Here is a 57,671-nt window from a genome sequence, read left to right on the forward strand (position 1 = left end):
GAGAGGAAATGACAACTACAACATGTCTTTATCCCAACAAAGAGCACAATCAGTGGTAAACTATTTAGTATCTAAAGGTATTACAAGAGATCGATTAGTAGCCAAAGGATTTGGTGAAACTAGATTAAAAAACAAATGTTCTAATGGCGTAAATTGTTCGGATGCGCAACACCAAGCAAACAGAAGAACCGAATTCCGAATTATTCAATAATACCAATACTGTTTACAAAAGAGTAACTCAAAAGAAAGCGAACAAACCCCAAAAATTTGGGAAAGTTCCTTTTGAGTTACTCTTTTTTTTATGTCTAAAAAAAACACCAAAGCAGCACACCAATTAGCTATACGTGTTTTATTTTTAAATAGATTAAAAGCTTTTTTTGGCTATTGAAAGACCTTATTTTATTTTAGAAACTGTAGTCACCGCTACATCAAGAGTGATGGGTTTAAAAACAATTCCAAAAGAACTCTCAAATTCTTCTTGCATTAAGTCTTGAAATTGGTACTGAAAATCCCAATCGTACAAAGTAGTATCCGAACCAGTATAAACGTAATTAACCTGTTTTTCTCTACTCAATAAACTACACAAAGAAGTAATACTCATGTTGTCGGCTTGAATTCTATCCGTTCCTATAATATAATTTACCGGGCTCCCTTCCCAATTTAGTTGGTTAGAATCCCAAAGCATTTTTTTGTTTTTTACTTGTAGTGCAACTGCTGTAATTTTTTGTGTATGTACATGGCTTTTTAAATCTAAAAACTGCAAAACTGCAACTATAATTTTGTCTTTTTCAAAATCCCACATGGCCTTGGTGCTACTAATTTTAATGTTTTTATCGGTGCCTTTTTCAAATTTTAATTCAAAGGGATAAGACGATTTTAAAACAAAAAACAAATTTTTTAATGAACCCGAATAGTACACCTCGTCCTCATTCTGAATCAGTTCTTGCACCTCAGATTGCAATGATTCTATTTTTAAATTTTCTCCTTTGGAGAGCACCTTATTTGAAATTATTTCTGGACTTTTAACCTCTACTAACTGCTCCAATTTTACTGGGTGCTTGCTTTTTTTTGGAATAGTATAATAATAATCTAATGCATCTTGAGATAGATCCGAGGGATTGCCACTCCAAAGAACAGTTCCGTTTAGATCCAGCAATACTGCATAAGGTCTGGATTGTACGGCATATTTATCTACCGTAAAACCTTGATAATCCGAAGTAACCATTAAATCAATTGGTCTTTTTTTTAGGTATGTTGCAATTTTATTTTCGGACTCATCCGAAATAGAAACCACAAAAAGCTTCTCTTTATTGTGTTTTTGCAAAATTTCTAATTGTTGGGTAGCATAAACACAGGGAGCGCACCAAGTGGCCCAAAAATCAATCAAGATTAGCTTTTGATCCAAAAATGAAGTAATTTTATTTTCTGAAACTATTTTCGCTACTTTTATTGGTTGCGAATACATGGTGTTTAAACAACAAACGAGAATACAACCTATTATCTTTTTCACTTTAATATTTTTTTTTTAATGACTACAACAAACATACCAAAATTAACGCCTTTATTTAAAATTAAAACCCTACTTGTATCTACATTATTTTTGACGGTAACTAGTTGTGCTGAATTGCAACAAATTGCTACTCAATATCCTGGAATAGCAACCGCAGGAACGGTAGATATTTCTGGAGGATTAAAAGAGGCTTTAAACAACGGAATTACCAAACAAGTATCCAAATTAACGGCTACGGATGGTTTCTATAAAAATGAAGCCGTAAAAATTCTTTTGCCCGAAGAATTACGAAAAGTAGACTCTGGTTTAAGAAAAATGGGGCTTAACTCTTTGGCAGATGAAGGTTTAAAGGTGCTCAATAGGGCTGCCGAAGATGCCGTTAAAGAAGCAACTCCAATATTTGTAAGTGCCATCAAAAACATGACCATTACGGATGCCAAGGGTATTTTGCTTGGAGATACAAGCGCCGCAACAACCTACTTACAAAATAGTACTACAACTGCTTTGTACTCTAAATTTAATCCGGTTATTAAAAACTCTTTTAGCAAAGTTGGTGCAGATAAAGTCTGGACAAATATTATTACTAAATACAATAGTATTCCATTGGTAAACAAAGTCAACCCCGATTTAAACGATTATGTAACCAACCAAGCCATGAATGGTGTTTTTAAAATGATTGCGGTAGAGGAACAAAACATTCGTACCAACATAGGTGCCAGAACCTCGCCTTTATTGCAAACTGTTTTTGCGATGCAGGATTCTAAATAAACCGCTGTTAGCTCCCAAGCTATTTTTGAGAGGCGCGTGTAGATAACCTACTAACACCTCTACAGAACAACGGTTTAACTCGTTTTTTGCTGGTTATACTATAGCCAAAACAACCTTAACCAAGCTACAACAAAGTAATAACAAAACCTTAACAGCTGGATACTGCCTTATAGACGTACTTTGCGCTGGTAATAAACTGGTTATTTATTACTTGGTTTTGGTTAGTTAAATAGTGCCAACATTCTAAGAGTGTTGGCATTTTTGGTTAGATACTTTTTTTAGGATTTTTTCATAAAATGAAGCACTGCCACATTAAACTGTACGGGCTGTTCTACATTTACTACATGCCCCGCATTTTTGATAACAAATAACTCCGAGGATTTATAATGCCTTGCAACAACTTCTCGAACCGAAGGCAGAAACATATAATCCTCTTCGCCCATGATATACAAAGTGGGTATGTTTAATTCTACTTGACGAAACCATTTGAGTATCGGATTGATCTCTGAGGTAAGTTTAAACCATTTTAAAAATTCTTTTTGATACAATTTTTTGGCTTCGTTGATAAATAAAATTCGGGATTGTTTGTGGTTTTTTTGGGCATTATTACAAAAGCAAAAAAACGATACAATACCAAATAAGGCAAAACGTATTTAAAAGCATTGCCTAAGCGCATTAACACTTGAGAGCGAAAATTCATTTTTAAAATAGCCCCACCCAATATCATGCTTTGCACCCTATCGGGATGCATTTCGGCTAGCTGTCGGATTAAGATAGTGCCTAGAGATATTCCTACAAAATGAGATTTTTCTATTTTCAAAAAGTCCAAAACTTCCAAAATATCATTGGCCAAAGCCTCAAAAGTATACTTTTGTTTAAAGGCATTCCGTAGAGAAGGTTTGGAGTTTCCGTGTCCGCGTAGATCCAACAACAATACATTGTACTGTTTTTGAAAATCTCTTATTTGCTTATACCAAATAGAAGAACTACCTCCTGCTCCATGCACAAAAGTAACCCACTGGGTACTTTTTTTGTTTTGATAAATTGTATAATGGATCAATTGCTCTTTTTTTACAAAAATAATACAATATTTTCACATAACAACTCGCAAATAAACTTCCAATCAAGGCTTTAGTCTCTAAATACAAAAAAGGGACCTTAATTAAAGATCCCTTTGTGTATTTACTGCTATAGCTTATAATGAATTTATAAAATCTAGTAGTTTTTGTCTCTGGGATACAGAGAGTTTCTTAAAACTATTTTTGGCTTCTTGGGCTTCGCCACCGTGCCACAAAATAGCCTCTGTTACATTATCTGCTCTACCATCATGTAGTAGTTTGGTATGGTTATTCACTGTGGCTATTAGCCCAATACCCCACAAAGGAGGTGTTCTCCACTCGGTACCTGAGGCTTCAAAATCTGGAGCATTATCTGCCAAACCTGCCCCCATGTCATGCAGTAACAAATCCGTATAGGGTCTAATGGTTTGGTTGCGTAGAGCGGTTATAGGATGGGTATTTCCGGTCTGTACCTTAGGCTTATGGCAACTGATGCAGTTTATGGTTTCGAATATTTTTTTGCCTTCTAAAACATTTTGATCGGTATAATTTCTACGACCTGGCACTGCAAGTGTGCTAGAGTACAAGGCTACTTTATCTAAATTAGCATCCGAAATTTCTGGATTTCCTCCATTGGGTATTGTAGCGCAGTTTACGCCAGGCGGACAGTTTTCGTCCGGAAACAATACGGAGGTAATCCCCATATCTCCTGAAAATGCTGCTGCAACTTGTTGGCGTATAGTGGGCTGGTTTGCTTTCCAACCAAAACGTCCAATTTTTTTGGATTTGGATGCTATATCGTATACATAGTTCAATTTACCAGATATTCCATCTTTGTTGGTGTCTTGAGGATCTGCCCATTGCAACAAAGTACTGGCATCTATTGCTTCCAAAAGCCCTAAGCCTACCATTTGATTGGCTACTCTAGGAGATATTTTTACAGCAGTGGCTAATGGACCATACCCAAGAGTAGTAATATGGTATGTAGGTTTTTTGAGCATTACTTTGGTGCCATCTTCTAGAATTTCAATAAGCTCTTGGTGGGTTATAACAAACTTGCCTTTGGGGGTTTGTCCCAAGATAGCATTATCTTGTAATTGCCCTGCGTAAACTGGATCCAATGCAGCACTTCCGGTGTTGGTAATTCCGGGCGTACTCAAACGCAAGAGCAAGCCATGTGCGGTTTCTCCATCTACCAATGGCGCCCTACCTCTACCATCTTTAAAATGGCAACTAGAACACGAAACGGCATTAAAAAAAGGACCTAATCCATCTCTTGCCGTAGTGGATGCTGGGGCAGAAACCCAACTTTGCCTAAAAAAAGAATTTCCGATACCAAAATCCGTTTGCTCATCAAAAGTTAAATTGGGTGCCGAGAACCCAAAAGCTTCTTCGGTGGCATTAAAAAAAGTAGTAGTCCCTCCAGAGAATTGTTCCCCAGCTTCGGGGGTAAGTGCCGTATATTCTTCGTCTTGGTTGGTATTACAACCCAAAAAGGAAAAGCTAATTAGTAAAAAACTTATTTTTAGAGTAGCATTCATGGTTTTTAAAATCAAAAAAGTGTCCTTAAAAAAAGAACACTTTAGTTATACCTATTTTTATGGACTAACTAGTAACAATTATTCCAATTTTGGAGGCTCCTGCCAATAAATTAGCACCTAAATTCTTTAGTTCTAAAACCGCTATCCGTACTTTGGCTCCTTCTACAGAGTTTACTCCTCCTGCAATAGCTAAGTCAAACGGGGTCATAATTGCGGCTACTTTGGTTAACGAAGCTTGAACTGCTTGGTCTGTATCTTTATAGACTTCTATGGCATTTTGCTTTACTAAATCTTCAAGCGATGCACCATCTATAGAACCATATTTTCCTTGATAAACATTAAGTACTCCTTGCAAGTTCAGAGCAATATCTCTATGGGTATTATCACTAAAACAAGAATGCTCATCCTCTTGATCTGCATTTCCTAGAGCAACATTCATTCGTTCTACAGGCAGTTCTGCCGATACAAGGGTGGTTATTCCTAGATACATATTTTTAATGGCTTGGTCTTCTGGCAATGACAAAAATAATTGTCTATAAACCCCTGCTACTTTCCATTGGTTTACTAGATAATTTAAATGATCTGTCAAAAGATCCGCACATACTTTAAGATACGTTGCTCTACGTTTTTGATTTGCCGCAGTGCCGCCATCCACATAATCAGTATACGGACGCAAACCTGCTTTTTTCTCTGATGGAGCTGTTAGATCCTGCCCCCATAGCAAAAACTCGATAGCATGATAGCCTACGCTGATATTTTTTTCGCCTCCATTTTCGTTTTGAGCTTCCAAAAAAGACTTATCAATAACCGGAAACAAAACAGGGTTGTTAATTATTCCAGATGCGGAGGCACCTTGAACATAATCAATATAATTTTCATCTAATGGCCAAGCATTCATAAGACTCTCTGGGCCATCTTTAGCATCAATTGGGCCGTTGGCAAAACGGAATGCTTCGGTGGTACCATAACTTTCTCTGGCTTGTTTCCAGCTGGATTTAGCTGCATCAAAAGTAGCTTGTGTTGGCAGTGCAACAAAGGTATTTATTGCTGTTTCTAATAGTATTGCGTCTTGGTAGGCTTTGTTATAGTTTGCAAAAGCAATAGCTGCATAATTGGCGATTACTTCTTTTTTAGTTATTTTTAAGGTACTATCTGTAGTATCCTCCGATCGATTACAAGCCAAGCCTAAAGTAGCCACTGCTAAATATAAAGACGTTCTTAAAATTACTTTTTTCATGCTGTTTTTATTTAGAATAATTAAATTTAAAGCAAAAGTATACCGTTATTTTAAAAAAACAAATTTTATTTAGATTAAATTTAAATAAAACAACATACCATTTAAGGTAGCGTTATCGCGTTGTATCTCTTAAAATAAAATTATTTAGAAATAATCTAAACAAACTTTGTCAATCAAAAAATGCGTAGTATATTTGCCAAAATTATTTTTATTTAATCTTAATAACTAACATATGAAGCCTACTAAATTATTTTTTGCCTCTACTATTATTGCTGCATTAAGCCTTGCATCTTGCTCCAAAGATGCGGACGATCAATTAGCAACCTATGCCATCCCAGCTACCTATACTTTTGAAAGAAACCAAACCACAACCGTAGATTTTTCGGGACAATCCAGCAGATTATTAATGCTAGAGGAAATGGGGAACTACATCAAAACTGCTGCCACCAACGGAACAGTAGTGGATCAAACCATACTTAGCAATATGTACTCCAATAGCAACAATCCCTTTACATTAGCAGAACTAAATACCTCTGGTAAACAATTAAAAGACAAAACAGCTGCATCCAAAGAGTATTTTCAATTATTATTGGGAGGCGGAAGTTCTTTAGAAAAAAATACGGTACAAGCTTTTTTTGAAAGCCAATTGACCCTTGCTAACCAAGCAAGTTTAGGAGCTACAGCAGCAGCAGGTACTGCAGGTGTCTATACAGACGGTACCAGCAAAAGATTGTTTGCCACAAATGGTTTGGAACCGCAACAAGTGTTATTAAAAGGAATGATGGGAGCGTGTTTTATAGATCAAGTAGTCAATAATTATTTGAGCACCTATAAACTAGATGAGGCTAACAATAAAGTGAACAATACCAACAAAGTACTAGAGGCTAACAAAACCTATACTACCATGGAACATACTTGGGACGAAGCCTACGGCTATCTCTATGGAGCAGGTGGAACTAAATTTTGGAGTAGTTACATCAATCAAGTAAACGCAGATGCAGATTTCAATACCCTAAAAGCGGATCTTGATTTAGCTTTCCGTAAAGGTAGAGCTGCTATTGTTGCCAATGATTATGCCACACGTGATGCACAAATTGCAGTTATAAAAACCAAATTGGCATTAGTACCAGCGGTACGAGCGGTATATTATTTGCAAGAAGGAAAAAACAAACTCACTACAGATAAAGGTGCCAAAGCATTCCATGCTCTATCGGAGGCTTATGGATTTATCCTTAGCTTGCGTTATACTAATAAACCAGGTACTGAGGCTCCTTATTTTTCAAAAACAGAAGTAGATGCCATGCTTGCCTCACTAATAAGCGGTAACAACGGGTTGTGGGATATAGACACTTTAGGTCCAAAGCTAGATACGCTTTCTGCACAAATTGCTGCCAAATTTGGCTTTACAGTTGCCCAAGCCGCTACCGTAAATTAATTAAGAACAACTACAATTAAGTACAATTGCTTTTGTACTTTTGCAAAAAAAAAGAAGTTGCCATGAAAAAGAAACTATTTATATTTTTTAGTGCATTGATCACCCTAGCGGCTTGTTCTTCAAGTGATAGCGGAGAGGACAGCACCTCAGGCAGTAATTATGACCGAAAATTACTGTTGACCAACTGGGCAGACAACATTATTATACCTAGTTATACCAATTATGAGGCAAAAATAGCAACACTAGCACAAAATGTAGCAGCCTTTACTACTACGGCAAACCAAACCAACCTTGCGGCCGTAAGAACCTCTTGGTTAGAAGCCTATAAAGCATACCAATATGTTGCAATATATAGCTTTGGAAAATCCGAAGAAATTAGTTTCAAAGAAAGTGCCAATACCTATCCAACTAATCTAACGGGTATCGAAAATAATATTCTGGCAGATAATTATAACTTGGCTTTATTGTCTCAATTTGACAAACAAGGATTTCCTGCCTTAGATTATTTACTGCACGGATTAGCCAGTACAGATGCGGCAATAATTGCTAATTATAGCACCGATGCCCATGCTTCAAAATACCAAAAGTATTTAACTGCTGTAACCGCCCAATTGGCAACCAATGCCAACCTAGTGACTACAGATTGGAAATCCAATTACAGAGACCTGTATATTGCCAACAGTGGTGCTTCTGTGAGCGGCTCTGTTGCGATAACCACCAATAATTTTGTCAAAAATTTAGAAAAAGACATTCGGTCGGGCAAAATTGGAATTCCTTGTGGCGTATTTTCTAATGCCACTAAATTTCCAGAAAAAGTAGAAGCATATTATAAAAACAACCTCTCTAAAGAGTTACTAAATACTGCCCTACAAGCCTCCCAAGATTTCTTTAACGGCAAACATTACGGTAGTGCAACAACTGGCGAAGGTTTAAAAACGTATTTGGATTATGTAAATGCCATGCGTGGCGGACAAAAACTAAGCCAAATAATTCTCCAACAATATGCTGCAGCTTTTACCGCAATTGCTGGCTTGGACCCAAGTTTTTCTACACAGATTACCAACAATAATACCCTAATGATTGCTGCCTATGATGTAGTGCAACAAAATGTAATTTACACCAAATTAGACATGATGCAAGCCCTAAACATTACTATAGATTATGTAGATAGTGATGGGGATTAATTTAGCGTTTTTAAAAGATCTAACCTACCAAAACAGCAATTACAAGAATGAATCTAAATTATTTTAAACAAAATACTTCAGCCGCAACGCTAGCTTTCTATAGGCTAGCGTTTGGTTTAATGATGCTGTTTAGTTTGATTCGGTTTGCAAGTTATGGCTGGATAAAACAACGCTACCTAATTCCACAATTTCATTTTACATATTACGGATGGGAATGGGTCAAACCCCTCGGAAACTACACCTATCTCTTATTTCTAATTGCAGGTATTGCCGCCTTATTTGTGGCCATTGGATACAAATACAAATGGGCTATTTTAACTTTTTTTCTGAGCTTTACTTATATTGAATTACTAGACAAAACAACCTACCTCAATCACTATTATTTTATTTCGGTAATTAGTTTTGTGTTGCTGTTTTTGCCTGCAAACTGTTATTTTTCGGTAGATGCATATAGAGACCCAAAGTTACGTTATGCAAAAATTCCTTCTTGGAATATTGGACTGCTCCAAACCATACTAGCAATCGTTTATTTTTATGCAGGACTCGCCAAACTCAATTCAGATTGGTTATTCAATGCCATGCCTCTCAAAATATGGTTGCCACACCACTCCAACATTCCCATTATTGGTCCCTTACTCAATGAAAATTGGGTACATTATGCCTTTAGCTGGACCGGAGCTGTCTACGATCTTACCATAGTGTTTTTGTTGCGCTACAAACCAACCCGTTTATTTGGTTTTATTTTAGTTATAGTATTTCATGTTTTGACCAAAATACTCTTTCCAATAGGCGTTTTTCCGTATGTAATGATTGTTAGTACGCTATTATTTTTTGATGCGGATTTTCATAAAAAATATTGCAATTCCTTTCCAAAACCTATTCTGGATCACTGGTTGTTTTTGAAAACCAAAAAATCAAAAAACCAAGCAATACCGCATTTTATAAAACCAAAGTAGCTGTATTGAGCAGTTTTATTGTTTTGCAACTCCTCTTCCCGTTTAGGTATTTGGCCTATCCCGGAGAATTATTCTGGACCGAAGAAGGTTTTCGATTTTCTTGGCGGGTCATGCTTATGGAAAAAGCAGGATATGCTACCTTTATAGTAAAAGATGCCGTTACCCAAAAACAAATTGTAGTGACTAACAGCCATTTTTTAACCCCTTTTCAGGAAAAACAAATGGCTTTTCAACCCGATTTTATTTTAGAATACGCACACTATCTACACGATTATTACCAACAACAAGGCGTTACAAATCCCGAAGTTTATGTAGAGAGCTATGTAGCTCTCAACGGAAGGTTAAGCCAAAAATATATTGATCCCAAAATAAATTTAGCTCAAGAAAATGAAAATTTCAAACACAAAACCTGGATACTTCCTTTTAAGGACACCATTAAAGGATTTTAGATTATTTCTACTCTTATTGCTCCCCTTATTGACTTTTGCTCAAAACAAAATATCGGGCGTTGTCACGGATAATAAGGGCCTAAAATTAGCTGGAGTAGAAATTTACAACAGAGCTACCAATACAAAATTACTTACCGACAAAAATGGTTTTTTTGAAATTGAACCCAAAAAGCCCGCAAGTTATGACTTAGTCTTTTTTAAAGAAGGCTTTGCTATTGTAGAGCAAAATGACATCTCCACCGGTAGTAGTATTAAAATTGTTTTGAACAAAATCAACCAACTAACCGAAGTTATTATCCGAAAACAAAATGACAAACTACAAAGCCTTTATAAACTAAATGACATTGAAGAAACCGCTATTTATGCCGGCAAAAAAACAGAGGTAATCAACATTAGCAAATTAACGGCAAATAAAGCCACCAACAATGCCCGCCAAATATTTGCACAGGTAGTTGGACTAACAATAAACGAAAGTTCGGATGGAGGTTTGCAATTAAGTATTGGAGGCCGAGGCTTGAACCCAAACCGAACTGCCAATTTTAACACCCGCCAGAACAACTACGACATTAGTGCCGATGTGCTGGGCTATCCCGAGAGTTATTATGCCACTCCCACCGAAGCTTTAGAAGAAATTCAGATTATTCGTGGTGCCGCTTCCTTGCAATACGGAACCCAATTTGGTGGTTTGATTAATTTTAAATTAAAAACACCTACCACAAAACCATTTGAATTTAGCACCCGAAGCACCATAGGTTCTTATGGGTTAGGCACCAATTTTACATCGGTGAGTGGCACCAATAAAAAATTTAGCTACTACAGTTTTTATAATTACAAACAAGGAAATGGATACCGACCAAATTCAGACTTTGAGAGCAAAAATTATTTTGCAAATCTAAACTACCAATTTACACCCCAAACCTCTGTACATTTAGACTATACTTACTACAATTATTTAGCACAACAAGCCGGAGGTTTAACAGATGCCCAATTCTATAAAAACCCAAAACAAAGCAACCGTACCCGAAATTGGTTTGCAGTAAACTGGAATTTATTTGCCTTACGCCTAAAGCACCAATGGAACCTGGACACGGATTTTTCGGTACAGTTATTTGGTTTAAATGCCAGCCGAAAAGCCTTAGGGTTTAGAGACAACCGCATTACCACACCAGATCCAATGCAAGAGAGGGATTTAATTATAGGAAAATTTGTAAACTGGGGCGCCGAAACGCGCTACCTAAAGCGTTACCCTATTGGACAACAAAAAAGCGCTTTTTTGATAGGAGCAAAATACTACCAATCTAATAACCAACAACAACAAGGCCCCGGAAGTGCAGATACTAATGCCAACTTTAACCTGGCTACAACAGCCTATCCGTATTATCAAAACCAATCCGATTTTAGGTTTCCTAACAAAAACTTGGCTCTTTTTGGAGAAAATATTTTTAAGATAAATGCCAATTTTACGGTAACACCAGGTTTTAGAATTGAAAAAATTATAACCAAGGCCGATGGTTATTATAAAAAAATAAATCGGGATTTCGCAGGCAATATTATTCTGAACGAAACCAAAAATGAGAACACCGTTAAAGATCGGAACTTGCTTTTATTGGGTGTTGGATTGAGTTACAAACCCAAAAAAGGTTTGGAAATTTACGGAAATGCCTCTCAAAATTACCGATCTGTAACCTTTAGCGATATCCGTACGATAAATCCTAGCCAACAAATAGACGAAAACATTACCGACGAAAAAGGCTATACTTCGGATATTGGATTACGGGGCCATATTCAACATATAATAACCTTTGACACCAGTATTTTTGGTCTTTATTATAACGACAAAATTGGCGAATATGACAGCACCAACGCCTCCAATCAAATTGTCAAAATTAGAGCCAATACCGGAACGGCGCTAACCTACGGTTTTGAAACATTGGTAGACTGGAACATTGCCAAAAGCTGTTTTAAAGATACCGAAAATCTAAGCTGGAATGTATTTACCAATTCGGCCATTACCAAATCAAGCTACCTAAAATCTGCAATACCTAGTATCAAAAAAGGCTATGAGGTGGAGTTTGTCCCGTTATTTAATATCAAAACAGGAACTAGTCTGGGCTACAAAAACGTGATGTCAAGCATTCAATTTACCCATGTTTCCTCACAATTATCGAGTGCTAGTAGCAATAACAGCAACAATGTCTTGACGGGCATTTCTGGAACTATTCCGGCCTATAGTGTAGCGGATATATCTTGTTCGTACAAATGGAAAAACTGGAAACTAGAAGCCGGTATCACTAATTTTACAAACAACCATTACTTTACCCGTAGAGCTACAGGATATCCAGGTCCGGGAATTATTCCGTCGGATAACAGAACCTTTTATACCACAGTAGAGTTTTTATTTTAAAACCAAAGTACAGACCAAAATCCTTTAAAAAAGCAACTTTAGTGGTTGGTTTTTTAAAGGATTTTGGTTTTTTATTCTATTACTGCTTCAGCAGCTTCGTTTTGAAGGTTCTGATGCAGTATTCTAAAATAATCTAGCGCCTTTAAGAGCCTACTACCATACCAAGAAAACATTTCGCCATCCACCAACACAATTTTAGCTTTTGGGATATGTTGACGCATTTCATAGGCGGCATTTTTTTTAAAAGGATATGGCTCCGAAGACAAAAAAATATAATCTGGAGCTCCATCTACAACCATTTGTTCTAAAATAATTTCAGGATAGCGCTCTTTGGTTTGGTACCAATTTTCAAAATGATTGAGTTGCAATAATTCATTTATATACGTATGAGTTCCTGCCACCATATACGGGTTTTTCCAGATAAAATAAGCCGTTTTTTGGACTGGAACGTCTTTTATAAAATCTTTAAAATTGCTTAAAGCAAAAACCAATTTGTCGTGCCATTTTTGGGCTTCTGTTCTAGAATTGAATATTTTTCCAAAATCTAAAATCATTCTAAAATTATCTTCAATGGTAAGAATATTAGTGACCCAAACCGGACAAATGGTGCCCAATTGCTGCACCATCTCTAACGTATTCTCTTCTTTATTACAAATAATTATATCTGGTTGTAAGGCTTTTATTTTGTCTAAATGGACTTTTTTGGTGCCTCCAACACGTTTTTTAGTAGTTTTAAGATGGTGCGGATGTACACAAAACGAAGTGATTCCAACTATTTTGGCCTCTAATCCCAAATCACATAGCAATTCGGTTTGTGAAGGCACCAAAGAAACAATCCGTTGCGGCGTAGTTTTAAAAGTATGTACGGTCCCTAATTGGTCTGTTGCAGTTTTTAGCATTGGATTGGTTTTGTTTTAAAATTTTATTTTTATAAATCGGATGCTAAAAACCATACCTATTAAATACTATAAATGCTTTATCTAAAAAAACAACAAACGCTACTTTATTAAGTGCAAAGCCATTATTTGTGCCATTTCTTGTTGCATTTTTAAGGCTTCTTGTCTTGCTCTAGAGGCAAAATCTACGCCGTTTGAGGCATATATAATTCCTCTGGAAGAATTTATAAGCAAGCCTATTTGGGCATTCATTCCGTACTTACAAACTTCAGACAAACTACCTCCTTGCGCTCCTACTCCTGGAACCAACAAAAAGCTATCTGGAACAATTTTACGGATTTCTGTAAAATATTCTGCCTTGGTTGCACCAACTACATACATCAAGTTTTGGCTGTTTTTCCAGGTTTTGGCTGTTTCTAAAACACGTTTGTAGAGTTCTTTGCCATCTACCTTTATGGTCTGAAAATCAAAAGCTCCTTCATTGGATGTTAAGGCCAACATAATGGTGTGCTTGTTCTCAAAGGCTAAAAAGGGTTCTACCGAATCTTTACCCATGTACGGAGCAACGGTCACACTATCAAATTCTAAATCTTCAAAAAATGCCTTGGCATACATCGTAGAAGTATTGCCTATATCGCCACGTTTGGCATCCGCAATAGTAAAAATTTCTGGATACGTAGTATGGAGGTAATGCATGGTTTTTTGCAATGCCATCCAGCCTTTGATACCATAAGCTTCAAAAAAAGCAATATTGGGCTTGTAGGCTACACACAAATCATGGGTAGCATCTATGATGGCTTTATTGAATTCAAAAATAGGATCTTCTAAATCTAAAAGATGTTTTGGAATTTTATTTAAATCCACGTCCAATCCTACAGTTAAAAAGGATTTCTTGGTTTTAATTTGGTCAATAAGGTGTTGTGTAGTCATTTGTTGTTTGCTTGTGCTGCAAATTTACAAACTTGTATTCAATTAATATAAAAATATCGTGTTTTACTCCCAAAAAACCATACCGTATAGTCCAAAACAACTCCAATAGCTGTTCCAAAATTTAAACCAAAAAAAGGAGGTCTTTGCAGACCTCCTTTTTGGAGCATAAAATGCGAATGGATTATTTTACCAAAATAATTTCTACTCTTCTGTTTGCAGCTCTTCCTGCTTCTGTTTTGTTGGTTGCAATAGGTTTTACAATACCAAATCCTTCCGAAGATAACCTATCGGCACTAATGCCTTTGGCTACTAAATGCGTTTTTACCGCTGCAGCTCTTTCTTTAGATAATTGTAAATTTTTGACTGCAGAACCAGTGCTGTCCGTATAGCCTTCTAACCTAAAATTAGCTGTAGGATAGTTACGCATTACGTTTTCAATTTCTTGCAATTTCGGGTTAGACTCTGGTCGTATAGTGGCTTTTCCTGAATTGAACAATACCGCTTTAGAAAACACATTTAGCTCTTTAATAACATCACCCGTAATTTCGGGGCAGCCATTATTAACCATTGCTCCTCTTACCTCTGGGCATTGATCGTCTTTATCTGGCACTCCATCCCCGTCGCTATCTTCCCATGGGCAACCATTATTTGCAACTGGACCAGCTATCTCTGGGCATCTATCTTTTTCGTCCACAATACTATCGCCATCGGTATCTATCAAAATTTCTTCGGCAACTATTTCTTCCATAACCTCATCAACTTCTTCTATTTTATCTACTACAGGCTCTAGAACTTGTTTCTTTTTTTTTTGATACACCGGAATTTTAAATCCTAAATGCATATCTACTGCTCTAGAATTATCAGACATTAAATTGGTTAGCGCAGATCCCGACCCAATAAAGAAAATACCCGTACGCAAACCAACACCTACTTGGGCTTGTTTGCTGTACTGTATGTACGAAACTGGCATATAAAAACTAAACCATCTGGACTCATAGCGTGGGGTTAGACTAAAACGATTGCTACTGCTATTTTGGTTTAATTTTGATTTATCGACCACGCTAAACTCACCATTGGCATTTAAATAAAATTTATTATGTAGGTTCCAATCCACATCGGCACGTAAAGTTGTAGGCAAAAATGCTTTTACAGCTCCATTGACCACCGTTGCAGTATAATTATTTTTTAAAAAGGCATCTGCATCCTCTGCACTATCGTATTGCCCTTGAGTTACGGTAGCATTTAGATCATACGAATTACGAATCCCTTTATCATACCTAACACTTCCTAAATCTGTTAGCGCCAACCCAAAACGGAGTTTGTATTTATTGATGTGTTTCAAGTCCATCAAATCCGATCTCGAAGCCTCATAATCTGGCCTCCACTCGTATATGAATCCCAAGTCCAAACCAAGACCTCTAGATTTACTGTCTACCACCACGTCATTATCTACAGCAAAATCTTGACTGGATCCATACAAAGCAGTACCCGTACTGGTGTATTGGCTATTTTGTGGGTTTAAGCTGTTTTTAACATACTTTACTTGTACATTATTTGCCTGAAAATGGTAGTTTGCAACCCCTTGCAAATATTTAGCCGTAACCCCTCCTTTGACAAAATGAGCCCCTTTTTGAAATAAAACAGCGGCATAAGATACTCCTAACTCTCCCCACGAATTTCCTACGGCATTGGGACTACCCACGCTATAATCAAAATTAGAGGTGTTGTCTTTGGCTAATTCATCAATTAGATTTCCATTAATATCCAATACGTTCACAAAAGATCGTGCTCTTGTATAGACAGCCAAAGAATGCTTAGGAGCAATATTAAACATAAAGGAAGGCCCCATAATATCCGTGTTCAGCATGGCATTATTACTTAAGGCAAACGATTTTTTAGCTTTGTTTTCAAAATCATAATCACTCTTAAAAGCATCCATCAAATTAACACCATACGCATCATTGTTAGCCATGGAGCTTACCGAAAACAAATTGATATCGGTTTTAAACCTAGAATCTACAATAGACGCAGGGTTAAACAATACCCCTTGGACTCCTGCATAATTGTCATGCGTATAGCCTAGATAAGACTGTGCATTGGCCGAAACTACACTTGCAAAAGCAAGAAAAGTAAGTACTTTTTTTTTCATAATTTAAGGTGATTTAGACGTTTTTAAAAATTAAAACTTTCATGATTTTAACAAAAATAGTGTTTTTTTTTAACAAAAATATTGCTTTATTAGTTCCTAAACACCAAAAAAAGCAAAAAAAATGCTCCACTAAAACTATATGGAGCATCTATCTATAATACAGAACAGTACTTGTTTAAAAAACTTCGCTTGCTTCTTTGAGTTTTTCCATATTGTTTACCAACGCTAACTCATCTACAATTTTCTGAATGTCCCCATTCATGATATTCCCCAGATCATACAACGTCAAACCAACTCTATGATCCGTCACACGCCCTTGGGCATAATTGTAGGTTCTAATCTTGGCAGAACGGTCTCCAGAGCTCACCTGCGAAGTACGCGTAGTGGCATCTTCGGCTTGTTTTTTGGCTAATTCCTGTTCGTATAAACGCGAACGCAATACTACAAAAGCCTTGTCTTTATTCTTATGTTGTGATTTTTGATCCTGACATTGCGCCACCAATCCCGTAGGGATATGCGTCAAACGCACCGCAGACTTAGTCGTATTTACAGATTGTCCACCAGGCCCAGACGAACAAAAGAAATCCACACGCACATCATTCATATCAATCTGCACATCAAACTCTTCTGCCTCAGGCAAAACCATCACCGTAGCGGCAGAGGTATGCACCCTTCCTTGCGTTTCTGTTTGTGGCACCCGTTGCACTCGGTGCACTCCTGCCTCAAACTTCAAGGTACCATAAACATCCTCACCGGTAACCTCAAAGATAACCTCTTTGAAACCACCCGAAGTTCCCTCGTTCATATCCACCACAGAAGTTCTCCAACCTCTGTTTTCGCAGTATTTGGTGTACATACGGAATAAATCTCCAGCAAAAATACTTGCCTCATCCCCACCGGTACCGGCACGTATTTCTACCATAACATTCTTGGCATCTTCTGGATCTTTGGGGATCAACATAAACTTGATTTCTTCCTCTAATTCCGGCAACCTTTCCTTCGCCTCTTCTAGTTGCATTTTGGCCATTTCGGTCATATCGGCATCACTATTATCGGCAATAATTTCGTTAGCCTCCTCAATATTGGCTATCAAAATCACATATTCATCTCTCTTTCCAGCCAAAGCCTTCAAGTCTTTATACTCTTTATTCAATTGCACATAACGCTTTTGATCCGATATAACATCCGGTTGGATAATTAAATCCGATATCTCATCAAAGCGTTGTTTTACTATTTGAAGTCTATCTAACATATTCTTAGTCCTTTTATTGGAGTGCAAAATTACAAAAAACTATTCAGTTTGCAATATTCCTTTTGGGCAATTTACAACCCCACCCCTAGAACCGGAATTACAAAACAAAACCTCACAACATCCAATTGCAAAACCAAGACCAAAATAACGTGTTTTTTTTTCTCCGAAGCCAATTCCCATTATCCGTTTCAAGCGTTGCGTTTGGTCGCTCTTTTTCTATCCGCTGGCAGGAGCTTCCTTTGGTCGCTCTACCAGCGCAAGAAAAAAGTAGGTCCCAACCACAAAGGCTTTACACTACTACTGGGGCTAAAAAATCCGTACTACAAACCCAGTCTCTACTCAAAAACAGCATCAAGCTTACAAAAAACCTCAAAAATCCAAATAACCGCATTAGCAAACACCCCTTGAAAAACTCCAACACATTTCCTTTTAAAACCAAATTCTAAATCCTTAATTTGCGCCCTCAAAATCAACAACAAAATGAAGGTCTGTATTGCCGAAAAACCAAGTGTAGCCCGCGAAATTGCATCCGTACTAGGAGCCAACACCAAACAAGACGGCTACTACCTGGGCAATGGCTATGCCGTAACCTACACCTTTGGGCATCTATGCACCCTCAAAGAACCCAACGATTACAAACCCCACTGGAAAAGCTGGGATTTGAACAACCTACCCATGCTTCCAGAAAAATTTGAAACCAAAGTAGTAGCAAATTCTGGAATCCAAAAACAATTCAAGATCATCAAAGAACTCTTTGACAAAGCCACATTGGTGATCAATTGCGGAGATGCCGGCCAAGAAGGAGAACTCATACAACGCTGGGTACTACACCAAGCCAACTACAAAGGCCCCGTGCAACGCCTATGGATTTCTTCTTTGACCACAGAGGCAATCCAAGAAGGATTTAACCACCTAAAACCCTCCTCGCAATATGATAATTTATACTACGCCGGTTTTTCAAGAGCCATCGGAGATTGGTTATTAGGCATGAACGCCACCCGATTGTATACCGTAAAACATGGCGGTTACAAACAAGTGCTATCCATTGGGCGGGTACAAACCCCCACATTAGCAATGGTTGTAGAGCGTTTTATAGCAATCCAGAATTTTAAACCACAACCCTACTGGGAATTGCAAACACTATATAGAGACACCTTATTTAGTTACGAAGAAGGCCGTTTTTTAAAAAAAGAAGATGGCGAAGTTTTGGCACAAAAAGTCCAAGAAAGCGAATTCGAAATTGTTTCCATCGAAGAAAAAAAAGGCAATGAATATGCCCCAAAACTATTTGATTTAACGGGATTACAAGTCTATTGCAACACCAAATTTGGGTTCTCCGCAGAAGAAACCCTCAAAATTGCACAAACTCTCTACGAACAAAAAGTAATCACCTATCCCAGAGTAGACACCAGCTTTTTACCAATGGACATCTACCCAAAAGTACCCGGGATTTTGCAAAAACTGAGCCACTATGCCACTTTGACAGAGCCGCTATGCAACAAAAAAATTAAAAAATCTCCAAGAGTATTCAATGATAAAAAAGTAACCGACCACCACGCTATTATTCCCACCGGAATCCAATCCAACTTGCCCTACAACCAGCAACAAGTCTATAACATTATAACCAAACGTTTTATAGCCGTTTTTTATGAAGATTGTACTGTAGCCAACACCACCGTGCTTGGCAAAGCAGCAGAAGTTCCATTTAAAGCCACCGGAAAGGTTATCCTAAAAAAAGGATGGCGCCTGGTGTTTGAAGATCCGAATGCCAAAGAAAAAGAAACCGACATAATGCCTCTATTTGTCCAAGGCGAAAAAGGCCCACACCAACCTAGTTTTTTAGAAAAAGAAACCAAAGCTCCCAACCAATTTACCGAAGCCACCTTGCTACGTGCCATGGAAACCGCAGGCAAACAAGTAGAAGACGAAGATTTAAGAGAGCTAATGAAAGAAAACGGTATTGGTCGTCCATCCACCCGAGCAAACATAATTGAAACCCTATTTAAACGCCAATATATTGTACGCAACAAAAAACAACTCCTACCTACTCCAACCGGAATTCAGTTAATTGCTATTATTCAAAACGAAAACATCAAATCTGCTGCCTTAACAGGAATCTGGGAAAAACAACTCAAAGACATCGAAAAAGGCCGTTATACCGCAAGTGCCTTTATCCATAACATGAAGCGCATGGTAGATGCTCTAGTCTACGAAGTACGCAGCGAAACAGTCCATGCCAACCTATCCCATACCGCAGCCCAACCAAAACAAATTGCCAGCAACACTACCAAAAAGAAAACAGAAGGACTTTTGTCCGAAATGTGTCCAAAATGCCAAAAAGCAACCCTATTAAAAGGCAAGACCGCCTACGGTTGTGGTAATTATAAATTAGGCTGCCAATTTGTATTGCCTTTTGTTTTTGCAAACAAAAAAATATCCGAAAACCAATACCTAAGACTTCTCCAAAAAGGAACTACCGTAAATCTGAAAGATTTTAAAACCAGCACCGGAACCACCGAAGGTCTATTGCGTTTTGATGCTAGTTTTAACCTAAAATTAGAACCTAAAAACACCAACAAAAACACTCCAAAAGCAGCCACCGCAACTCCAGCACTACCTTGCCCAAAATGCAACAAGGGCAGTATCCTAAAAGGAAAAATGGCCTATGGATGTAGTGAATACCAACTAGGTTGTGATTTTAAAGTTCCGTTTGATGTCCTTAGAGCCAAATTAAAAAACCAAACCCCAACCAAAGAACGGGTACACGCTTTATTAAAAGAAGGTTTTTAAAACCAGCGGCTATTTTTAGGATTAATTTATATTTAGCCCTATTTTTTTTTGCTAATTTTGCAGCAATCCAACCAATACGTAATTTTATGTACTTAGCCAACAAAATATATTTACTGCTACTACTTGCAACGGCACTATCTTGTCAGAAATCCCAAACAAATTCTTCAGAAAATACCGAAAAAGAGAAAATAAAAACCAGTAGATGGCTATTAGGAACCTGGGAAAACAAAGGTTCCGACGGCACCTTAAAAGAAATTTGGAACAAAGTAAATGACAGTACCTTTGCAGGGCAATCGTATTTTATTAAAGCCCAAGACACCATCCATTTTGAAACCATCCAATTGCAACAAATAGATGAAAACCTAACCTACACCTCTACTACAAAAGGACAAAACAACAACCAACCAATAGCCTATAAAGCAACCAATAGCTCGGAGAAAGAATTGGTTTTTGAAAACACAAGCCTTAATTATCCCCAAAAAATACGGTATACAGCAATTGCAACAGATAGTCTCAAAATAGAGATTTCGGGCATGCAACAAAGCAAACCCAGTACCGAAAGATATGGTTATAAAAAAGTAAAATAAGGTAGTTTTTTAGTTAAATTTTAAACCGTGCACACCAAATGCACGGTTTTTTTTTGACTTTTAACCAAACTATTTTTCCATATTAAAACAAACATTAATACCTCAAATAATTGCTTAAATAGTTGCTACCAATTGGAACTAAAAAGGATTTTTTTGTCATAAAAAAGAGGTATTTAAGGTATTTAGGTTCTTTTCTTTCTAAAAAAACACTTTTGGCGTAGTTTTAGTGTTAGTTTTGATAATTAAATTTAAACTAAAAATCTTTTATACTATAAAGGATTATTAAAATTAAAAAAACATGACTCAAGTTAAAGCAAACAACACAGTTAAAGTACATTACACAGGAAAATTAGCAGACGGCCAAATATTTGACACTTCGGAAGGAAAAGAGCCTTTAGCGTTTACATTAGGAGAAGGACGTTTGATTCCAGGTTTTGAAAAAGGACTGATAGACATGAAGTTAAACGAGAAAAAAACGATAAACATTGCCAAAGAAGATGCTTATGGAGACGCACGTCAGGACTTAATTGTTGAGGTTCCTAAGAGCGAATTGCCACAAGAAATGACTCCAGAGGTAGGAATGGGACTAGTATCCAAAACACCCGAAGGGCAAGAAATGAACTTATTAGTTGTAGAGGTAAAAGACGAAACAGTAGTTCTAGATGGTAACCATCCTTTGGCGGGAAGAGACCTGATATTTGATCTTGAAGTAGTAGAAATTAGCTAATTTTAATAGCGAAACACTATTTTTTTAATTAAAACCTGACAAAGAATCTTTTCTTTTGTCAGGTTTTTTTTGTTTGGTCCAAAAACTAATGCCTTGACTAATGGTATCTTAGTAGTATCAACTTATAAAAACACTATTTTAGGTTTATTATTATTTTTATTAAGTCTAAATTATTATTGTTAGACCTAAATAAAAGTGTACATTTGTGCTCTTATTTTAATTAAATCTAAATAAATGAAAGCGTTATTACTCGGCTGTGTTCTTCTAATTGCATCCACTTCGTTGCAAGCACAGCAAATCAAAACTACTAGTTCAGTTTTGGATACTCTAAAAAACAAAAAAGGAGAATCTTTAAAAGAAGTTATTATTAAAACTAGGCTAGAAAACAAAAAAATTAGTGCCGTTCGTTCTGGTATAAAACCCATGGATTTACCACAGAGCATACAAGTTATTGGCAGCAAAATTATAGCACAACAACAAGCAATCCGATTGAGTGAGGTGATTAAAAACGCAAATGGCGTTTATGTGGGTTCTGCTAGAGGTGCTGCACAAGAAACCTTTTGGTCCCGAGGCTATAACATGTCTTCCAACAACATGTTCAAAAATGGCTTTCGTTTTTCAAGCAATTCTATTCCTGAAGTATCCTCATTAGACCGCGTAGAAATACTAAAAGGTAGTGCGGCATTATTATTTGGAAACGTAGCTCCCGGGGGCATCTTAAATATGGTTACCAAAAAACCAACCTTCAAAAAAGGAGGCAGTTTGAGCATGCAAATGGGGAGCAATGCTTTCTATAAACCTACGGTAGATTATTACAATACCATAAATAAAAACATTGCTTACCGTTTTATAGGCTCTTATGAAAATTCGGACAGTTATAGAGATATTGTCCAAAAAGAGCGCTATTATCTCAACCCATCGCTTTTGTTTGCAATAACGGACCAAACACAAATTACAGTACAAGGAGATTATTTGCATGACAATTGGACACCCGATTTTGGAACCGGAATTATTGGCAAAACAATAGCGCCAGTAGGCCGAAACAAGTATCTGGGGGCTAGTTGGTCTAATGGACAAACCAGACAAAGTAGTGTGTCTACTTTGGTTAATCATGATTTTAATGCCAACTGGAAATTAAATTTCAATACCTCCTTTCAATACTACAGCCAAGCATCCAAAGCTACAGAAAGAGTACAACCAGATGCAAAGGGAGACTGGAAAAGACCGCTTGGACAGAACAAAAAACAAGCGCAACTAACGGCGCAGCAACTAAGTATAACTGGAACTTTTTATACTGCCAAAATAAAAAACCAACTCTTTACTGGGGTAGACTTTGAAAATTCTTTTGACAAAAACTACCGATTTGCATTTGCTAATCCAACGTATGGAAGCGGCAACATATTGAATTTGGATACTTTTGATCCCGAAGGCCCTATACCAGATGCCACCCTAACTAAAATAACCACTACAGATACCAATTCTTTTGGTGTCTACGCACAAGATTTGATTTCCATTAGCTCTCAATTCAAAGTTTTGGCCGGAATACGTTGGTCTTGGCAAGAAGCAAAAGTAACTACCTCGGATTTTACTACAAACCCAGTAGCAAATTCTGAAGAACCCAACAGAGTGGACCAAGCTTTTACTCCTAGAGTTGGAGTGGTATACCAACCCAATACAGCCCTTTCGTTGTTTGCTAGTTATGCCAATTCTTTTACTCCTAATTCTGGAACTACCGTAGATTTAAAAGCAATAGAACCTTCCTTTATTGATCAATACGAAATAGGTATCAAAAAAAGTTTTTGGAATAACAAATGGACTACCAATCTTACCTTTTATCAAATTGAAAACAGCCAATTGGCACAAACCGCTGAATTTAAAGCAGACGGAACTACCAATACGGATCGATCTCTAAAAATTTTGAGTGGTGCCACTAAAAGCAAAGGGATTGAACTAGATGTTAGTGCAAAACCCATCGAAGGTTTAAACATAATGGCCGGATACAGCTATAATGACATGCGTTTTACCAAAACCTCTGGTACCAATGGCAGTTATATTACAGGAGACAGACTCACTAGAACCCCATCCAATACAGCTAATTTAAGTTTCTTTTATACCTTGTCTTCTGGCATATTAAAAGGATTTTCTGTTGGATCTACAGCAAATTATATTGGCAATCGTGTGGCAGGATGGAACAACCAACTAGTCTTGGACAAAGCAGGAATACTAATTATTAAAGATCGCGAAGTCCCCGTTAAGGGATACACAACCATAGATGTGTCAGCTGGGTATACTTGGAAAAAATTTGCGTTGCTAGGCAAGCTATCCAATATTACCAACACCTTAAATTATACCGTACATGAGAACTATAGTGCCAATCCTATTGCACCAAGACAGCTGATTGCGACATTAAAATATGTGTTTTAATTCCAAATAGAACCCTGTTTTTATCCACAAAAAAGAATACAAAATGAAAAAAATAAATTTTAGAAATCTACATCGGGATTTGGGCTATTTCTATATTGGGTTAATTATATCCTTTGCTTTTTCGGGCTTGATGATGAATCATAGAGAATACTGGCATCCCGATAAATACACCACAGCAATAAAAGAGATAACGCTACAACTACCTCCCGAAAAGGAACTAAATGAAGCCTATGCTAAAATCGTAGCCAAAAAATTGGGCATTAACGACAAAATGAGACGGCAAATAGTCAAAAAGGGAGTATATCGGATTTCTTTTGAAAAAAAGGACGTGGAAATAGACCTCCAAACCGGAAAAGGCGAAATTGTATCCTTCCTTAAAACCCCAATTGTTAGTCAATCCATGTCGTTGCACAAGAGCACTTCTTCTTTCTGGATTTATTACTCGGATATTTTTGCGTTAAGTTTAATTATTATAGCCCTAACAGGCACTGTAATGATTAAAGCAGGAAAATTCAGTTGGAAAAATAGAGGCTGGAAATTAGCTCTAGCAGGAATTGTATTTCCACTTTTGTTTTTAATTTTATTTGCATAAAATTTACATTTAGCACCAAAAATCCCAATACTGAAATTTAGTATTGGGATTTTAGTTCTCAGACTTTATACCATTTAAAACAACCTAGCTTAATTAGATACAACGGCTAGCCTTTTTTGTCAAGGCATACGGCTTTGCTTTTATATAAATACAATCGTATTGAAAGCATTTTTTTTGACTTTATTTCTACAAATAACCATTTATAAAACCAATTTATCCTTGGGTGATTATTTAACATATGTTAATAAATAAAGTACCCTTTCGTAATTCACATTGTAGGTATTAATACTACATTTACTACTAAAAATTTTAACCAAAATATTATGAAAAAATTATTTTTTCTTGCCTTAGCAACTCAGTTGGTTGCATGTACTACTGATAACAAAGAAACTACTGTTTCTGCAGTAGCCTTAGAAAAAGAAAACACCAGTAAACCAAACCCGGGTCCAGAGGATTATAATAGTGCTGAATTTTTGCGTTTTTCGCAAACAAATACAACAGCCAGAACTGCGGCTTATGTAGCAACTGCCATACCTGATGCAGCATTACGAAACAAGTTATTGACCCTTGGAGCAGCTGTAGACAACTCTAGCACAACCGATAATATAGTACTAATTGACAACACCCGTGGAGGACTAAATCTAGACAGTTCTGGAATTAGTGACTTGACCGGAATTCAGGCATACACCTCTTTAGTGCAACTATCTGTGGCTGGAAATAATTTGAGCAGTATAGCCATTTCTGGCTTGCCTAATTTAGCCTATTTTGATTGCCGCTACAATGCTACTTTAACAAGCGTAAACCTTAGCGTCCACACCAAATTAGCGCAAATATGGTGCAATAACAATCCAAGTCTAACTACTTTAATATTGCCTACAGCAACCACTACTTTGTGGGGATTATGGTGTTACAGTGCAAATTTAACCAATCTAAACCTTAATGGTAATACCAATTTAAATAGTCTTTTTTGTCAGTCTAACAAACTAACAAACAGCTTTTTTAGCAGCTTGAAATACTATACAAATCTTAAAGGAGTTAACCTATCGGCTAATAAAATGACCGTATTAGATTTGCACTTAAATACACAATTAACCTCTTTTTGGTGTTATAGCAACAGCTTACTTACGGATATAAACATCCGAAATGGGTTTAATTCTAATATAGTAAACCAAGATTTTAGATACAATACCAAAGCGCCATTGATCCATGTTGATGCGGCTTTTTTACCAAATGCAAATACGTTATGGCCTAAAAGAGGTACTTCTATTTATACTGCCAATTAATAACAAGAAGCACCTTCTAAAAAGGCTTGTATCTGCTACAATCTATTCCTTAATGCCGGACCAACTGTTTTAGAGAGTAGATAAAACCATTTTATAATTAGTACAAAAAATCCCAACTCTGAAATTTCAGAATTGGGATTTTAGTTTTTAGACCAATAAACCTATTGCTTATTGCAAACCAGCTAAGCTACTTTCGATGGTTTCAATTTTTGCTAAAGCATCGGCTTGTTTTTGTTTTTCGTTTGCCAAAACTTTTTCGGGCGCACCGTTTACAAATTTCTCGTTTGCTAATTTATTTTGTACGGATTTCAAAAATCCTTTGGTATATTCTAACTCTGCGGTTAGTTTTGCAATTTCTTCTTCTATATTTATATTTCCAGTAATAGGAATAAAATATTCATTCGAATTTACTCTATAAGACAACGCACCATCTACCTTTTCAGAAACATATTCTAGCCCACTTATATTTCCCAATTTAGTTACCACTAAATCAAAATAAGTAGACACCTTGTCATTATTGATTACTTTTAGTTCAATCGCATCCTTAAAGGCAATGTTCTTGTCTTTACGGATGGTTCGGACTCCCGAAATCACTTCCATGGTATTTTCAAAATCCGTAATCAAAGCCGCATTAAAAGGTTTCATTTCTGGCCAAGTAGATACAATTAAAGCTTCTTCTTTGGTTCTCGGAGCGAGCATTTGCCAAATTTCTTCGGTCAAAAATGGCATAAACGGATGCAATAATTTTAGGTTATTTTCTAGCATTTCTATCGCTTTTGCAAAAGTTAGGCTGTCTATAGGTTGTTGGTAGGCTGGTTTTATCATTTCCAAAAACCAAGAACAGAAATCATCCCAAACCAATTTATAGATCGCCATTAAGGCCTCAGAGATTCGGTATTTTTCAAAATTGTCTTCAATTTCCAAAAGAGTTTGTTGCAACTTGGCCTGGTACCATTCTATGGCTACTTTAGACGATTCTGGTTGTGGTATGGCATCCGAAACTTCCCAACCTTTGATTAATTTGAAAGCATTCCATATTTTGTTGGTAAATCCTTTTCCTTGGTTACACAATTCTTCATCAAACATGATGTCATTTCCAGCAGAAGCACTCAAAAGCAATCCAACCCGAACACCATCGGCACCAAATTTTTCAATTAAATCTAATGGGTCTGGTGAGTTTCCTAATGACTTAGACATTTTACGTCTTTGTTTATCTCGAACTAAGCCCGTTAAATACACATTCGTAAATGGTTTTTTATCCGTATATTCATAGCCTGCAATAATCATTCTGGCTACCCAGAAAAACAAAATATCCGGACCAGTTACTAAATCATTGGTTGGGTAATAGTATTTAAAATCGTCATTTTCTGGATCCATGATGCCACCAAAAACGGACATCGGCCACAGCCAAGATGAAAACCAAGTATCTAGGGCATCTACGTCTTGTTTCAAATCTGCTATTTCCAATTTTGGATTAGCAGTTCTTTCTTTGGCTAAAACCAAAGCGTCTTCGATGTTTTCAGCAACTACAAAATCTTCTTTCCCATCTCCGTAAAAATAGGCCGGAATTTGTTGTCCCCACCACAATTGTCTGGATATATTCCAATCCCGTATGTTGTTCAACCAATGTGCATAGGTATTCTCAAAACGTTTGGGATGCAATTTAATAGCGCCGTCTTCTAAAACCGATTGTATGGCTGGTTTTACTAAATCTTCCATTTTCAAGAACCACTGATCTGACAATCTTGGCTCAATAACGGCTTTGGTTCTTTCAGAGGTTCCTACTTTATTTAAGTGCGTTTCTGTTTTGGCCAAAGCACCAATTGTTTCTAACTCTTTGGCTACTTCTTCGCGAACCACAAAACGGTCTTTGCCTTGGTATTGCAATCCAAAACTATTCAGGGTAGCGTCTTCATTAAAAATGTCTATAATTTCTAGCTGGTGCTTCTCTCCTAGGGTTTTGTCATTCATGTCGTGTGCAGGAGTCACTTTAAGACATCCCGTTCCAAATTCAATATCTACATAATCATCTTCAATAATTGGAATCACACGGCCACAAATAGGCACAATAGCTTTCTTGCCTTTTAGATGACTAAAACGCTCGTCATTTGGGTTGATACAAATGGCGCTGTCTCCAAAGATGGTTTCTGGACGCGTGGTGGCAATGGTCAAGAAATCTTCGGATCCTTCAATTTTGTATTTCAAAAAATACAATTTACCTTGTCTTTCTTCAAAAATTACTTCTTCATCAGATAGCGTCGTCTTGGCTTCGGGATCCCAGTTTACCATTCGGTACCCACGGTAAATTAATCCTTTGTTGTATAAATCTACAAAAGATTTTATTACAGAGGCAGACATATCTGGATCCATCGTGAATTTGGTGCGCTCCCAATCACAAGAAGCTCCAAGTTTTTTAAGCTGCTCTAAAATTACACCTCCATATTTGTCCGTCCAATCGTAGGCGTGTTTTAAAAATTCCTCCCGAGTCAAATCGGCTTTATGGATTCCTTCGGCTTTTAGTTTGGCCACAACCTTAGCTTCTGTAGCAATAGAGGCGTGATCCGTACCTGGAACCCAACACGCATTAAACCCTTTAAGACGCGCTCTTCTAATTAAAACATCTTGAATGGTATTGTTTAACATGTGCCCCATATGCAAAACTCCAGTTACGTTTGGTGGCGGAATTACGATGGTATAAGGGGTTCTGTGGTCTGGCTCAGAATGAAAATAGTTGTTTTTCATCCAGTAGTCGTACCATTTGTTTTCACTTGTTTTGGCGTCAAATTGTGCAGGAATTGTCATTGTATAGCGGGTTCAATTAATCGTTAATTTTGCAGATCTATTTTTTGGTCACTATGCTGTATTACAAATACTTAAATTCGTGCATAGTGCAACCATTTTGTTAGAGAGCTGTTTTGTGTAATCTTTATAGGCAACAAAAGTAAATAATTAAGTACACTATAAAAAGGGAAATAAAAATTTGTGTTATTATTATAAAAAAACTATATTTACGTTATCAAAACCTATTTAAAATGAAAAAAATAGCACTAATTATTGCAATAGTAGCATTTAGTAGTATTGGATTTGCACAAAATGGTGCCAAGATTGAATTTAGAGAAGACAACAACACCATAGATTATGGAACCATAAACAAAACACAAGATAGTGGCGTGAGATCCTTTACGTTTACCAACACCGGAAACGCTCCCTTGATCATCACAGGAGTTCAATCTACATCTAGTTGTACTATTTTGTCCAAACAAAATGATAGCATCTTGCCCGGAAAATCTGGTTCCATCGAAGTGAAATACAATATGGTACCTGGACCAATCCGCAAAACAATTACAGTAGAGTCTAATGCGGTTAATTATCCCGAAGGAAGAATTGCCCTTAAAATAAAAGGCGAAGTACTAACAAACTAATCCACAATACCAACCAATACACCTCTGGCCTCTTGATATAGCAATCAAGAGGCTTTTTTTGTAGAAAAAAATCATATTGTGGCATCTTTAGGATAAAAAAATGGTTGAACCCAACCCAATTATAGTTGGTCCGAGAGGCTCTATTTGGTCTGTATTTATAAAATTAAAGTTACCAATGCATATTTAACAATAAATACCTGGTTTAAGGATATTAACTTTCAAAAAAAAAATGCAAATTTGCAGTTCAATACTTAAAAATATGCCAAAAATATCTAACAAAGGGGCTCAAATGCCAGAGTCACCAATACGCAAATTAGTTCCTTACTCTGAAATTGCTAAGAAAAAAGGAAACAAAGTCTACCACCTGAACATTGGACAACCAGACATTAAAACGCCTGAAGTTGCCATGGAAGCGGTTAAGAATATTGATATAAAAATATTAGAATACAGCCACTCTGCTGGTTTTGAAAGCTATAGAAATAAATTATCTCAGTTTTACAAAAACCAAGGTTTACCTATTAATACCGAAGACATTATCATTACCACTGGTGGATCTGAAGCCTTACTCTTTGCCATGGGAAGCACCATGGATCAAGGAGACGAAATTATTATTCCGGAGCCATTTTATGCCAACTACAATGGGTTTTCAACCGCATCTGGGGTTACTGTGGTACCAGTAATTTCTTCTATAGATACTGGATTTGCATTGCCTCCAGTTGCTGAATTTGAAAAATTAATTACCCCAAAAACCAAAGCCATTCTTATTTGTAATCCAGGCAACCCAACGGGCTATTTGTATTCTCAAGAAGAAATGATGCAATTGGCTGCATTGGTCAAAAAACACGATTTGTTTTTGATTGCAGATGAAGTATATAGAGAATTTACCTACGATGGAGACATTCATTATTCGGTAATGAATATCCCTGGATTGGAAGAAAATGCCATCATGATTGATTCGGTTTCCAAAAGATACAGCATGTGTGGCGCAAGGATTGGTTGTATTGTTTCTAAAAACAAACAGCTAATGGCTACAGCAATGAAATTTGCACAAGCACGATTGAGCCCGCCAACTTTTGCACAAATTGCCAGTGAAGCAGCTCTAGACACCCCACAAAGCTATTTTGATGAAGTAATATCCGAATACAGAGAACGTAGAGACACACTTATTACAGAATTAAACAAAATTGAAGGCGTTACGGTGGCTACTCCTAAAGGCGCTTTTTATTGTATTGCCGAACTACCAATTGCTAATGCAGATGATTTTGCGCAATGGTTGTTAGAGAGCTATGATTTTAATGGCGAAACGGTAATGGTTGCACCTGCTGCTGGTTTTTACTCTACACCTGGTGTAGGCTTGAACCAAGTTAGGATTGCTTATGTATTGGAGAAAAAAGATTTGATCCAAGCGGTACAAATTCTAAAAGAAGCCATTGCGGTCTATAACGCCAAATAAAAAACGGCTGCCTACAAAAAGTACGGATTGGGCTAAAACCTAAATCCAAAAGCAAGCAAAAGCACCCCTATCTAAAAAAGGCAGTAACAACATTGTTAGTGCCTTTTTGGTTTTTTATGCCTGGATAGACCAGAATGCGTGTCGGATTTTTGGCAATCCAAAAGAGTGCATTAATTATTAAAACCTTTAGAAATTCTTTGGTTTTTATTAATTATCTTTACGCCCTGAAAACATACACCTAACAATAGTAGCTTTTAATGATAAATAAGGACGAAATACATGATGAAATAGGCGATAATCATATTGCTTCATGTGCAAAAAACCCAGTAAGAGACGATGCGTTTGATATTACTGATGAAGAAAAAATTGAAAAAATAAAAAAAGATGTTGAAAACATTCTGTTGACCTTAGGAATGGATTTGACCGATGATAGCATGCAAGGAACCCCTAATAGGGTGGCCAAGATGTTTGTTAAAGAAATTTTTGGCGGATTGAATCCTGCCAAAAAACCTAAAGCATCTACCTTTGATAACAATTATAAATACGGGGAGATGTTGGTCGAAAAAAACATCACCTTATACTCTACTTGTGAGCACCATTTATTGCCCATTATTGGCAGAGCACATGTGGCTTATATCTCTAACGGAAGGGTTATTGGTCTTTCTAAAATGAATCGTATTGTAGAATATTATGCCAAAAGACCGCAAGTACAAGAGCGCTTGACCATGCAGATTGTGCAAGAATTGCAAGAAGCATTGGGTACACAAGATGTGGCTTGTGTGATTGATGCCAAGCATCTTTGTGTAAATTCTAGAGGTATTAATGATATTGAAAGCAGTACGGTAACCTCTGAATTTGGTGGTAAATTTAAAGATCCTCAGGCACGAAGAGAGTTTTTGGATTACATTAAAATGGAAACAAAATTTTAAGAGTAGCTTGTTGTTACTAATTGATTAATCACATACCTAGCCCTGATTGCAGTGAAAATCCTTTTTATTTTTTCTTTAAAAATAAAAAGATTGTAACGAAAAGCAGGATTAGCTTCTAAAAAATAAACATGCCTTTATATAGCAATCAAACACTGAAAATATACAATTCTCTTTCGGGAGAAAAAGAAACTTTTGTACCCATCAATGAGGGCAATGTAGGGATGTATGTTTGTGGCCCAACGGTCTATAGCAACGTGCATCTAGGAAATGTACGGACTTTTATGTCTTTTGATGTTATATTTAGGTATTTGCTGCATTTGGAGTATAAAGTGCGGTATGTACGCAATATTACCGATGTGGGACATATTGTGGATGATGTGGATGATGGCGAAGACAAAATTGCCAAAAAAGCCCGTTTGGAACAGTTGGAACCCATGGAAGTGGTGCAACGCTATACGATTGATTTTCATGAAATACTGCAGGCTTTTAATTTTTTGCCGCCTAGTATTGAGCCTACGGCTACCGGACACCTTATTGAGCAAATTGAAATTGTTAAAAAAATAATGGATGCTGGTATTGGTTATGAGGCGAATGGTTCGGTGTATTTTGATGTGGTAAAGTTTAATAAAACCAATCATTATGGCCGATTAAGTGGTCGAAATATTGAAGACATGCTGACCAATACTCGGGATTTGGATGGGCAGTCTGATAAACGAAATCCTCAGGATTTTGCGCTATGGAAAAAAGCAGAACCGCAGCATATTATGCGTTGGCCTTCGCCGTGGAGCGATGGTTTTCCGGGTTGGCACTTAGAGTGTACAGCTATGAGTACTAAATATTTAGGAAATCATTTTGATATTCATGGGGGCGGAATGGATTTAAAATTCCCGCACCACGAGTGCGAAATTGCGCAGAATGAAGCCTGTACTGGGCAAACTCCTGTTAATTATTGGATGCATGCTAATATGCTTACACTAAATGGTAAGAAAATGGCTAAATCCACAGGAAATAATATTTTACCAAGGGAGATTTTGACTGGTAAAAATCCTATTTTAAGCAAAGCATTCTCTGCTTCGGTTGCTCGTTTCTTTATGTTGCAGGCGCATTACCGTAGTATTCTTGATTTTTCGGACGATGCTATTGTAGCTGCCGAAAAAGGCTACAAAAGATTGATGGAGGCAATGGATGTTATTAAAAATATTCCTTCGGGGGTGCGTAGTACGCTGGACATTGCCTCTTGGAAACAGGCGTGTTATGATGCCATGAATGATGATTTTAATACTCCTATTTTGATTGCGCAGTTGTTTGAAGGGGTGCGTTATGTTAATTTATTAGTTGCTAATCAAGAAAGCTTAACGGCTACTGATCTTGCGGATTTTGCCCATACAATGCAAGGCTTTGTTTTGGATGTTTTGGGCTTAGAAGATGAAAAAGTTTCCGATACTACTACAGACAAATTAGAAGGAACTATAAACCTACTTATTGCAATGCGAAATCAGGCTAGAGCCGATAAAAATTTCGCTTTGTCGGATCAAATTAGAGACCAACTCATTGCACTTGGTATTCAATTAAAAGACAGCAAAGAAGGAACTACTTTTTCGGTTTAAGATAGTGGTAATACGCAAATAATAATGCTCAAAAAAATACTTATTTTTCCGTTTTTGGTATTGGTACGCATTTACCAGCTGTTGGTATCTCCGCTAACTCCTGCCTCTTGTAGGATGGAGCCTAGTTGTTCTCAATATATGATAGAGGCACTAAAAGTACATGGCTTGTTCTATGGCGGATATTTGGGCCTAAAAAGGATTGGCAGTTGCAATCCTTGGGGCAAAACGGGCTATGATCCGGTTCCTGCCAAAAAATGCAACCACAACTAACCAGCGGTTTTTAGGCTCTAAATAGTAGGAATCTTTAACCAAAATTTCACACTGAATTTCTGTATAAATAATGTATTTTTACATTAAATAAAAAATAAATGATACACACTTTAAATATTGTTTGGAACCCATCACAGGGTATTGACCTTGGTTTTTTTATGATTCGTTACTACAGTCTTATGTTTGTAGTGGCTTTTGGTCTGGGATGGTACCTGATGAAAAATATCTACGAGCGTGAGGGTGAGTCTATTGAAAAACTAGATTCTTTATTTATTTGGACGGTGCTTGCAACTCTTTTGGGCGCGCGTTTGGGACACGTTATATTTTATGATTGGGAGTATTTTAGAAACCATTTGTTAGAAATATTTTTGCCATTTAGATTTAGTCCTACATTTGAATTTACTGGCTTTCAAGGCTTGGCTAGTCATGGTGCTGCTATTTCGATAATTATTGCTATGTATTATTACAGCAAAAAAATACTACAAAGGCCTCTGCTTTGGATTTTAGATAGAATTGTTGTAGCGGTTGCTTGCGGTGCTATTTTTGTACGATTAGGCAACTTTTTTAACTCCGAAATTATTGGTAAAGAAACGACTTCTGCTTTTGGAATAAAATTTGTTCAAGATCAATTTAGCCCCAATGATGCGGTTAACGCAACACAAATTGCAAACCCACACCAGGCGTACCAAGCCATTGCTACAGACCCAAAATTTGTTTCGTTATTGGAACAAGTACCCGTAAAACATCCTACCCAATTGTACGAAGCATTTTGTTATATTTTTGTATTTGCTATTTTGTTTTTTTTATACTGGAAAACCCAAGCTAGATTAAAATCTGGTTATTTATTTGGACTTTTTTTGGTACTCCTTTTTACTGTACGAATGATTGTAGAATCCGTAAAAGAAAGCCAAGGCGGTTTTGAAAGCGCTCTTGGGCTCTTCTCTACCGGACAATGGCTGAGTATTCCTTTTATATTAATTGGTCTTTACTTTGTTATTACGGCCAAAAAAACTGCTTAATTTTGGTTTAAAAATCTCTTTTTTTATTAAAAAGAACTTGTGTTACGGTTTTCCGTAAAACAAATCCCAACCGTAAAGGTATTTTTGTATAAAAAACAATTATGCCACGTACTGTTAACAAAATAATACTTCTGATAGGGGTGCTTATTTTTTCGGGATGTCAAAATAACAATACCATTACTACTGCCATAACAACAACTCCTTTAAAAAAACGCACTTTATTGTACGAAAAATATGATACCATAAACAGTAGTGTACTTATACAAGGTAAAAATCAATATGGCCAGAAGGTGTCTGGCAAAGGAATTATTGAAAACAAACTAGGGATGGGTATTGTGATAGATACGGATGGTAAAAAAAAGGAAATTGTTATGGAGCAAACAAGCAACCTACAAATTAATGCCATTGATGAAGATGGTTTTGAATATTATTTAAAAATTGTATCTAAACAATAACGCCTTTTAGTTTAGCCCGTATTGTTTGGTATGTGGATATAAATACCCTTAATTTAGCCATCCAAAAACCGAATTACCAGAGCCTAATGAAAATTTACTGCACGACGTTTTTACTCTTTTTTTACGCTCTATTATTTTCACAAACCAAATTACTTTCGTGGAATATTGAAAATATTGGACGTTCCAAATCTGCTGCCGAAATAGAATACATGGCGCAAATGATACATCCGTATGATGTTATTGCCATCCAAGAAGTGGTAGCGGGCTATGGCGGAGCCCAGGCAATTGCTCGACTAGCAGCTGCTCTAAACAGACATGGCTCTAATTGGGACTACACCATTAGTGATCCCACAAGTAGTAGTGCTTACAAAACAGAACGCTATGCTTTTATTTGGAAAACTGCCAATATAAAAAAAATTGGAGCTGCTTGGCTAGAAAAAACTTACCATCTTGTTATAGATAGAGAACCGTTTTTGTGCACTTTTGAAAAAGAGGACAAACAATTTACGGTAGTTAATTTTCATGCTGTAACCAAATCCCAACAACCCGAAAAAGAAATCAAGTATTTTAAATTCTTGCCAGAGCAATATCCAGATTTAAATTTAGTATTTGCCGGAGATTTTAATTGCCCTCAATCTCATACGGTTTTTAATCCATTAAAAAAAATGGGATACTTACCGAGTTTAGTTAAGCAAAAAACTTCTTTAAAACGTGGCTGTAAACAACAAAAATGTTTGGCCTCAGAGTTAGACAACATTTATTACAACAGCTCCCGTTTACAAAAAATAAAGGCAGGTATTATTCCGTTTTACACTGCGTTTACTTCATTAAAAGAAGCTAGAAAAATATCCGACCATGTACCTGTTTGGTTAGAATTTGATATGCGTTAATAACAAAATCTTACTCTATAAATGCGTTTTAACTACTACGTTTTAAACTTTTTGGGGATTTAGTATCTTATAAATTACCTTGTATTGCCATAAATCTAAAAAATAGACATTCCAGTTTTGGTAGTCAGTAATTCTAAGGCATGCATTCCTAACTCCGAATTTCCTTTTTTATTTAACTTAGGAGACCAGGTTGCAACTACTTCATTTACTACATACCTAGGTTTTTTGTTTTTTCTTACGTGCAGCCGGAAACAAAACATTGTTCAATATTAGCCGATATCCTGGCGAATTAGCGTGTAAATCCAAAACCGTGGGTGTATCTCCTACCCGATGCTGAAAATCTTCTGGATCATGCCCTCCATAAAAAGTGAACATTCCTTTTCCTTTTTCACCATGTAGGTAACGAGCTTCACCATTGAGCGCACAACTCCCCATCACAAGTACATTTGATTTTACTACCGCAGGATTATAGGCTGTAGTTTGCCCCATAAAGCCTTTGATGATCTGGGTGTGGTTTTGACACAACATACTCGGGATAGGATCCCACTTGGCAGAATATTCCATTAGAGTAAAATAATCTTTCTCCATCGGGATTTTTCTTAAATCGGTCATGTCGATATCCGAAAATTCATATTTATCGGGTCTGCGTTCTAGTATAAAATCTTTAAAAGCAAAAGAATTTGCATAATTCATTTTGGCTTGATAATTAGGATCACTATCGTCTCCATCAAACATAGGTCCACATATATCTACACCATCTGCTGCCAATGCTATATCAAAACTATCCGTGGCAGAACACATCGCAAACATAAAACCGCCTCCTATTACAAAATTTTTAATTTTTTTGGCAACAGCGCCTTTCTGCTGAGATACTTTTTCAAAATTTAGTTTATGCGCCAAGACCTCCGCAGCTTTCTTTTGTTCTATATACCAAGGTACGTTTTTGTATGCGGCATAAAATTTTCCGTATTGGCCCGTAAAATCTTCGTGATGCAGGTGCAACCAATCATAGAGTAGCAATTGGTCGTTCAAAATCTCTTCATCGTATATTGTGGTAAAAGGAATTTCGGCATAGGTCAAAACCAACGTTACAGCATCATCCCAAGGTTGTTTTCCTTTGGGAGTATAAACGGCAATTTTAGGTACTCGTTCTAAAACAACCGTTTCCATATTTTGGGATGGACTAGCAATTTCTTTACGGATTAAATCTTGTTCTGCATCGGATAGAATTTCAAAACTAACCCCTCTGATTTGGCATTCTTTTCGGATCTCGGACACATCCGGAAGTAAAAAAGAACCACCCCTGTAATTTAATAGCCAGTTTACCTTATAATTTTTGGACAAACACCAATAGGTAATCCCATATGCTTTGAGATGGTTTTTTTGGGTACTTTCGTCCATTGGTAACAAAATAAACGACGCGTGTGCCGTAAAAGAAAGCAGTATGAGGGATAGTAAAAAAAATCTTTTGGCAACCATTACTTTATATTTTTATCAAATATAAAACTAACTTGGCAAAGTGCATTAATTTGTTCGAACTATTACCTATTAAAATGGCATGTCATCGTCATTATCTTCATTTAAGTTGCTACCAAAGGCTTCGTGTGCCGAAGGAAGGTTTTTGGTTATAAACGAATTATCCTCTTGATTCATCGAAGATGGCAAATCGTCGTAGCCTCCTGTAAAATCTTCCAGATTGTCAAACTTCCCTAGGTGGCCAATAAATTTCAAACGTACGTTTTCAATACTACCATTACGGTGTTTTGCAATCATAATTTCGGCTTGACCCGCCGTAGGAGAGGCTTCGTCATCATCCCACTCATCAATTTTATAATATTCCGGACGATACAAAAAGGATACAATATCGGCATCTTGTTCAATAGCTCCAGACTCCCTAAGGTCAGATAACAAAGGTCTTTTGCTGGATCCACGGGTTTCTACGGCACGAGATAGTTGTGATAGTGCAATCACAGGCACGTTTAACTCTTTGGCTAATGCTTTTAGGTTTCTGGAAATAGTAGAGATTTCTTGTTCTCGGTTTCCGCCTCCTTTACCATTACCGCCAGCGGTCATTAATTGCAAATAATCTACAATTATGATTCTGATTCCGTGTTGGGATACCAATCTTCGGGCTTTGGCTCTTAAATCAAATATAGACAAAGAGGGAGTATCATCAATAAATAAAGGGGCTTTTTCAAGATTTTTGACCTTGGTGCTTAATTGTTCCCACTCGTGTTTTTCTAATTTACCGGTACGCAATTTTTCGGACGATAAACCCGTTTCGGACGAGATCAAACGCGTGATTAACTGCACGGATGCCATCTCTAACGAGAATAGTGCTACAGGCATGCCAAAATCAATGGCCATGTTCCGAGCCATAGACAATACAAAGGCCGTTTTTCCCATGGCGGGTCTTGCAGCAATAATGATTAAATCACTTGGTTGCCAGCCAGAGGTTATTTTGTCTAATTTTTCGAAACCGGTTGCTACCCCACTGAGACCTTCTTGTCCTGCTATTTCTTCAATACGTTTTTTGGCTTGTAGTACCAAACTTTGCGCCGTCTCAGAACTACGTTTAATATTGCCTTGGGTAACTTCGTAGAGTTTCGATTCTGCCTTGTCAAGCAAATCAAAAACATCGGCACCGTCATCATAAGAATCTTCAATAATTTCTGAAGAAATACGAATCAAACTTCTTTGAATAAATTTTTGGAGTATTATCCGGGAGTGAAATTCTATATGTGCAGACGAAGATATCTTCTGTGTGAGCTGAATTAAATAAAAATCGCCTCCGGCTATATCTAGTTTGCCGTTTTTCTTTAATTGTGCAGATACCGTCAATAAATCTATTGGCTGCGTATCGGTAAACAACTGTACAATTGCTTCAAATATATGTTTGTGCGCTTCTTTATAAAAAGCATCTGGTTGCAGAATATCAATTACATCATCAACCCCTTTTTTATCAATCATCATTGCGCCCAAAACGGCCTCTTCGAGCTCCAATACTTGTGGAGGAAGTTTTCCTTTTTCGAGGCTGATTATGGTAGTTTTGTCCGCCTTTGCGGGGTTTGTGTTTTTGAAGTTTTCCATACTACAAAAGTAACATAAATTTAAAAATTATTTTTTTTAGTTATTCCAAATAAATGGCTATACCATCCTATTTAGGAAAGCATATTGCAAAAAAAATCCGAAACGTTTGGGTTTCGGATTAGAACTTTTTATATAAAAAATTTACTCTTTATATTCCCCCATTTTACTGTATTTGTCCATTCTTTGGTCAATCAATGTAGCGGTTGCCAGATCTTTCAACTCGTGGTATGCTTTTAATACATACTCCTCTACGGTTTTGAAGGTTGTAGGCCTATCATAATGGGCTCCACCTAATGGTTCTGGAATAATATCGTCAATCAATTTTTGTCTTTTCATGTCTGCAGAAGTCAATTTTAAGGCCTCAGCAGCTTGTTCTTTGTATTCCCAACTCTTCCATAATATAGAAGAACATGACTCTGGCGAAATAACCGAATACCAAGTGTTTTCTAACATATAAACTCGGTCTCCAACGCCTATACCTAAGGCACCGCCTGAAGCACCTTCGCCTACAATTATGGTAATAATAGGCACTTTTAAACGCACCATTTCAAAAATATTGCGCGCTATCGCCTCTCCTTGTCCTCGTTCTTCTGCTTCAAGACCTGGATAGGCTCCCGGAGTATCTATTAGGGTCAGAACAGGAATTCCAAATTTTTCGGCCATTTTCATCAAACGCAAGGCTTTACGGTATCCTTCTGGGTTTGCCATCCCAAAATTTCTATACTGACGTGTTTTGGTATTGTATCCTTTTTGTTGGCCAATAATCATAAAAGATTGTCCTCCAATTTTACCCAAACCACCAATCATGGCTTTATCATCTGCAAAACCTCTATCGCCGTGCAGTTCCAAAAAGGTATCGCCACAGAGTGCTTTTATGTGATCTAAAGTGTAGGGTCTGCTTGGATGCCTAGATAATTGTACCCGTTGCCATGCCGTTAAATTTTTATAAATATGTTTTTTGGTATCTATTAGTTTCTTGTTAATTTGTTTGCAAGTAGTTGAAACGTCCACATCGGACTCTTGACCAATAACAAGGCATTTATCTAACTGATCTTCTAGTTCTTTAATTGGAAGCTCAAAATCTAAATATTCCATAGTATTTGTGCGTTTTGTTGTTTAATTGGATTGCAAATATAAATATTAAATGATTTACAACCGCTTTATTTTTTATTTTAGTGTGCAAGTACAAAAATGCCATTGCGATAACTACTACAAATCAAAACCATATATAACTAGTAATGCGTTACAAACCAGTTGCAAAACCGTGTTTTGATCGGTTATTATTTTTGTTGCTTTGTCTTGTATTTTCGTTGTTTGTATAAGTAAGAAGCCGTGATTATATGTCCCAAAGCGTCTTTTGCCATTTCGGTATTTAACTTTGTTGGCTCCAAAACCGTATCGTTTTGCATCTTGAATTGCAAAGGCTCTTTGTTTGGCTGCAAAATAACCACTTGGTTACCCACTCTAAAAGCATTGTTGTTATGGAACTGCATAATGGCCCTACCTGGAGTAGCATCTGGCAATTTCATTAGATTAATTCCAGGCATGGGGTGTTGTAAATCCATACCTATAAAATGAAACAACGTTGGGGCAATATCTATCTGACTACACAACTTGGTATACCGCATCCCTTTGGGTACATTAGGTCCAATTAGTAATGCTGGAATATGAAATTTGTTAATAGGAACCAGATTTTTGCCATAAGTTCTGGTATTGTGATCTGCAATAATCAAGAAAATAGTGTTTTTAAAATAAGGCTCTTTTTTGGCCATTTCGAAGAATTTTCCGATAGAAAAATCTGCGTATTTCATGGCATTATGCACCGTGTTTTTTTGTTTGTCATACAAGGCAATACGCCCATCCGGAAACTCAAATGGCTCGTGGTTTGAGGTAGAAAACAGTAACGAAAAAAACGGTTTGTCTCCCTTTGATTTATAATAATCATTGGCCTTAACCGCCAAATCTTCGTCGGAATAGCCCCAAGTCCCTTTGAAAGCGGCTGTATCTTTATCATAATCTTTTTCGTCAATTATCTTACTAAAACCATTTCCGTTAAAAAAAGATGCCATATTGTCAAAATTTGCCATACCGCCGTAGATAAAACTAGTATCATAGCCCTTCTCTTTTAAGTTTTGGGCAAGGGTATAAAACCCCGTTTGGGAGTTACTTAATTTTACCACGCTCTCTGATGCCGAGGGCAAAAAACCCGTAACTACGGCCTCAATTCCTCTCACGCTGCGCGTACCTGTAGCATAAATATTAGTAAACAACAATCCTTGCTGGGTTAACGCATCCAAGGATGGCGTGAGTGGCAAACCACCCAAACTCCCCACATACTCTGCCCCTAAACTTTCTTGCAAAAAAACAACTACATTGTAGGGTCTAGCCAAAGTGCTGTCCGTTTTTTGCAAATGCATCAAGGGCAACTCAGGGTCTGTAAAAGCGTTGTTAGCAACCTGCATGTATTTTTTGACCCTAGAGATAGCCTCATTGGGATCCATTTTTCCGTACATTTTTTCTGCGTTATCTTCGTTTTTTAAAGAATACAGCGCAAAACCAACCGTATATAAGGAGTTAATTCCTAAATTATTAGTTAGTTGATCCGTCGAAAATATTGCATTACTGGCATTAATAGGCCTTTTAGATACCAAGCTGGAGCGTGCTCCCAAAAACAACAAAAAAGCAACCAAAGGAAACCACACCAACTTGGTCCGATACATAGTGAATTTTGGGTAAAATAATTTTGCTGCATTTTTGGCACTAACCCACAATGCCACACTCAGAACAAAGAATGAGAAAAATAGGGATCCTAAATAACTTTTTACCAAAGTACCTACTACTTCTTTAGGATAAATTAAATAATCTATAAATAATTTATTGGGGCGGGTATCGTACTCCTTTATAAAATCAAAAGTAGCAAGCTCCATGAATAACATAAGGAATAAGAAACTCAGAAAATAAACCGTAAAAAATTTCTTTATTTTTTGCAAATAATTATCTGGCAAAACGCACAACAATAAGCTAGGCAAAAAAGCAATATAAGACAACACAATCAAATCCATACGCAGGCCTATTGGAAAAATCATCCAATAATCTGGTGTTTGTACCACACGCTTGTGGAACATAACAAAAAGCAACAACCTACTTAGCGTAGTGATACACAATCCTATGAAAAAGAAATTCAGGATTGGTTTTAAAAATTTATTTATTTTCATTGTAAAAAATTGGGATGTACTAATGCTTATTTTTTGGAATTCATTTTATGCTTGACCACACCATTTAAAAGCACGGTAAGAACAATCATAAAAGCGCCAATATAAAAAGAGAAACTCATTTTTTCTTTTCCGCCAAGGATAAAATAGGCCAGAAAAATTCCGTAAACAGGCTCTAGATTGGTAGTTAGCATTACGGTATAAGGGCTTAATTTTTCCATTATTTTAACCGAAACTGTAAAAGCATATGCCGTACATACTGAAGCTAAAAGCAATAACAAAAGCCAATTTGAGAGGCTTAAATCAAAAAAAGCAGCGGTAAATATATTTTGAGACCAAAAATAAATAGTAACAAAAAAGGCGCCAGCCATTAGCTCATAAAAAGACAGCACAGATGGATCGTGCTTATGTATCAATTTACCATTCATTAGGGTAAACAAAACCCCCAATAAAATAGAAATCAAGGCGTACACTATCCCTTCATAATACCCCACCTCTACCTTCATAATCAGAGCGAGTCCTGCCATTATTACCAGTCCGAACAAAACCTCGTACCACAAAACTTTTCGTCCATAAAAAAGTGGTTCCAATAACGCCGCAAAAAAAGCCCCTAACGAAAAAACCGAAAGCGTGATAGAAACATTAGAAACATGAATAGCATGAAAAAAGGTAATCCAGTGCAAGGCAATTAAAAGCCCTACAAAAAGCAATTTAAGGAAAACAGTGGTAGAGACTCGGAAGGATTTTTTCTTAAAAACTATAAAAGCCCCTAAAAAAACCCCTGCCATTAACATCCGATACCATACAATAGCATCCGAATTTATGGTGATCAACGCACCCAAAATGGCCGTAAAACCCCAAATAAAAACAATAAAATGCAGACTAAGGTAACTCTTTAAACTATCGTTTTGCATTGCGTAATAAATAAATTGCTAATACTCCAAAAAACATGTTAGGGAACCACACTGCCAAAAAGGGCGAAAAAGTAGATTTCTCGGCAATGGTGCCAAATATTTTATCAAAAAAAACATACCCAAAAGCAATGGCAATACCTATGGTTAAATTCATCCCCATGCCTCCCCTTCGTTTCATGGAAGAAACAGCAACAGCAATGATGGTCAAAATAAATGCAGCCACAGGCACACTATATTTTTTGTACAATACAACCATATAGACATTAATATTGGAGGCACCACGCTCTTTTTGTTTATCAATAAAATCATTTAATTTATGCAAACTCAAAGTCTCGGCTATATAAACCACTGGGGTTAAATCTTCTAGATCAAAACTAAATTTAGCCTCTTTTTCAGAGGCTCTTTCTAGAGTATCCCCTAGCTCGCCTACGGTTCTTTTGGCATAATCATACAGAGTATAGGTGCTGTCCTTGGGATTCCATTTAATTCTGGTTGCCGTAATTTTGGAGACCATTTTTTGTTTTTCAAAACGCTCGAGGGCAAAATTAAAAGCCATCTTAGTTTCGGCATTAAAACTATTTACATACAAAAACTCCTTTGGATTAATTTGTCTGTACACATCGGTAACGTTGCCCATCATGGCCTCTTTGCCATTACCCCTGAGATAGGTATATCTAAAATAATTAAACCCCTCACTGGATTTAGGCACCACATAAAACCCCATCAACAAAACAAAAACCGAAACAATAGAAGCCCCAATAAGATAAGGTCTCAAAAAACGAGTAAACGAAATTCCAGAACTTAAAATAGCAATAATCTCCGTGTTATTAGCCAACTTAGAGGTAAACCAAATAATGGATAAAAATAAAAATATAGGAAACAACGAATTTGCAAAATAGATCGTAAAATGATAATAATAGATCGCAATTTCCGATAACGGAATCTTGTTTTCAATCATTTTATTAATCTTCTCCGAGACATCAATAATAATCCCAATAGGCACAAAGAGCAACAACATAGCCGAAAAAGTGGCCAAATACCGCTTCAGGATATACTTATCTAGTATCGTTAAACCCACCAAGTCCGAAAGAGAGAACTTTTTATTTTTTTTATCAATCATATCCCCATTTATTACCCATACCAATCCCTTAGGAGTTACCTGAGGTTATAATCTCTGGCTCATATTCTTTACCATCTCCTCTTTCCAAGGTCTAAAATCACCCGCTAAGATATGCTTTCTGGCCTCCCGAACCAACCACATATAAAAACCAAGATTATGAATCGTAGCAATTTGTTTGCCCAAATACTCATTGGCCGCAAAAAGATGCCGCAAATACGCCTTAGAATACTCGGTATCCACAAAAGTAATAGCCATAGAATCAATAGGCGAAAAATCGGCTTCCCACTTCTTATTCTTAATATTTATAGTTCCGTTAGCCGTAAAAAGCATCCCATTTCTAGCATTACGAGTAGGCATCACACAATCAAACATATCAATCCCCAAAGCAATATTTTCTAGAATATTAATAGGTGTTCCTACACCCATCAAATAACGCGGCTTATCCTCTGGCAAAATTTCGCAAACCACCTCCGTCATGGCATACATTTCTTCAGCAGGTTCCCCTACAGACAACCCCCAATGGCATTACCCACTTGGTTTGAATTAGCAATATACTCCGCCGATTGCCTACGCAAATCCTTATAACAGCTCCCTTGCACAATAGGAAAAAAAGCTTGATCATAACCATACTTCACCGGGAGTTTTTCCAAATGATTCACACAACGATCCAACCAACGGTGCGTCATTTTCATAGAACGCTTCGCATAATTATAATCACACGGATAAGGAGTACACTCATCAAAAGCCATAATAATATCCGCGCCAATAGTACGCTGAATTTCCATCACATTCTCCGGCGTAAAAACATGATACGACCCATCAATATGCGACTTAAACTTCACCCCTTCCTCCTTAATCTTCCGATTAGCCGAAAGCGAATACACCTGATACCCTCCAGAATCGGTCAAAATATTGCGATCCCAGTTCATAAACTTATGCAAACCACCCGCTTTTTCCAAAATTTCCGTTTGCGGACGCAAATACAAATGATAGGTATTCCCCAAAATAATATCCGGGTTAATATCCTGCTTTAACTCCCTTTGGTGCACACCCTTAACAGAAGCCACCGTCCCAACAGGCATAAAAATAGGCGTTTCAATAACACCATGATCCGTAGTAATACTACCCGCTCTAGCCTTAGACAGCGGGTCTTTTTTTAATAAGTCAAACTTCATAATACCATTTTTGTACCGATTGTTCGGCGAGCAAAGATAGGTTAATTTGAAAACTAGAGAATTAGATAACCCAAAAAATTAAACAACAATTAGCAAAAAAAACTACAGATAGCTTAATTATAAAACCAAGCCAACCAGCAAAACCAAAATTATTAGGGCATGCCCTACGCAAAAGCTCCGGTCAGGCTATACGCTATATCTTTAGGCCGCCAAAAAAGCGCCCTAAAGGATGCCGCTCCTATCCTTCATGCAAAAAAAAACAAAAACCCAAAATCAAGACAAATTTTGTACCATTACCTAAAAAATATTTCTATATTTGGTATAGAATACCCTCACAACACCATCAGGCCTATCTAGCCAAATAGGGTGCGATAAGGATGGTTTTGTTAGACGTATTCGCTAGTTATGCCTCACCCTACCAAAAATGCCTGCAAACATTGAGCGGAAGACAAAACCGAAAACTAAACAAAGTAATCACTAATAAATTTAGTATTTTAGCATCTTAATATTGAATGAAAAAATATAATGAAACTGAAAGAGAAAATATCGCTCGAAAAAGTATTTGAAAAAGAATATAAAGACAAACTTGTTGAACCAAAAAACAACAAAGAAGCGGTCATTACACATTTTTTGCACAATAGCAAAAACGGAGTTTCACAATTTTACAAGAAAGATGCAGTAAAATTCACAAAAGAAATTTTACAATATAAATACCCAGAAGAAGAAATTACGAATATTGTAGCGGAAGAAGCTTTACAATATGGGATTTTTGACACTTTTGGCGTTCCATTTCCTCCTTTAGAAAACCCTAAGTTTAAATTTATTGACCTTTTTGCAGGAATCGGCGGTTTTCGTTTAGCAATGCAAAATTTAGGGGGAAAATGCGTTTTTACAAGCGAATGGGACAAAGAAGCTAAACGAACATATAAGGCAAATTTTGGAGAAAGGCCATTTGGAGACATTACTAAAGAAGAAACTAAAGCCTTTATTCCCGATAATTTCGATTTGCTTTGTGCTGGTTTTCCTTGTCAAGCATTTTCAATTGCAGGAAAACGTGGCGGATTTGAAGACACAAGAGGAACATTATTTTTTGACGTTGCTGAAATCATAAAAAGAAAACAACCAAAAGCAATTTTTCTTGAAAACGTAAAAGGATTAAGAAATCATAACGGAGGAAAAACTTTAGCGACAATCTTAAATGTTTTAAGAAATGACTTAGGATATTTTGTTCCCGAACCACAAATCATCAATGCAAAAGAATTTGGTGTTCCACAAAACAGAGAACGAATTTATATTGTTGGATTTAGAAATGATTTGGGAATTGAGAGTTTTGAATATCCAAAACCAACAAATAAAAAAGTTGCATTTTCAGACATCAAAGAAAAGGAAGTTCCACCAACAAAATATTTTCTTTCAACTCAATATGTTCAAACTTTAGTAAATCATAAAGCTAGACACGAAAGTAAAGGAAACGGTTTTGGTTACGCTATTATTCCTGATGATGGAATAAGTAACGCAATTGTTGTTGGCGGGATGGGAAGAGAAAGAAATTTAGTGTTAGACCATAGAATTACAGATTTTACACCAACAACTCATATAAAAGGAACTGTAAATCGTGAAGGAATTAGAAAAATGACACCACGAGAATGGGCAAGATTACAAGGTTTTCCAGATAATTATTTAATTCCAGTTGCTGACGCATCTGCTTATAAACAATTTGGAAACTCCGTAGCCGTTCCGGCTATTCAAGCGACTGCAAATGAAATTTTAAAATTAATTGGAATTAAGAAATGATAACAGGAAATAAAGGAGAATGGAGCGAAGTTTATACACTTCTAAAAATCATTTCTGACAAACAACTTTTTGCAGGAGATAGTAATTTAAACAAAATAGAAACTTTGATTTTTCCAATAATCAAAGTGCTTCGTGACGAAACGAATGGAACTTTTGAATTTAGTTATGATAACGATTTAGTCATTGTTAAAAATGGCGAAAAAGAAATTAGAATCTCGGTTTTAGAATTTCAGAAACAAGCTTATTTTCTTTTGACAAAACTCAAAGAAAAAACAAATGCAACTTTTTCAATTCCAGAAATTGAAAGTTTTATCAACTCTTTTGACAGTCATTCATTAAAAGCAAAATCGACTGTAAAAAGTGATATTAGAATTGTAATTCACGACCAAAGAACTAACACAAATCCTGAACTTGGATTTAGTATAAAATCACAACTTGGCGGTGCTTCTACTCTATTAAATGCAGGAAAAACGACAAACTTTATTTTCAAAATCAACAATTTGACTTTAACTAAAAATCAAATATTAGAAATAAACGAAATTGATACAAGAAGTAAAATCAAAGATAGAATTGGCAAAATCACTGAATTAGGAGGTAAATTGGAGTTCCAAAAAACAGAAAGTTCTGTTTTTGGAAACAACTTAATTTTGATTGATAGTGCTCTACCAAAAATAATTGCCGAAAGTTTACATTTGTTTTTTACTTCAACTATTTCAACGGTTTTAGAATTGACATCGAAAATTTCAATAACAAATCCTCTTGGCTATAATTTAGAAGCTAATCATCCATTTTATTCATATAAAATCAAACGTTTTTTAACTGACATTGCTTTAGGAATGATGCCATCGAAAGTTTGGACTGGAGAATTAGATGCAACTGGTGGCTATTTAGTTGTAAAAGAAGACGGAGAAGTTTTATGCTACCATATTTACAACCGAAACGAATTTGAAGATTATTTATTTACAAATACAAAGTTAGAAACCGCAAGTAGTACAAGACACGAATTTGGAAAAATTTACGAAGAAAACGGACAAATATATTTCAAACTGAACTTACAAATACGTTTTAAATAATACCGAAAAAAAAAGGGCGAAGGCATAACAGCGGTTTTGATATAGTGGGGTTTTAGTGGAATTATCGTTTCGCATCAAGTTTCCGTTAAGCCGAAAAATTAGCGGTTACGATTTCCCCACCATCTCAAAGCCGCGACACGTTGGCAGTAATGTTGCCATAAATCGTATAAAAAGAACAACTTAACATTAAAAAAAACTACATTTAGAAATAAAATTTAAAACCTGAATATGGGCGAATGGTCTAAAAAAATTGGAGAACAAGGAGAAGATATTGTTAAATACTTTTTTGAAGAACTAATTGGTTACAAAAATAATTATAGAAATAATTTAGAATTAAGTTGTAGTTATAGTGATGACCACAAGAAGAAAGATGCTGCCAAAAGGTTAACTCACGGAATTGACGGTTTAGTTTCCTACAAATGCCCTTTAGTCGATGAATTATTGGAAATTGGAATAATTTCAAGTAAATATTCTTTTGATGTCTATCCTCCAAAACCAAAAGATAAATTTAAAGAACACTTTGTTGAATTAGCATATACTATTCGTTGCTTTCTTAATTCAGAAATTTACAATAATATAAACTCTAATACTTCAAACGTAACGGATACAAAAGTTACAGGGGTTTTAGTATGGCTTTCCAATAATGATGAATGTAAAAACAAAAATATAATTCCCGAAATATCAGACACACAACTTTCAGGATTAAATTTAGTTTATGATAAAATACTTATTGTTGACAATTCAAGAATGGAATTTTTATTTGATTTAATTCAACCATTAAAAACCATTTTTGGAAATGGAAATATAGATTTTGTATATCCTAAAACAGGAATGAATTTATCTATGGTTCAAGACAATAGTTTTGGCAAAAAATTACCTTTACAATTAATCTGTTCTGACGTAATTCCAATCAGAATTGATAACAATAACCAAATAATATTACTTTTAGGAATTAGAGACAATTTCGATGAAAATAATCTATTAAAACTCATTAGTTTGTCTAAAGAATTTAATCATCTGGAAGCAACTACAAAAACTATAATCAGTTTTCCAGATTACAATAAATTAAAACATTCCGATAGTGTCAAAAAAGTATTGTCACAATTAGAAAATTTAAAATATTCCGACCAAATAGAAGTAGTTAAACACGATTTTGATTTTAGAAACTTATAATTATGGCAATCGAACAAGAAAAAACAAAAGATTTTTTGCCAGTTGGTGAAAATTTAAGAGCGATGATTTCTCAATCTTTTTTAACTGCAAAAAATTTAAAAGATGTTCTTAATGATAAAGGGATTTTTATTGATGAAAACGATAAAAACAAATCTATTCCATTATTGATGACATCAATTTTAAGTCCAAAAGAATTTGAAGGTTTAGTCGAAAATCAAATTACAAAAGAAGAAAGATTTAAGGTTAATACTTTAACTATTCCTTGTAAAACGGATAAGAAACTTTTAGAATTAATACCTACAAATTTCTCAATAAATAACATTATCAAAGAAAATGTAGTTTACAAGCCTAATTTTAAAGTTATAGGTAATCCAAAATTTACGATTGTCGCAAACAATCCTAATCAAATTCAATTAGTTTACGAGATTGAAAGAAAAAATGAGACTAAAGATTGGGTTCAAACCAAAACTACACACAAATCTTTTCTAACAATTGAGAAAAAAAACAACGAAATAAATCTTGTTGTAACGAAAAACTCAACTTCAAAAGAAACAAATGATATTAACGAAATGATTATGAAATCATTTAAAACTCATTTGAAAGATATAAATTTAGTTAAAGAGGAAGCAGATTATGTTAGAATTTTATTTAAAAACTTCAATAATGTAAATAGAATTCAATTCTTGTATAGTTTTACTTCTCCCTCAATTAGTAGAAGTTTGGAATTCATTGAAATAACAGATTTGAATGTTCAAATAGATGAAACAATAAATACACCTAATGAAATAAAAGAGTTCATTTCTGGAATTGATAATTTAAAAATAAACGGAAAAGAATTACAAGAACATATTTTTATAACTAATCAAACTTTTCACGAAAAAATAATATTTTCTTCTATTTCACTTAAATATAAGTTTGATTTTGGAGGTTTAAAAGGAACTTGTATTTCTGAATTCTCATTCCCTGCATTTCTACAAAAACAAAAAACTAATTCCGAATTTCAATTTAACCTTTCAATAAATTTAGATAAATCGGTAAAAGAATTTGGTAATTTAAATACCATAAATAAAGATATTTCAAGAATTATTGAAAATTATAAATTGGAACAGTTTGAAAAATACAAATTGACTGACGAATTAACACTACTGCCAACCGCCATTTTGATATAGCTGGAATTTAGTGGAATTATCGTTTCGCATCATGTTTTCGTTAAGCCGAAAATTGAGCGGTTACGAACTTCCAGCCATCTCAAAGTGGCATAACGTTATGGGCTAGTTTTGCCCATTTTGCGCAGATAAAGCCGTTTTTATAAGAAAAAACTGTTTATAATTTTAAGGTTTAGGGTTCTTAATTCCTAAAAAAGCGTAAAAAAACTGGATTCTTAAAAGCCAAAAAAAACATTTTGTTGTTTAAAGAGTATTATTTCCAACCTGAAAATAATCCAAAACAAAATAATGACATAAAACAGCGTGATTTGTAGTTTACAGAGTGATTTTTTAAAATAAGAAAACCCCCAAGTTGAAGCGCAAACGGCATTTTACCAGCTTGACGGAAAAAATTAAATGAGTGTAATTTGTATTTTACAAAGTGATTTTGCAAATAAGAAAAATCTCGGATTTAAATCTTAAAACAGGATTTTACCAGCGTTACGTGAAAAATTAAAAAAGTGTGATTTGTTCTTTACAAAGTGAGTATCTAAATAAAAAAATCTCGAATTTAAAGCCAAAAAATATTTGCGTTTTTAGGTTTGTGAAGAAAAAACCAGCCCATAACAATCGTCTTAACTAATTTGCAGATTCTGTGGAATTACCGTTTTTAATTGTATATTCGTTATGAAGAAAAACATCCGTATCCAAAGCCTGCAAACTAGTTAAGGCGGGAACGTTAGTGGCTATTTAACCCGAAAAAATGAGAAAAATAATAACTTTAATAGTAATTTTATTTTGGGTTAATTCTAACTCACAAACAAACTATAATCCAATTTCTATCTCAAAAACATTCTCAGAAAATGGAAAATATTATATTGAATCAACTCCATTTGATGATTTTTATCCAAGTTTAAGAGGTAAATCTTTAATATTCAAAAATAATAAATTAAAATATAAAATTGAAAGACCATTCGTAATGCTTGGTAGTTCAAGTTATTTAGCAATAAGTAATGATGGTAAATATGTTATTTATATTATGTCGAAAAATTCAAATTCAAAAGAAGTTGAATTGAGAAATGTTACTATTTATAAAAAAGGAAAGTTAATAAAAACTTTTACAATTGAAGAATTTAGCAATTGCAATCCTGAAAATGAAACTTGTAACCTTATCTATGATAATTTTGACAATATAATTGATTATAAAAAAAGTAAATTTAATGACACAAAAAATACAATCATATATAAAGATGATATAACTCAGGAAGAATTATTCTTGTCCAAGAATCCAGTTTTCATATTAAATGACACCATTTACTCAACAAACTCAAATAGAATTACAACAATTTTCGATTTAGTTCATCAAAAAATTATTAAAAAAATTGAATTCAGTAAAGTTTATTCAAAACTTAATTTGAGCAACTATAAAATAAAATTTGAACAAAAACGATTTCCTACTCCTCAAAATAATGATACCTATTTTCCAAATTTGAAGAATGGTAAAAAAACAGCAATTGCATTAGCTGAAATGCTTGGAATGAAAGCATTGTATGTAAACGATAGTGACGATGGAAAATATCAATATTTTACAATTGACATAAATGGTTTTGTTGACCAAAACGGAAAATTAGAAATACTAAATTTAAAAGTAGACAAAAAACTTCCATATGATAAAGTTAAAAGTTTCTTTGAAGAACAAACTTACGATGTAAGCTTTTTACCGAAGGAATTTGATAAATTCTTTTATCATTATTTCTTTTGGAGATTCAGAAATGCTGATAATCAAATTGCAATACTAGACACCAAAGAGTATGAATTAGAACAATTAAAAGTAGAAGAAAATAGAAAATATGCTGATACTATAGATAATTTTTACATTCCAAAAAACTTAAAAGAATGTTTTATTCAGTTAGATAAAACATTGAACAATAAAAGTAAAAAACAGCTTAAAGAATCAACAGACTTATTTATGTTCAATTCTCACGGTGGTGGTTTAGGAATGTGGATTAGAAATAATTGGGGAATAAATGGTGGTTCAAGATTATTAATTTATTTCAATGAAAGAGGAATAACTGACAGAGATTATATTTCAGGAATAATAATTTATGAATATGTGAAATGGCTGAAAGAAGAAATTAATGCAGCAGAAATTTGGGAAAATGAAAATCCAATAAAAAAATAAACAGCCACTAACAGGCGTTTGGCAAGATTGCGAATTTTGTAGTAAATTCACGTTTACATTTCGCAAGAAATTTTATCTTTGATAGAAAATAATCGGTTCCGAAGTTCGCAACCTCGCCAAGCGCCGGAACGTTGTGCGTCACTTTGGAGCAACAGGGAGAATTCAATAACCTAGCGCAACAAATGATAAATTTTATCTTTGTTGAATTATGGAAAAAAAGTACAAGCGATTATCCTTAGAAGAACGTATTATAATTGAGACATTACTTAAGGAAAACAGGACCGAAAACTACATTGGAAAGCAATTAAATCGAAATCGATCTACCATAACCCGAGAAGTAAATCTTTGGGTAAGAAACCCAACCGATATTTACAAGGCTGATTTAGCACATTGGTATGCTTTAGAAACCAATAAAAACAAAAGAACTCAAGACAAAATAAATTCATATCCTAAACTTAAGATATTCGTTTACAGAAGCTTATTAAAAGGAACGAGCCCTGAATTAATGGCTGGACAAATCAAGTTATTATATCCAAATGACCCTATCATGTCTATTTCTTATGAATCTATATATAAACATATTTATAGGTCTAGGCAGTCTACTTTAGGCAAAAAACTAATCAAACTCCTCCCCTATCATCATCACAAAAGACGAGACAAAAGAAAATTTGGTAAAAAAAGAACACGGATCAAAGACCAAGTCAGTATTGACCTAAGACCTATTGAAATTGAAAAACGTCTGGAAGCAGGGCACTTAGAAGGTGATTTGATGATTGGTGTCGGACACAAAAGTGCCATTGGAACCATCGTAGATAGAAAAACTAGATATGTTATTATTGTACCAATCAGCAACAGAAAATCAAAAACAGTAACTCATGAATTTGCAAAGCTGTTAAATAAACATCCTCAATACCTCAGAAAAACAATGACTTACGATAACGGAATGGAAATGGCTAATCATAAATGGCTCTCTGAAAAGACTGGAATGGATATTTATTTTGCACATCCTTACTCCTCATGGGAAAGAGGCACAAATGAAAATACTAATGGACTAATTAGAAGGTTTTTACCCAAAGGAACCGACTTTAACACAATAACTACTGAAGAGCTGAAACGAATAGAAAACAACCTAAATAACAGACCTAGAAAGGTTTTAGGTTTCAAAACACCTAATGAAATGAGGAACCAAGAAATTAATAAAATCAGTAACACACAGGCTTAATTTTGGAAATAACTTTTGGCTCCTTAAAAAGCCAAAAAAGTTATTCTAAAATTAAGCACATTATCTAAGAAAAATACTAAATTTGATTTATTAAAAATAACTAACGATGTTGCGCTAGACCCTTGAATCCGCCCAGAAGTAGAAAAGAGAACATAAAATAACAAGAAATAAACTATAGTGATTTCAGAGAACATAATTGCAGAAAAATTTTATGGATTAGATCATCTAAGAGCATTAGCAATTTTGTTAGTTTTCTTTTTTCATTATTTCATATTAAGCGGAGGAGAACCTAAATGGTTACCAGATTATGCGAAATTTGGTTGGACAGGAGTTGATTTATTTTTCGTGTTAAGTGGTTTTTTAATTTCATCCCAATTGTTTTTAAAAATTAAACAAGAAAAGAAAATTTCATACAAAGAATTCTTTTTAAAAAGATTTTTTAGAATTATTCCAGCATATCTAGTTGTTGTTGGAATTTATTTTATTGTTCCTCTTTTTCGAGAAAAAGAAAGTTTACCACCAGTTTGGAAATTTCTGACGTTTACTCAAAACTTTGGAACTAACTTGAAAGATTTTGGAACATTTTCTCACGCTTGGTCGTTATGTGTAGAAGAGCATTTTTACTTTTTCTTACCAATTATCTTAATAATATTGAAAGCCAAAAATCTTTTTAAAAAATCATATTGGTTATTAGTGATTCTCTTTTTAATCGGTTTTATAGTTAGATTTTATAGTTGGAATAACTTTTACATTCCAAAAATAAACGATGAAAACTCATGGCTATATTGGTACAAATTTATTTATTATCCAACTTACAATAGACTTGACGGACTTTTAGTTGGAGTTTCAATTGCAGGTATTTATCAGTTTCTTCCAAATTTATGGGACAAAATTTCAAAATTTGGAAATCTGAACCTAATTGTGAGCTTCTTGATTTTGACTTGTGCATATTTCTTGTGTTATGAAGAACGAACGTTTTACGCTTCCATTTTTGGCTTTCCATTGGTTGCAATTGGTTACGGATTTTTAGTAATTGGAGCAATTAGCCCAAATAGTTTTCTTTTTAAATGGAAATCAAAAACAACAACATTTATTGCATCATTATCATTTGCAATTTACTTAACTCACAAAGGAATAATTCACATAACTCAAAATTTATTTGAAAATATAAACGTAGAAAGTAATTTAATGATGTTTATTTGTATTGTAACTTGCATAATTGGAGCATATTTTCTGAATTTAGCAATCGAAAAACCATTTATGAAATTGCGAAACCGAATAATTAAAAATAAAAAAAGCGAACGCACAACAACCATTTTGAGCTAGCTGGAGTTTAGTGGAATTACCGTTTCGCATCAAGTTTTCATTAAGCCGAAAATTGAGCGGTTACGAACTTCCAGCCATCTCAAAGTGGCATAACGTTGGTAGCAAGCAAAAAAAAAACAGAGAAAAGAATGTCTTGTTTGAGATAATTCGTAATTTTGATAAAAATATTTTGTTATGGATATTCAAAGTAGAAAAATAGAATTTATGCAAGCTTTCCTTAAACTCCAAAGTGAAGAAGTAATTTCTCAATTAGAACATATTTTAAGAAAGAAATCTACTATTGATTTAGAACTAGATTCAGAATTTAAACCTATGTCAATAGAAGAATTTAACGACCGAATTGATAAGTCCGAGAATGATTTTAAAAACGGTAGATATAAAAGTACTTCTGAACTTTTTAAGAAGTATAATTAATGAGTTACTCAATAATTTGGTCAAACTTTGCTGAGAGGGAACTTGATAAAATTTTTCAATATTATATTGAAAAAGCAAATTTAAAAGTTGCTAAAAGCATACTTCAGAAAATTTTAGTCGAACCAGAAAGACTTATACAAAATTCAGAATTATTTCAAATCGAAGATTTGTTAATTGATAGAGTCTATAATTATAGATATATAGTTTGCGATAATTATAAAATAATATATTCAGTCGATATAGAATTAAAACTTATAAAAATTGCAGACGTATTTGATACTCGTCAAAATCCAATTAAAATTAAACAAATTAAATAGATTGCCAGCTACCAACAGCCATTTTGATATAGCTGGAATTTAGTGGAATTATCGTTTCGTATCAAGTTTTCGTTAGGCAGAAAATTTAGCGGTTACGAATTTCCAGCCATCTCAAACTGGCGAAACGTTATGTGCTAGTTTTGCCCATTTTGCGCAGATAAAGCCGTTTTTATAAGAAAAAACTGTCTATAATTTTAAGGTTTAGCGTTCTAAATTCTTAAAAAAGCGCAATAAAAATGGATTCTTAAAAGCCAAAAAAAAACGTTTTGTTGTTTAAAGAATATTATTTCTAACCTGAAAATAATCCAAAACAAAATAATGACATAAAACAGCGTGATTTGCGGTTTACAGAGTGATTTTTCAAACAAGAAAATCCCAAAAGTTGAAGCGAAAACGGCATTTTATCATCTTTACGGAAAAAATTAAATGAGTGTAATTTGTTCCTTACAAAGTGATTATTCAAATAAGAAAAATCTCGGATTTAAATCTTAAAACGGGATTTTATCAGCGTTACGAAAAAAATTAAAAAAGTGTGATTTGTTCTTTACAAAGTGAGTATCTAAATAAAAAATCTCGAATTTAAAGCCAAAAAATATTTGCGTTTTTAGGTTTGTGAAGAAAAAACCAGCCCATAACAATCGTCTTAACTAATTTGCAGATTCTGTGGAATTACCGTTTTTAATTGTATATTCGTTACAGCGAAGGTAATCGTATCCAAAGCCTGCAAACTAGTTAAGGCGGGAACGTTATGGGCTAGTTTTGCCCATTTTGCGCAGATAAAGCCGTTTTTATAAGAAAAAACTGTTTATAATTTTAAGGTTTAGAGTTCTAAATTCTTTAAAAAAGCTCAAAAAAAATGGATTCTTAAAATCTAAAAAAACAGGTTTTGTTGTTTAAAAAGTATTACTAAAAAACTGAAAATAATCCAAAACAAAATAATGACTTAAAACAGCGTGATTTGTGGTTTTCAGAGTGATTTTTTTAAACAAGAAAATCCCCAAGTTGAAGCGCAAACGGCATTTTATCAGCGTGACGTAAAAAATTAAATGAGTGTAATTTGTTCCTTACAAAGTGATTATCCAAATAAGAAAAATCTCGGATTTAAATCTTAAAAAAAATCAATAAGGAAAATTAAAAAGCTGAAATAGAGTGATTTGTTTTTTAAAGAGTGAGTATCTAAATAAAAAAAATCTCGTATTTAAAGCCAAAAAATGTTTGCGTTTTTAGGTTTGGGGAGAAAAAACCAGCCCATAACAATCGTCTTAACTAATTTGCAGATTCTGTGGAATTACCGTTT

General features: G+C 35.3%; 43 protein-coding genes and 3 pseudogenes (1 of these 46 cut by a window edge). 29 read left to right on the forward strand and 17 right to left on the reverse strand.

Features of this window, described 5'->3' with window-relative positions; all coding sequences use genetic code 11:
- On the forward strand, positions 1 to 211 hold the 3' portion of the coding sequence (locus LB076_RS14095) for an OmpA family protein (protein ID WP_066332049.1). The gene continues 1,469 nt to the left of window position 1, outside the view; 211 of the gene's 1,680 nt are visible here — the last part of the coding sequence; its start codon lies off the left edge, out of view; it ends in the stop codon at positions 209 to 211.
- A 183-nt stretch (positions 212 to 394) separates the two neighbouring features.
- Here the strand turns inward: LB076_RS14095 and LB076_RS11750 are convergent, their stop codons facing one another.
- Complete coding sequence (locus LB076_RS11750) at positions 395 to 1,510, reverse strand: TlpA family protein disulfide reductase (protein WP_141672804.1); 1,116 nt, start codon at positions 1,508 to 1,510, stop codon at positions 395 to 397.
- An 18-nt stretch (positions 1,511 to 1,528) separates the two neighbouring features.
- On the opposite strand from LB076_RS11750, the gene LB076_RS11755 reads away from it, so the two are divergent.
- Complete coding sequence (locus LB076_RS11755; protein ID WP_099092438.1) at positions 1,529 to 2,278, forward strand: DUF4197 domain-containing protein; 750 nt, start codon at positions 1,529 to 1,531, stop codon at positions 2,276 to 2,278.
- A gap of 278 nt (positions 2,279 to 2,556) precedes the next feature.
- Here LB076_RS11755 and LB076_RS11760 read toward each other — a convergent pair.
- From LB076_RS11760 to LB076_RS11770, 3 genes and pseudogenes are all read right to left on the reverse strand, one after another.
- A pseudogene (locus LB076_RS11760) lies at positions 2,557 to 3,338 on the reverse strand (alpha/beta fold hydrolase).
- A gap of 135 nt (positions 3,339 to 3,473) precedes the next feature.
- A complete protein-coding gene (locus tag LB076_RS11765) occupies positions 3,474 to 4,877 on the reverse strand; it encodes a di-heme oxidoreductase family protein (RefSeq protein ID WP_066332042.1) in 1,404 nt (467 codons plus the stop codon).
- Positions 4,878 to 4,941: 64 nt separating this feature from the next.
- Entirely contained in the window at positions 4,942 to 6,114 is a 1,173-nt protein-coding gene (locus tag LB076_RS11770) for an imelysin family protein (protein WP_066332040.1), read from the reverse strand.
- 232 nt (positions 6,115 to 6,346) lie between these two features.
- On the opposite strand from LB076_RS11770, the gene LB076_RS11775 reads away from it, so the two are divergent.
- From LB076_RS11775 to LB076_RS11790, 4 genes and pseudogenes are all read left to right on the forward strand, one after another.
- Complete coding sequence (locus tag LB076_RS11775) at positions 6,347 to 7,549, forward strand: DUF4856 domain-containing protein (RefSeq protein WP_066332038.1); 1,203 nt, start codon at positions 6,347 to 6,349, stop codon at positions 7,547 to 7,549.
- Positions 7,550 to 7,611: 62 nt separating this feature from the next.
- The gene (locus LB076_RS11780; RefSeq protein ID WP_066332036.1) at positions 7,612 to 8,733 is read left to right on the forward strand and encodes an imelysin family protein; all 1,122 of its coding nucleotides are present in this window, start codon (positions 7,612 to 7,614) and stop codon (positions 8,731 to 8,733) included.
- A gap of 47 nt (positions 8,734 to 8,780) precedes the next feature.
- Positions 8,781 to 10,138: pseudogene (locus tag LB076_RS14150) on the forward strand (HTTM domain-containing protein).
- Positions 10,077 to 12,542 (forward strand): TonB-dependent receptor, encoded by a 2,466-nt coding sequence (locus LB076_RS11790; RefSeq protein WP_078055241.1) that lies wholly within the window; start codon positions 10,077 to 10,079, stop codon positions 12,540 to 12,542. Before LB076_RS14150 ends, LB076_RS11790 begins: the two are co-directional and overlap by 62 nt.
- Before the next feature lie 71 nt (positions 12,543 to 12,613).
- Here the strand turns inward: LB076_RS11790 and LB076_RS11795 are convergent, their stop codons facing one another.
- The 4 genes from LB076_RS11795 to prfA all read right to left on the reverse strand — a co-directional run bounded on the left by LB076_RS11795 (position 12,614) and on the right by prfA (position 17,769).
- Positions 12,614 to 13,441 carry an ABC transporter substrate-binding protein gene (locus LB076_RS11795; protein WP_066332031.1) on the reverse strand — a complete coding sequence of 276 codons (828 nt, stop codon included), beginning with the start codon at positions 13,439 to 13,441 and terminating at the stop codon, positions 12,614 to 12,616.
- A gap of 99 nt (positions 13,442 to 13,540) precedes the next feature.
- On the reverse strand, positions 13,541 to 14,368 hold the full coding sequence (pyrF, locus tag LB076_RS11800) for an orotidine-5'-phosphate decarboxylase (protein WP_066332028.1): 828 nt from the start codon (positions 14,366 to 14,368) through the stop codon (positions 13,541 to 13,543).
- A gap of 181 nt (positions 14,369 to 14,549) precedes the next feature.
- Positions 14,550 to 16,517: a DUF5723 family protein gene (locus LB076_RS11805; protein ID WP_066332026.1), complete on the reverse strand. Its 1,968-nt coding sequence runs from the start codon at positions 16,515 to 16,517 to the stop codon at positions 14,550 to 14,552.
- Positions 16,518 to 16,692: 175 nt separating this feature from the next.
- Positions 16,693 to 17,769: a peptide chain release factor 1 gene (prfA, locus tag LB076_RS11810; RefSeq protein WP_066332024.1), complete on the reverse strand. Its 1,077-nt coding sequence runs from the start codon at positions 17,767 to 17,769 to the stop codon at positions 16,693 to 16,695.
- Positions 17,770 to 18,249: 480 nt separating this feature from the next.
- On the opposite strand from prfA, the gene LB076_RS11820 reads away from it, so the two are divergent.
- The 6 genes from LB076_RS11820 (at position 18,250) to LB076_RS11845 (ending at position 26,172) form a co-directional block, all read left to right on the forward strand.
- Positions 18,250 to 20,559, forward strand: a complete 2,310-nt coding sequence (locus LB076_RS11820) for a type IA DNA topoisomerase (protein WP_066332017.1) — start codon at positions 18,250 to 18,252, stop codon at positions 20,557 to 20,559.
- A gap of 86 nt (positions 20,560 to 20,645) precedes the next feature.
- Positions 20,646 to 21,146: a DUF6265 family protein gene (locus tag LB076_RS11825; protein ID WP_066332015.1), complete on the forward strand. Its 501-nt coding sequence runs from the start codon at positions 20,646 to 20,648 to the stop codon at positions 21,144 to 21,146.
- A 298-nt stretch (positions 21,147 to 21,444) separates the two neighbouring features.
- Complete coding sequence (locus LB076_RS11830; protein WP_066332013.1) at positions 21,445 to 21,873, forward strand: FKBP-type peptidyl-prolyl cis-trans isomerase; 429 nt, start codon at positions 21,445 to 21,447, stop codon at positions 21,871 to 21,873.
- 234 nt (positions 21,874 to 22,107) lie between these two features.
- Positions 22,108 to 24,297 carry a TonB-dependent siderophore receptor gene (locus LB076_RS11835; protein ID WP_066332012.1) on the forward strand — a complete coding sequence of 730 codons (2,190 nt, stop codon included), beginning with the start codon at positions 22,108 to 22,110 and terminating at the stop codon, positions 24,295 to 24,297.
- A 43-nt stretch (positions 24,298 to 24,340) separates the two neighbouring features.
- Positions 24,341 to 24,889: a PepSY-associated TM helix domain-containing protein gene (locus LB076_RS11840; RefSeq protein ID WP_066332011.1), complete on the forward strand. Its 549-nt coding sequence runs from the start codon at positions 24,341 to 24,343 to the stop codon at positions 24,887 to 24,889.
- Positions 24,890 to 25,212: 323 nt separating this feature from the next.
- Positions 25,213 to 26,172, forward strand: a complete 960-nt coding sequence (locus LB076_RS11845) for a leucine-rich repeat domain-containing protein (RefSeq protein WP_066332009.1) — start codon at positions 25,213 to 25,215, stop codon at positions 26,170 to 26,172.
- A 168-nt stretch (positions 26,173 to 26,340) separates the two neighbouring features.
- On the opposite strand, the gene LB076_RS11850 is transcribed toward LB076_RS11845, so the two are convergent.
- Positions 26,341 to 28,974, reverse strand: coding sequence for a valine--tRNA ligase (locus LB076_RS11850; RefSeq protein WP_066332002.1), 2,634 nt, complete (start codon positions 28,972 to 28,974; stop codon positions 26,341 to 26,343).
- A gap of 230 nt (positions 28,975 to 29,204) precedes the next feature.
- Between LB076_RS11850 and LB076_RS11855 the strand changes: the two genes are divergently transcribed.
- From LB076_RS11855 to LB076_RS11890, 8 genes are all read left to right on the forward strand, one after another.
- Positions 29,205 to 29,594 carry a DUF1573 domain-containing protein gene (locus LB076_RS11855; RefSeq protein ID WP_066332000.1) on the forward strand — a complete coding sequence of 130 codons (390 nt, stop codon included), beginning with the start codon at positions 29,205 to 29,207 and terminating at the stop codon, positions 29,592 to 29,594.
- Between the two features lie 259 nt (positions 29,595 to 29,853).
- A complete protein-coding gene (locus tag LB076_RS11860; RefSeq protein ID WP_066331998.1) occupies positions 29,854 to 31,047 on the forward strand; it encodes a pyridoxal phosphate-dependent aminotransferase in 1,194 nt (397 codons plus the stop codon).
- A 257-nt stretch (positions 31,048 to 31,304) separates the two neighbouring features.
- Positions 31,305 to 31,976 (forward strand): GTP cyclohydrolase I FolE, encoded by a 672-nt coding sequence (folE, locus tag LB076_RS11865; RefSeq protein WP_066331996.1) that lies wholly within the window; start codon positions 31,305 to 31,307, stop codon positions 31,974 to 31,976.
- Between the two features lie 128 nt (positions 31,977 to 32,104).
- Positions 32,105 to 33,583 carry a cysteine--tRNA ligase gene (gene cysS / locus LB076_RS11870; RefSeq protein ID WP_066331994.1) on the forward strand — a complete coding sequence of 493 codons (1,479 nt, stop codon included), beginning with the start codon at positions 32,105 to 32,107 and terminating at the stop codon, positions 33,581 to 33,583.
- 24 nt (positions 33,584 to 33,607) lie between these two features.
- The gene (gene yidD / locus LB076_RS11875; protein ID WP_066331992.1) at positions 33,608 to 33,853 is read left to right on the forward strand and encodes a membrane protein insertion efficiency factor YidD; all 246 of its coding nucleotides are present in this window, start codon (positions 33,608 to 33,610) and stop codon (positions 33,851 to 33,853) included.
- 98 nt (positions 33,854 to 33,951) lie between these two features.
- The gene (gene lgt / locus LB076_RS11880) at positions 33,952 to 34,872 is read left to right on the forward strand and encodes a prolipoprotein diacylglyceryl transferase (RefSeq protein WP_066331990.1); all 921 of its coding nucleotides are present in this window, start codon (positions 33,952 to 33,954) and stop codon (positions 34,870 to 34,872) included.
- A gap of 101 nt (positions 34,873 to 34,973) precedes the next feature.
- On the forward strand, positions 34,974 to 35,327 hold the full coding sequence (locus tag LB076_RS11885) for a hypothetical protein (protein ID WP_066331984.1): 354 nt from the start codon (positions 34,974 to 34,976) through the stop codon (positions 35,325 to 35,327).
- 86 nt (positions 35,328 to 35,413) lie between these two features.
- Positions 35,414 to 36,217, forward strand: coding sequence for an endonuclease/exonuclease/phosphatase family protein (locus LB076_RS11890; RefSeq protein WP_066331982.1), 804 nt, complete (start codon positions 35,414 to 35,416; stop codon positions 36,215 to 36,217).
- 95 nt (positions 36,218 to 36,312) lie between these two features.
- Here LB076_RS11890 and LB076_RS14185 read toward each other — a convergent pair whose 3' ends face one another.
- The 8 genes and pseudogenes from LB076_RS14185 to tgt all read right to left on the reverse strand — a co-directional run bounded on the left by LB076_RS14185 (position 36,313) and on the right by tgt (position 45,728).
- Positions 36,313 to 36,477 (reverse strand): glutaminase, encoded by a 165-nt coding sequence (locus LB076_RS14185; RefSeq protein ID WP_425598039.1) that lies wholly within the window; start codon positions 36,475 to 36,477, stop codon positions 36,313 to 36,315.
- Positions 36,434 to 37,618 carry an asparagine synthetase B gene (locus LB076_RS11895; protein ID WP_425598038.1) on the reverse strand — a complete coding sequence of 395 codons (1,185 nt, stop codon included), beginning with the start codon at positions 37,616 to 37,618 and terminating at the stop codon, positions 36,434 to 36,436. The genes LB076_RS14185 and LB076_RS11895 overlap by 44 nt, the downstream gene beginning before the upstream one ends.
- 147 nt (positions 37,619 to 37,765) lie before the next feature.
- Complete coding sequence (dnaB, locus tag LB076_RS11900) at positions 37,766 to 39,307, reverse strand: replicative DNA helicase (RefSeq protein ID WP_066331977.1); 1,542 nt, start codon at positions 39,305 to 39,307, stop codon at positions 37,766 to 37,768.
- Positions 39,308 to 39,448: 141 nt separating this feature from the next.
- Positions 39,449 to 40,402, reverse strand: coding sequence for an acetyl-CoA carboxylase carboxyltransferase subunit alpha (locus LB076_RS11905; RefSeq protein WP_066331974.1), 954 nt, complete (start codon positions 40,400 to 40,402; stop codon positions 39,449 to 39,451).
- A 185-nt stretch (positions 40,403 to 40,587) separates the two neighbouring features.
- Positions 40,588 to 42,522 (reverse strand): LTA synthase family protein, encoded by a 1,935-nt coding sequence (locus tag LB076_RS11910; protein WP_066331972.1) that lies wholly within the window; start codon positions 42,520 to 42,522, stop codon positions 40,588 to 40,590.
- Positions 42,523 to 42,548: 26 nt separating this feature from the next.
- Positions 42,549 to 43,433 carry a DMT family transporter gene (locus tag LB076_RS11915; RefSeq protein WP_066331970.1) on the reverse strand — a complete coding sequence of 295 codons (885 nt, stop codon included), beginning with the start codon at positions 43,431 to 43,433 and terminating at the stop codon, positions 42,549 to 42,551.
- A complete protein-coding gene (locus LB076_RS11920) occupies positions 43,420 to 44,553 on the reverse strand; it encodes an LptF/LptG family permease (RefSeq protein WP_066331969.1) in 1,134 nt (377 codons plus the stop codon). The genes LB076_RS11915 and LB076_RS11920 overlap by 14 nt, the downstream gene beginning before the upstream one ends.
- Positions 44,554 to 44,598: 45 nt before the next feature.
- Positions 44,599 to 45,728 (reverse strand): annotated as a pseudogene (gene tgt / locus LB076_RS11925) (tRNA guanosine(34) transglycosylase Tgt).
- Between the two features lie 525 nt (positions 45,729 to 46,253).
- Between tgt and LB076_RS11935 the strand changes: the two are divergent.
- From LB076_RS11935 to LB076_RS11975, 9 genes are all read left to right on the forward strand, one after another.
- Positions 46,254 to 47,522: a DNA cytosine methyltransferase gene (locus LB076_RS11935; protein ID WP_066331958.1), complete on the forward strand. Its 1,269-nt coding sequence runs from the start codon at positions 46,254 to 46,256 to the stop codon at positions 47,520 to 47,522.
- On the forward strand, positions 47,519 to 48,595 hold the full coding sequence (locus LB076_RS11940; RefSeq protein WP_066331955.1) for an HpaII family restriction endonuclease: 1,077 nt from the start codon (positions 47,519 to 47,521) through the stop codon (positions 48,593 to 48,595). Before LB076_RS11935 ends, LB076_RS11940 begins: the two co-directional genes overlap by 4 nt.
- A 228-nt stretch (positions 48,596 to 48,823) precedes the next feature.
- Entirely contained in the window at positions 48,824 to 49,768 is a 945-nt protein-coding gene (gene gapS4a, locus LB076_RS11945; protein ID WP_066331953.1) for a GapS4a family protein, read from the forward strand.
- Positions 49,769 to 49,770: 2 nt separating this feature from the next.
- Positions 49,771 to 50,937 (forward strand): GapS4b family protein, encoded by a 1,167-nt coding sequence (gene gapS4b / locus LB076_RS11950; protein ID WP_066331951.1) that lies wholly within the window; start codon positions 49,771 to 49,773, stop codon positions 50,935 to 50,937.
- A gap of 739 nt (positions 50,938 to 51,676) precedes the next feature.
- Positions 51,677 to 53,095, forward strand: coding sequence for a DUF6794 domain-containing protein (locus tag LB076_RS11955; protein WP_066332124.1), 1,419 nt, complete (start codon positions 51,677 to 51,679; stop codon positions 53,093 to 53,095).
- A 208-nt stretch (positions 53,096 to 53,303) separates the two neighbouring features.
- Positions 53,304 to 54,317, forward strand: a complete 1,014-nt coding sequence (locus LB076_RS11960) for an IS30 family transposase (protein WP_070786782.1) — start codon at positions 53,304 to 53,306, stop codon at positions 54,315 to 54,317.
- Positions 54,318 to 54,494: 177 nt separating this feature from the next.
- Positions 54,495 to 55,643 (forward strand): acyltransferase family protein, encoded by a 1,149-nt coding sequence (locus LB076_RS11965; RefSeq protein WP_066333454.1) that lies wholly within the window; start codon positions 54,495 to 54,497, stop codon positions 55,641 to 55,643.
- Between the two features lie 204 nt (positions 55,644 to 55,847).
- Complete coding sequence (locus LB076_RS11970) at positions 55,848 to 56,057, forward strand: hypothetical protein (protein ID WP_232505655.1); 210 nt, start codon at positions 55,848 to 55,850, stop codon at positions 56,055 to 56,057.
- The gene (locus LB076_RS11975; RefSeq protein WP_066337177.1) at positions 56,057 to 56,374 is read left to right on the forward strand and encodes a type II toxin-antitoxin system RelE/ParE family toxin; all 318 of its coding nucleotides are present in this window, start codon (positions 56,057 to 56,059) and stop codon (positions 56,372 to 56,374) included. Before LB076_RS11970 ends, LB076_RS11975 begins: the two co-directional genes overlap by 1 nt.
- Positions 56,375 to 57,671 lie beyond the last annotated feature (1,297 nt).

The sequence above is a fragment of the Flavobacterium crassostreae genome, assembly GCF_001831475.1.
Taxonomy (GTDB): domain Bacteria; phylum Bacteroidota; class Bacteroidia; order Flavobacteriales; family Flavobacteriaceae; genus Flavobacterium; species Flavobacterium crassostreae.

Coding starts and splice junctions, on each gene's coding strand:
- LB076_RS11755 (WP_099092438.1), top strand. CDS start 1,529: ATGACTACAACAAACATACCAAAATTAACGCCTTTATTTAAAATTAAA.
- LB076_RS11765 (WP_066332042.1), bottom strand. CDS start 4,877: ATGAATGCTACTCTAAAAATAAGTTTTTTACTAATTAGCTTTTCCTTT.
- LB076_RS11770 (WP_066332040.1), bottom strand. CDS start 6,114: ATGAAAAAAGTAATTTTAAGAACGTCTTTATATTTAGCAGTGGCTACT.
- LB076_RS11775 (WP_066332038.1), top strand. CDS start 6,347: ATGAAGCCTACTAAATTATTTTTTGCCTCTACTATTATTGCTGCATTA.
- LB076_RS11780 (WP_066332036.1), top strand. CDS start 7,612: ATGAAAAAGAAACTATTTATATTTTTTAGTGCATTGATCACCCTAGCG.
- LB076_RS11790 (WP_078055241.1), top strand. CDS start 10,077: ATGAAAATTTCAAACACAAAACCTGGATACTTCCTTTTAAGGACACCA.
- LB076_RS11795 (WP_066332031.1), bottom strand. CDS start 13,441: ATGCTAAAAACTGCAACAGACCAATTAGGGACCGTACATACTTTTAAA.
- pyrF (WP_066332028.1), bottom strand. CDS start 14,368: ATGACTACACAACACCTTATTGACCAAATTAAAACCAAGAAATCCTTT.
- LB076_RS11805 (WP_066332026.1), bottom strand. CDS start 16,517: ATGAAAAAAAAAGTACTTACTTTTCTTGCTTTTGCAAGTGTAGTTTCG.
- prfA (WP_066332024.1), bottom strand. CDS start 17,769: ATGTTAGATAGACTTCAAATAGTAAAACAACGCTTTGATGAGATATCG.
- LB076_RS11820 (WP_066332017.1), top strand. CDS start 18,250: ATGAAGGTCTGTATTGCCGAAAAACCAAGTGTAGCCCGCGAAATTGCA.
- LB076_RS11825 (WP_066332015.1), top strand. CDS start 20,646: ATGTACTTAGCCAACAAAATATATTTACTGCTACTACTTGCAACGGCA.
- LB076_RS11830 (WP_066332013.1), top strand. CDS start 21,445: ATGACTCAAGTTAAAGCAAACAACACAGTTAAAGTACATTACACAGGA.
- LB076_RS11835 (WP_066332012.1), top strand. CDS start 22,108: ATGAAAGCGTTATTACTCGGCTGTGTTCTTCTAATTGCATCCACTTCG.
- LB076_RS11840 (WP_066332011.1), top strand. CDS start 24,341: ATGAAAAAAATAAATTTTAGAAATCTACATCGGGATTTGGGCTATTTC.
- LB076_RS11845 (WP_066332009.1), top strand. CDS start 25,213: ATGAAAAAATTATTTTTTCTTGCCTTAGCAACTCAGTTGGTTGCATGT.
- LB076_RS11850 (WP_066332002.1), bottom strand. CDS start 28,974: ATGACAATTCCTGCACAATTTGACGCCAAAACAAGTGAAAACAAATGG.
- LB076_RS11855 (WP_066332000.1), top strand. CDS start 29,205: ATGAAAAAAATAGCACTAATTATTGCAATAGTAGCATTTAGTAGTATT.
- LB076_RS11860 (WP_066331998.1), top strand. CDS start 29,854: ATGCCAAAAATATCTAACAAAGGGGCTCAAATGCCAGAGTCACCAATA.
- folE (WP_066331996.1), top strand. CDS start 31,305: ATGATAAATAAGGACGAAATACATGATGAAATAGGCGATAATCATATT.
- cysS (WP_066331994.1), top strand. CDS start 32,105: ATGCCTTTATATAGCAATCAAACACTGAAAATATACAATTCTCTTTCG.
- yidD (WP_066331992.1), top strand. CDS start 33,608: ATGCTCAAAAAAATACTTATTTTTCCGTTTTTGGTATTGGTACGCATT.
- lgt (WP_066331990.1), top strand. CDS start 33,952: ATGATACACACTTTAAATATTGTTTGGAACCCATCACAGGGTATTGAC.
- LB076_RS11885 (WP_066331984.1), top strand. CDS start 34,974: ATGCCACGTACTGTTAACAAAATAATACTTCTGATAGGGGTGCTTATT.
- LB076_RS11890 (WP_066331982.1), top strand. CDS start 35,414: ATGAAAATTTACTGCACGACGTTTTTACTCTTTTTTTACGCTCTATTA.
- LB076_RS14185 (WP_425598039.1), bottom strand. CDS start 36,477: ATGTTTTGTTTCCGGCTGCACGTAAGAAAAAACAAAAAACCTAGGTAT.
- LB076_RS11895 (WP_425598038.1), bottom strand. CDS start 37,618: ATGGACGAAAGTACCCAAAAAAACCATCTCAAAGCATATGGGATTACC.
- dnaB (WP_066331977.1), bottom strand. CDS start 39,307: ATGGAAAACTTCAAAAACACAAACCCCGCAAAGGCGGACAAAACTACC.
- LB076_RS11905 (WP_066331974.1), bottom strand. CDS start 40,402: ATGGAATATTTAGATTTTGAGCTTCCAATTAAAGAACTAGAAGATCAG.
- LB076_RS11910 (WP_066331972.1), bottom strand. CDS start 42,522: ATGAAAATAAATAAATTTTTAAAACCAATCCTGAATTTCTTTTTCATA.
- LB076_RS11915 (WP_066331970.1), bottom strand. CDS start 43,433: ATGCAAAACGATAGTTTAAAGAGTTACCTTAGTCTGCATTTTATTGTT.
- LB076_RS11920 (WP_066331969.1), bottom strand. CDS start 44,553: ATGATTGATAAAAAAAATAAAAAGTTCTCTCTTTCGGACTTGGTGGGT.
- LB076_RS11935 (WP_066331958.1), top strand. CDS start 46,254: ATGAAACTGAAAGAGAAAATATCGCTCGAAAAAGTATTTGAAAAAGAA.
- LB076_RS11940 (WP_066331955.1), top strand. CDS start 47,519: ATGATAACAGGAAATAAAGGAGAATGGAGCGAAGTTTATACACTTCTA.
- gapS4a (WP_066331953.1), top strand. CDS start 48,824: ATGGGCGAATGGTCTAAAAAAATTGGAGAACAAGGAGAAGATATTGTT.
- gapS4b (WP_066331951.1), top strand. CDS start 49,771: ATGGCAATCGAACAAGAAAAAACAAAAGATTTTTTGCCAGTTGGTGAA.
- LB076_RS11955 (WP_066332124.1), top strand. CDS start 51,677: ATGAGAAAAATAATAACTTTAATAGTAATTTTATTTTGGGTTAATTCT.
- LB076_RS11960 (WP_070786782.1), top strand. CDS start 53,304: ATGGAAAAAAAGTACAAGCGATTATCCTTAGAAGAACGTATTATAATT.
- LB076_RS11970 (WP_232505655.1), top strand. CDS start 55,848: ATGCAAGCTTTCCTTAAACTCCAAAGTGAAGAAGTAATTTCTCAATTA.
- LB076_RS11975 (WP_066337177.1), top strand. CDS start 56,057: ATGAGTTACTCAATAATTTGGTCAAACTTTGCTGAGAGGGAACTTGAT.